We start from the raw sequence: 56295 nt of genomic DNA, 5'->3' as shown, positions 1-56295 counted from the left end.
GCGCTATTAAATATTTCACGCGTTGGGCTTATTGCCCAAAACGAGCTGGCTAACATGGCCAATATTGACGCCGATGCGGTCCGGCAGGCGGTAAAACGCCACCCGGATTTTATTGTCGGCCTCAAGGCGCGGATGAGCAGCAGCGTGGTAGGCGTTAACGGCATCACGCCGCTGGAACACGCTAAAGCCATGCAGCAAGAAAACGGCAACCTGCCGCTGATGGTGCATATTGGCAATAACCCGCCGGATCTGGACGAAATCGCGGAGCGTCTGACGGCGGGCGATATCATTACCCACTGTTACAACGGTAAGCCGAACCGTATTCTGACGCCGGAAGGCGAGCTGCGCGCCTCGGTGACACGAGCGCTGGCGCGCGGCGTGCGTCTGGACGTCGGACATGGTACCGCCAGCCTGAGCTTTGCGGTGGCGAAACGCGCTATTAGCCTGGGGATTTTACCGCATACCATCAGTTCCGATATCTACTGCCGTAACCGCATCAATGGCCCGGTGCATTCGCTGGCTAATGTGATGTCGAAATTCCTCGCCATCGGCATGTCGCTGCCGCAGGTCATTGCGTGCGTGACGGCCAATGCCGCCGATAGCCTGAATCTGAAAACCAAAGGTCGTCTTCAGCCTGGTCTGGATGCTGACCTGACCCTCTTTACGCTTAAACGCCAGCCCACCGTGTTGGTAGACGCGGAAAACGACAGCTTACAGGCTGAAGAATTGCTGACGCCGCTTGCCGCGATACGCGCAGGCAAGGGCTATATGACCGAACAAGGGAGCGCGGAACATGCCTTCGATTTTTGAGAAGTATCAATTAAAACAGGTGATTAACGCCTCCGGACGTATGACGGCGCTCGGCGTTTCTACGCCGCGCCCGGAAGTGGTAGACGCGGCGATGGCCGGAATGAATCAGTATTTCGAGATGAAAGATCTGGTGAATAAAACCGGCGAGTACATTGCGAAATTGCTGGAGGTGGAAGGGGCGACGGTAGTCTCCTGCGCCAGTGCGGGCCTTGCCCAGTCGGTTGCCGCGGTACTGGTTCAGGACAGCGACTGGCTGCTGGAAAACCTGCACGTTACACCGATTGAAAATAACGAAATCGTCCTGCCAAAGGGCCACAACGTCAACTTTGGCGCGCCGGTGGGAACGATGGTGGCGCTGGGCGGCGGCAAACTGGTGGAAGCCGGTTACGCCAACGAATGTTCCGCCGCGCAGTTGGCGGCGGCCATTACGCCGCGCACGGCGGCTATTCTCTATATCAAATCTCACCACTGCGTGCAGAAAAGTATGCTCAGCGTGGAGCAGGCTGCGGTGGTGGCGCGCACGCATAATCTCCCGCTGATTGTGGACGCGGCGGCGGAAGAAGATTTGCAGTGCTACTACCGCGTGGGCGCAGATCTCGTTATCTATAGCGGCGCGAAAGCGATTGAAGGGCCGACCAGCGGGCTGGTGATTGGCAAAACGCAGTATGTTGAGTGGGTAAAACGTCAGTCAGCGGGCATTGGCCGGGCGATGAAGGTCGGCAAAGAGGGAATTGTTGGCCTGACCTGCGCCATTGAATTGTACCTGCGGGCGCAAAAAGAGAGCGGCGCGGAGATGGTAGAAAAAATGGCGCCCTTTATCGACACGTTGAACACGTTTAACGGCGTCAGCGCCCGTGCGGTGTGGGACAGCGCCGGACGCGACATCGCGCGCACGGAAATTAAGTTTGATGAAGCCGTTACCGGCATCGCCACAGGCGACCTGGTCGACGCGCTGAAGCAAGGGGAATACGCGATTTACTTTCGCGAATACAAAGCCAACGAAGGGATTATTGAAGCGGATGTCCGCAGCGTCGATCGCGCGCAGTTAGCGATTGTGGCGCGTCGTATTGGCGAGGTGATTAATCAGGAGAAAAAAGCATGAAACTGACCCCTAACTTTTACCGCGATCGCGTTTGCCTGAACGTACTGGCCGGTTCGAAAGATAACGCCCGCGAAATCTACGCGGCGGCGGAAGGTCATGTGCTGGTTGGCGTGCTCTCCAAAAACTATCCGGATGTGGCAAGCGCAGTCGCGGATATGCGTGAATATGCGGCGCTTATCGACAATGCGCTCTCCGTCGGACTGGGGGCAGGCGATCCTAACCAGTCGGCGATGGTGAGCGAAATCTCGCGTCAGGTACAGCCGCAGCATGTCAACCAGGTGTTTACCGGCGTAGGGGCCAGCCGGGCGCTGCTGGGGCAAAATGAGACGGTGGTGAACGGTCTTGTCTCGCCGACCGGCACGCCGGGACTGGTGAAAATTTCCACCGGCCCGCTAAGCAGCCGCGCGCCGGACGGCATCGTATCCATAGAAACGGCGATTGCGCTACTCAAAGACATGGGCGGCAGCTCCGTTAAATACTTTCCGATGGGAGGGCTCACCTGTCGCGACGAGTATAAAGCGGTAGCTGAGGCCTGCGCCCGCCATGATTTCTGGCTGGAACCGACGGGCGGTATCGATCTGGAAAACTTCGCCGAGATTCTGCACATCGCCCTTGATGCAGGTGTAAGCAAAATCATTCCTCACATTTATAGTTCGATTATTGATAAGGTGAGTGGCAACACCCGTGCGGACGATGTGCGTCAGTTACTCGCTATCGTCCGGTCGCGTGTCGGCTAATCATGAGGAGAGAGACGTGCGATTCCCCAACCAACGTTTAGCGCAGCTATTTGCGATGCTGCAAAACGAGACGCTGCCGCAGGACGAGCTGGCGCAGCGGTTGTCGGTCTCCACGCGTACCGTTCGGGCGGATATCGCCGCGCTGAACATGTTGCTGACGCCGCATGGCGCGCAATTTACTCTCAGCCGCGGCAACGGGTATCAGCTCAAAATTGATGATCCGGCACGTTATCAATCCCTGCAAACGCAGCAATCTCCCGCCCTGGCGCGCGGTCCGCGCACCAGCCAGGAGCGGATACACTATTTGCTGGCGCGTTTTTTAACCTCCGCCTTCTCGCTGAAGCTGGAGGATTTAGCAGATGAATGGTTTGTCAGCCGTGCGACGTTGCAGAACGATATGGCGGACGTGCGCGAGCATTTGCAGCGTTATCATCTGACGCTGGAAACGCGTCCGCGTCATGGCATGAAATTGTTTGGCGGAGAGATGGCGATTCGCGCCTGTCTGACCGACCTTTTATGGACGCTGGCGCAGCAGGAGCCCTCCCATCCGTTAATTGTTAGTACCACGCTGAACACCGAGGTGTCTCAACGGCTGCAGTCTCTTTTGCCGGATATTTTCTCTCATTGTCAAATCCGCCTGACCGATGAGGGCGAGCTGTTTCTGCGTTTGTACTGCGCGGTGGCGGTACGGCGTATTCGCGAGGGGTATCCGTTATCGGAATGCGTGGCAGAGGAGGTCGATGAAAAAGTGCGCCATGCGGCGCATGAGATTGCGGAGCTACTACAACAGCTGGCCGACAAGCCGCTGTCGGAGCCGGAAGTAAGCTGGCTGAAGGTGCATATTGCCGCCCGCCAGGTACAGGAGATTGCCCCCAGCGCCATTAATGCCGATGATGAAGAGGCGCTGGTGCGCTATATCCTCGATTTTATTAATACCCAGTACAACTATAACCTGTTGAATGATAAACAGCTTCACGCGGACTTGCTGACCCACATCAAAACGATGATCACCCGCGTGCGCTACCAGATCATGATCCCCAACCCACTACTGGAAAATATTAAGCAGCACTATCCGATGGCATGGGATATGACGTTGGCGGCGATATCGAGTTGGGGAAAATACACGCCGTATACCATTAGCGAAAACGAAATCGGTTTTCTGGTGCTGCATATTGGCGTTGGGCTGGAACGTAGTTACAACATTGGCTACCAGCGGCAGCCGCAGGTACTGCTGGTGTGCGATGCTGGTAATGCGATGGTGCGGATGATTGAAGCGGTACTGGCGCGGAAATACCCGCAGATTGAGATTGCCCGCACTCTGACGCTACGCGACTATGAGGCGCGGGACAGTATTGTGGAGGATTTTGTGATTTCCACAGCGCGGATCGGCGAAAAAGATAAGCCGGTCATCATGATCGCGCCCTTTCCTACCGACTATCAATTGGAGCAGATCGGTAAGCTGGTGCTGGTGGACAGAACCCGTCCGTGGATGCTGGATAAATATTTCGATGCCTCGCATTTTCGCATTGTGGAAGGGGAAATAGATCAACAGACGCTGTTTAAAACGCTGTGCGATCAGTTGCACGAGGAAGGCTTTGTTGATGCGGCGTTTCTCGATTCGGTTATTGAACGTGAAGCTATCGTCAGTACGTTATTAGGCGACGGGATTGCCTTGCCACACGCGCTGGGGCTGCTGGCGAAGAAAACGGTGGTTTATACGGTGCTCGCGCCGCAGGGGATTGCCTGGGGTGACGAAACGGCGCACGTTATTTTTTTACTCGCCATCAGCAAAAGTGAATATGAAGAGGCGATGGCCATCTACGATATTTTCGTCACTTTCCTGCGCGAACGCGCCATGACGCGCCTCTGCGCATGTCAGAATTTTACGCAATTTAAAACGGTCGCGATGGAGTGCGTAAGTCGTTTTTGAGAGGCGTTATCCAGAATTCGATGTAATGCGAATGTAATGCTAAACTGCATTACACATTCGATTTTACTGGAGGCATAATGGCCACGCTGAACGTCCGTCTGGATGACAAACTCAAAAATGAGGCTTATGCCGTGCTGGAAAAACTGAACATTACTCCAACGGAAGCCGTGCGATTACTGTTCCAGTACGTCGCGGAAACGGGGCGCATGCCAGTGAAAACCGTCACTCTTAGCGACAGTGAAGATGCATTGATTCAGACAGTTCGGGAGAGGCTGTCTAGTCCGCAAAAGGGAATCAAGGTTAGTCTGGATGACTTATGAACTGGAATTCGACCCGAGGGCCTTAAAAGAGTGGCATAAGCTGGGCGATACGGTGAAGGCTCAGCTTAAGAAAAAGTTGGCTGATGTGCTATTGAACCCCAGAATCGACTCTGCCCGTTTAAACGGTCTTCCTGACTGCTATAAAATTAAGCTTAAATCGTCCGGTTATCGCCTGGTGTACCAGGTTCGGGATGAAGTTGTGATTGTGTTTGTTGTTGCGGTCGGCAAGCGAGAACATTCAGCCGTCTATCACGATGCAAACAAACGGCTTTAGCGATCAACGCAAATGATGCACTACCTGGTTGCTGCTACCGCGCCAGATAAGCGCCGGGTCTTTCAGATCCTGCACAAATTTGCCATCGACCAGCACGTTGATGAGATCGACTACCTGCATTTGCGCGGCGTTGAGTTCATCGAGCTTGTAGCCGGTCCACACCCAGATATCTTTCCCCGGGCACTCTGAGCGGATGCGTTGTACCAGTGCCAGGATATCCGGTACGTTTTGCGGATGCAGCGGATCGCCGCCCGACAGCGAGATCCCCTGACGGTGAATGCGCGTGTCGTTCAGATCGGCAATGATCTTATCTTCCATCTCTTTGGTAAACGGCTGGCCGGAATTGAGCCGCCAGGTGCTTTTGTTGTAGCAGCCAGGGCATTCATGCACGCACCCTGACACAAACAGGGTGCAGCGGGTACCGGGGCCGTTCACGATGTCTACGGGGTAGTATTGGTGGTAGCGCATAGCGGGTGTCCAGAAAGCATGTAGGCCGGATAAGGTGCTTGCACCGCATCCGGCAACATTGTGATGCCTGATGACGACGCGATTGCGTCTTATCAGGCCTACGGTCTTTGCAAACGGAGGATTAACCTATCTGCCCGTTGCCTAAATGCTTCACGCGGCGCTTCACTTCTTCCTGCTTGCCGGCGTTAAACGGACGCGCGTCCGGGCTGCCTAAATAACCGCACACGCGACGGGTAACCGAGACGCGCGCGGCATCGTGGTTGCCGCATTTCGGGCAGGTGAAACCTTTACTGGTACATTCGAACTCGCCGGTAAAGCCGCACTCGTAGCATTCATCGATCGGCGTGTTGGTGCCGTAATACGGTACATGCTGATAGCTGTAATCCCAGACATCTTCCAGCGCTTTCAGGTTGTGCTGAATGTTCGGGTATTCGCCGTAGCAAATGAAACCCCCGTTCGCCAGCGGCGGATACGGCGCTTCGAAATCGATTTTGTCGTACGGGTTAACCTTCTTCTCCACGTCGAGGTGGAAGCTGTTGGTGTAGTAACCTTTATCGGTTACGCCCGGCACCACGCCGAACTCGGCGGTATCCAGACGGCAGAAGCGGTCACAGAGGTTTTCACTTGGCGTGCTGTACAGGCTAAAGCCGTAGCCGGTCTCGTCTTTCCACTGATCCACGGCCTGGCGCAGACGCTCCACAATTGCAATGCCTTTAGCGCGAAGCTGCTCGCTGTCGTACAGGTGTTCGCCGCCGAACAGCGCGTTAATGGTTTCATGGATACCAATGTAGCCCAGAGAGATGGACGCACGACCATTTTTAAAGATTTCAGACACGTCGTCGTCCGCTTTCAGCCGCACGCCGCAGGCGCCTTCCATATACAGGATAGGCGCGACGCGGGCTTTCACGCCTTCAAGGCGGGCGATACGGGTCATCAGCGCCTTCCGCGCCAGCGCCAGACGTTCATCCAGCAGTTTCCAGAATGCGGTTTCGTCGCCTTTTGCTTCCAGCGCGATGCGCGGCAGGTTAAGGCTAATCACGCCCAGGTTGTTACGCCCGTCGTGGATCTGCTCGCCGTTTTCGTTCTCCCACACGCCGAGGAAGCTGCGGCAGCCCATTGGCGTTTTGAACGAACCGGTGACTTTGACCACCTGATCGTAGTTGAGGATGTCCGGATACATGCGCTTGCTCGCGCACTCCAGCGCCAGTTGTTTAATGTCGTAGTTCGGATCGCCAAACTTGTGGTTCAAACCATCGCGGATAGCGAAGACCAGTTTCGGGAACACGGCGGTTTTGCGATTTTTACCCAGACCGGCGATACGGTTACGCAAAATAGACGCCTGAATCAGACGCGACTCCCAACTGGTGCCGAGGCCAAAACCAAAGGTCACGAAAGGCGTCTGGCCGTTAGCGGTGTGCAGCGTGTTAACTTCGTACTCCAGCGACTGGAAGGCGTCGTAGCACTCTTTTTCGGTGCGAGAACGCGCATACCCTTCGGCATCCGGGATCTGCCACTCATCGGCGGTTTTGCGGTGCTTGTTATAGCTTTCGGTGACAAACGGCGCCAGCACTTCGTCGATACGGTTAATGGTGGTGCCGCCATAAATATGGCTGGCGACCTGCGCGATAATCTGCGCGGTAACGGCAGTGGCGGTAGAGATAGATTTTGGCGGTTCGATCTCGGCGTTACCCATCTTAAAGCCCTGGGTCAACATGCCTTTCAGGTCGATCAGCATACAGTTGAACATCGGGAAGAACGGCGAATAGTCGAGATCGTGATAGTGGATATCGCCGCGCTCATGCGCTTGTACTACGTCACGCGGCAACAGGTGCTGGCGGGCATAGTGTTTGGCGACAATCCCGGCCAGCAAATCGCGCTGGGTGGGAATGACTTTACTGTCTTTGTTGGCGTTTTCATTGAGCAACGCGGAGTTAGTTTGCTCTACCAGGCCGCGAATTTCCTGGTTCAGACGACCACGCTTTTCACGCTGAATGTCGCGATCGTGACGGTATTCGATGTAGGCGCGGGCAAGCTGTTTGTACGGGCCGGACATCAGTTGGTTTTCAACCGCAGTTTGGATCTCGTTAATATCCACCTGACTGCGTGCGTTCATTTGGCTGCTAACGACTTCTGCGACGGTGGCACAGTAATCTGCGTCATCGACTCCCGCTGCTTTAGCTGCACGTAGAATGGCTTCCTTAATGCGCTCTGATTTGAATGGCACTTTACAGCCATCTCGTTTCATCACATGCGGTGTCATGATCACTCCATATTTGTAAGAACAGGTTATCCACAGAGGCCGGGGAAGCCATAACAGGTTTATTCATCTCTTTTCCAACGACTTCCCGCAATCCTGACCCAGGTTATCCACAATTCACCTTGTGTCGAGTGAACAGGTGTTGTAGCAATTGTAGTCAATTAATACAACATATTGGGTCGGCGTGCATTTTAAAGTCTATATGTAGTGATTTGCATCAAGGATGTTTGCAATTTTATTGATGTAGAACAAGGTAAAAATCAGAGCGTACAGATGGCGGGCGCTGTAGCGTTTGTAAAAGATAGCAAGAAAAATCTGATTAATTATTCAACAAAAACAGTCAGTAACCTGGAGCAACGCCACAGCCCGTGTCAATAGGTTTGTGGCGTTTATCCGTATAAGGACGTCGCGTTAGCGTTGTAACCACCAGATGGCTTCAAATGGGCGGAGCGTCATCGCCGCTGGCTGGCTGGCGACCTCGCCATAATTATGCAGTAGCGCCTGCCACTGTCCTTTGATATGCGGCGGATGCCACTCCTGGCACTGGTCGCTCAGATTGGCGACAACCAGCAGGGCTTGCCCCTGCCACTGGCGGCGATAACACCATACTGATGGGCTATCCGGGAGGAGATCCTGATAATCGCCCCAGATCAGTACAGGCTGGGTTTTACGTAGCGCAATCAGCTTTTGATAGGTGTAAAACACCGAGTTTTCATCGCGTAATGCTGCCGCGACGTTAACCTCCGTATAGTTATCGCACAGGCTTATCCACGGCTCGCCCTGGGTGAAACCGGCGTTTTTACCGTTGTCCCACTGCATCGGCGTGCGGCTGTTGTCGCGGGATTTACTGGCCAGAATAGCCAGCAGTTCGTCGGGGTCGCGCCCGGCGGCGCGTAGCGCGGCAAACATATTATGACTTTCCACGTCGCGATAATCGGTGATGCGGGTAAAGTGTGGGTTGGTCATGCCGATTTCTTCGCCCTGATAGATATAAGGCGTCCCTTGCATACCGTGCAGCGCCATCGCCAGCATTTTCGCGGCTGGAACCCGGTATTCACCCTCGTCGCCAAAGCGGGAAACGATGCGCGGCTGATCGTGATTACACCAGAATAACGCGTTCCAGGCGACGTTATGCATCCCCTGTTGCCAGTGGCGGAACAGCGCTTTCAGCGCCACATAATCAGGTTTTGCCAGCGTCCACTTTTCGCCATTGGGGTAATCCACCTTCAGATGATGAAAATTGAAGGTCATTGAGAGTTCGTCGCCGCTAAGCGCGGCATATTGCTGGCAGTTTTCCAGCGTGGTAGAGGACATTTCGCCTACCGTCATCAGATTACGCGGCGTAAAAACGTCACGGTTCATTTCGCGTAAAAACGTATGCGCGCGAGGTCCGTCGGTATAAAAGCGGCGTCCGTCGCCCGTCGGATCGTCAGGAAAATCCTGATCTTTGGCGATCAGGTTCACCACGTCCAGACGCAGGCCATCCACGCCGCGATCGGCCCAGAATTCGCAGACCTTTTTCAGCTCGGCGCGCACGGCGGGGTTTTCCCAGTTCAGGTCGGCCTGTTCAGGCGCGAAAAGGTGTAAATAATATTGTTCGCTCTGGCTATGCCAGCGCCAGGCGCTGCCGCCAAATTTGGATTGCCAGTTATTCGGGCAGACATCCGGCGTGCCATCGCGCCAGATATAAAACTGACGGTATGGGCTCTCTTTGTTTAGCGCTTCGCGAAACCAGGCGTGCTGGGTAGAAGTATGGTTAAACACCATATCCAGGATGATGCGAATACCGCGTGCTTTCGCCTGCGCGACCAGCTCGTCAAAATCATCCAGCGTGCCGTAGGTCGGGTCGATAGCCGTATAATTTGCGACGTCATAACCGTTATCCACCTGTGGCGAGATATAAAACGGCGTGAGCCAGATGGCATCTACGCCGAGTCGCTGTAGATAGTCAAGGTGCTGCGTGACGCCGCGTAAATCGCCGGTGCCGCTGCCGGTCGTGTCCTGAAAACTTTTCGGGTAGATCTGATAGATAACGCCGTTTTGCCACCAGAGGGGAATAGTCATTGTTGTTTCCTGCAAGTGCGTTGGGACGCAACTGCGCCCCGAAGAAGAATTAGACAATTTGTAATGTGCCCTGACGATGCTTACGCTGATAGATAAAGGTGGTCAGAATCACCGGGATAACGATCGCGATAACCATCGCCATGCCGTACACCTGCCAGTAGCGCGGCGGTATAGACAGGATGCCCGGCAGGCCGCCCACGCCGATACCGTTGGCGATGACGCCGTTCAGACCGCAGAGCAGTCCCGCCAGACCAGATCCGATCATCGCGCACAGCATCGGAAAACGATACTTCAGGTTGATACCGTACATCGCCGGTTCGGTTACCCCAAGGTAAGCGGAAATGGCGGCAGGAACGGAGATCTCGCGTTCATTGTGTTTACGGCTGGAGATGATGATGCCCACCACGGCGGAGGCCTGCGCGATATTCGACAGCGCAATCAGCGGCCAGACTGGCGTACCGCCCATGCTCTGGATCATCTGCATATCGATAGCGAGCGTTGTCTGGTGGACGCCGGTAATGACCAACGGGGCATACAGGAAGCCGAACAGCGCCGCGCCTATCGGGGCGAAACTGCCGGTCATCAGATAACGTACCGCAAAGGCCACGCCGTCGCCGATCATACGACCAAAGGGGCCGATAAAGGTGTGGGCGAGAAAGACGGCCAGTATCAACGAACACACCGGGACGACGACCAGGTAGAGATAATCCGGCACGATGCGTTTCAACCGCGTTTCAATAAACCCAAGCGCCAGCCCTGCCAGTAACGCCGGGATAACCTGCGCCTGGTAGCCCACTTTCTCAATGCTAAATAAGCCGAAGTTCCAGACGTCCGGCGTTTGCTGGCCCAGCAGATACGCATTCATCAACTGCGGCGACACCAGCGTCACGCCGAGCACGATACCAAGAATCGGCGTGCCGCCCATTTTTTTCACCGCCGACCAGCAGATCCCCACCGGCAGATAGAAAAAGATCGCTTCGCCGATCAACCATAAAAAATCATAAAGCGTTTTTAGCGCTGGATGCATCTGCGCCAGCGTTTGGCCGTTGCTCATCGGCACATCGCCGATCACGTTACGAAAGCCTAAGATCAAACCGCCGCTGATCAACGCCGGTAGTAGCGGAAAGAAGATCTCCGCAAAGTGGGAAATTAACTGCTCATGCCACTTCATGTTCTGGCGAGCGGCTTTTTTGGCCTGCTCTTTATCGGCATACGCTTTGCCGGTGGTCTCCAGCAGCGCGTTATAGTAATCGCCGACTTCGGTGCCGATCACCACCTGAAACTGCCCGGCGTTGGTGAAACAGCCTTTAACCATCGGTAATTGTTCGATCTCTTTTGGCCTGGCGTTCGCGGGCTGGTGGAGCACAAAGCGCAGGCGAGTAATGCAGTGGCTCACCGTGGCGATGTTGTCGCGCCCGCCGACCAGGTCAACCAGCCGGTCGATATCGGCTTGTTTTACTTTGCTCATCGTAAAGCCTCATGGCAGAGGAGGTATGTTATGGGTTGGCGCAAGAGTATCTCTTCAACGTTGGTTTAAAAATGGGAACGTTCCCGAAACGCAGCGACGATCACAAATTACTCGTGGTATTCCGTTTAATCAGTCACTCAGGCGAGGGTAGAAGGAATGACGATCCGGCGCGGATCGCAGCGGCCATTGATCTGTTCGATCAGCTGCGAAGCCGCCTGTCGTCCGGCTTCAGCATAGCCAGGATCGACAGTGACGATCTCCGGGTGCAGGAATTTTATCAGCGGCGTGTTCCCGACGCTTGCCAGTTGCAGCGTCTCAATACGTTGCTCCTGTAAATACTTACTGGCGCCCAACGCCAGCGTATCGGTGGCGCAGACTAACGCGGTGGTATCCGGCATGATGACGCTTGCCGTATGCTCATAACCCTGCTTCATGGCAAGACCGGGCAGGGCGGCGACGGGATGAAGTTTATGTTTTTTGCAAAACGCCAGGTATGCGTCATGCCGACGTTTGCCGGTGGTAATATCGCTATGGGGAACGCCCAGAAAGCTAATGTTGCGGTGTCCCTGCTCATACAGCCGCTGCATAAGGATATGAATCGCGCCCTCGTCGTCGTAACAGACGGAGGCAAAACCTTGCGCATCTCTTGCCAGCAGCACCAGCGAGGCTTTCCAGGGGGCGATCAGCTCTTCTGTGATGCCGGTAAAGCCAAACAGCACCACGCCATCAATGTTACGTCGTCTGAGCATGCCCAGATGTTCCATTACCAGCGTCGGCGAGAACTGACTTTCCATCATAATAGGGTCGTAGCCCTGTTCGTAAAACGCAGGCAGCATGGTCTGAACCGCGAGGTTTTCAGACAACGAATCAAGGCGAGTGACGATAATAGCGACCACTTTATCGCTTTGTCCCCGCATCGCACGGGCGGAGCGGGACGGGGAGAAACCGTGTTGATTCATCACCGCTTCGACACGCTCGCGGGTACGTTCGCTTACGCCGCTTTCATTGTTAAGCACGCGGGAAACGGTTGATTTCCCTACGCCGCTCAGGCGGGCGATGTCTTTGATAGTGAGCCGGTTTTGCATCCTGTTTTCCCGTGGCGTGACGCTGATGGTGATAAAAAGAGTAACTTTACTCAAGCGAAGGGCAATGGGCAAAGTCTGGTTTATCGTTGGTTTAATTACGTAACGGTATGATACCGCCATAATTGCCACAAAACTTATGGATTTATGCGTATAATCCGCGGCGCAAATTATTTACTTACCGGAGGCGACATGGACCCTGAACCCACCCCTCTCCCGCGATGGAGAATTTTCCTTTTCCGGTAAGCCTGCCTCTGCTGTCTTACCGGTGTGTAAGACAGTGACACAATAACGTCCCTGTTTTTATTTAAACATTGCTCATCGGGCAAGGCTTTGCCGCGCCTGAAGAATTTTCTGCGCCTGACTTCGGCGCGGAGGGATTACCTGTGCTAAAAACCATTACCCGCCAGCTTTTTGCCCGGCTTAATCGTCATTTGCCTTATCGTCTGGTTCACCGCGATCCGCTGCCCGGCGCGCAGACCGCGGTAAATGCGACTATCCCGCCTTCGCTGAGCGAGCGCTGTCTGAAAGTCGCGGCAATGGAGCAGGAGACTCTCTGGCGCGTCTTTGATACGCACCCGGAGGGATTAAACGCCGCCGAAGTGACGCGCGCGCGTGAAAAGCATGGCGAAAACCGTCTTCCGGCACAGAAACCCTCGCCGTGGTGGGTGCATCTGTGGGTATGTTATCGCAATCCTTTCAACATCTTACTCACGATTCTTGGCGGCATTTCTTATGCCACGGAGGATCTGTTTGCCGCAGGCGTTATCGCCCTGATGGTCGGTATCTCAACGCTGCTGAATTTTGTGCAGGAAGCGCGCTCGACGAAAGCGGCGGACGCGCTAAAAGCGATGGTGAGCAATACCGCTACCGTACTGCGGGTTATTAATGAAAATGGCGAAAACGCCTGGCTGGAGTTACCCATCGATCAACTGGTGCCCGGCGATATTATTAAGCTGGCGGCGGGGGATATGATCCCGGCGGATTTACGGATTATCCAGGCGCGCGATCTGTTTGTCGCCCAGGCGTCGCTGACCGGCGAATCTCTGCCGGTTGAGAAAGTCGCCGCGACGCGTGAGCCCCGGCAAAATAACCCGCTTGAGTGCGACACGCTGTGCTTTATGGGGACGAACGTCGTGAGCGGAACGGCGCAGGCCGTGGTGATGGCGACCGGCGCCGACACCTGGTTTGGTCAATTGGCGGGGCGCGTGTCGGAACAAGATAACGAGCAGAACGCTTTCCAGAAAGGAATTAGCCGCGTCAGCATGTTGCTGATCCGCTTTATGCTGGTCATGGCGCCGGTAGTACTGATTATTAATGGTTACACGAAAGGTGACTGGTGGGAAGCGGCGCTATTTACGCTCTCGGTCGCGGTAGGGCTCACCCCGGAAATGTTGCCGATGATTGTCACCTCTACCCTCGCGCGTGGGGCGGTGAAGCTCTCGAAACAGAAAGTTATCGTGAAGCACCTTGATGCAATTCAGAACTTCGGCGCGATGGATATTCTGTGCACCGATAAAACCGGCACACTGACGCAGGACAAAATTGTGCTGGAGAATCATACGGATATCTCTGGTAAGCCCAGCGAGCATGTACTGCATTGCGCCTGGCTGAACAGCCATTATCAGACCGGTCTAAAAAATTTACTGGATACGGCAGTCCTGGAGGGAGTAGACGAAACCGCCGCGCGTCAGCTCTCCGGACGCTGGCAGAAAATCGATGAGATTCCGTTTGATTTTGAGCGTCGCCGGATGTCGGTGGTGGTGGCCGAAGATTCGAGCGTGCATCAACTGGTCTGCAAAGGCGCGTTACAGGAGATCCTGAACGTGTGTACTCAGGTGCGCCACAACGGCGATATTGTGCCGCTGGACGACAATATGCTGCGCCGGGTGAAACGCGTTACCGACACGCTGAACCGTCAGGGGCTACGCGTGGTCGCCGTCGCGACCAAATACCTGCCTGCGCGTGAGGGCGATTACCAACGTATCGATGAGTCTGACCTCATTCTGGAAGGGTATATCGCTTTTCTCGATCCGCCGAAAGAGACCACCGCGCCGGCGTTGAAAGCGCTGAAGGCGAGCGGAATTACGGTGAAAATTCTCACCGGCGACAGCGAGCTGGTAGCGGCGAAAGTTTGCCATGAGGTTGGGCTGGATGCGGGCGATGTCGTTATTGGCAGTGATATTGAAGGGTTAAGCGACGACGCGCTGGCGGCGCTGGCCGCCCGTACGACGTTGTTTGCGCGTCTGACACCGATGCATAAAGAGCGCATCGTCACTTTGCTCAAACGCGAGGGGCATGTGGTCGGTTTTATGGGCGACGGGATTAACGATGCCCCGGCGCTGCGGGCGGCGGATATTGGTATCTCGGTAGATGGCGCGGTGGACATCGCCCGTGAAGCCGCCGATATTATCCTGCTGGAAAAGAGCCTGATGGTGCTGGAAGAAGGCGTCATTGAAGGTCGTCGTACTTTTTCTAATATGTTGAAATATATCAAGATGACGGCCAGCTCAAATTTCGGTAACGTGTTTAGCGTGCTGGTAGCGAGCGCCTTTTTGCCGTTCCTGCCAATGCTGCCGCTGCACTTGCTGATTCAAAACCTGCTGTACGATGTATCCCAGGTGGCGATTCCGTTTGATAATGTCGATGAAGAACAAATTCAAAAGCCGCAGCGCTGGAATCCGGCGGATTTGGGGCGCTTTATGGTCTTTTTCGGTCCGATCAGCTCGATTTTCGACATTTTGACCTTTTGTCTGATGTGGTGGGTATTTCATGCGAATACGCCAGAAACGCAAACCTTGTTCCAGTCCGGCTGGTTTGTGGTGGGATTACTATCGCAAACGCTGATTGTGCATATGATCCGTACCCGTCGTCTGCCGTTTATTCAAAGTCGCGCCGCCTGGCCGCTGATGGCGATGACGTTGTTGGTGATGGTCGTGGGAGTTTCGTTGCCGTTTTCGCCGCTGGCGTCTTACCTGCAGTTGCAGGCGCTGCCGTTAAGCTATTTCCCGTGGCTGATTGCCATTCTGGCGGGCTATATGACGTTAACCCAGTTGGTGAAAGGGTTTTACAGCCGACGTTATGGCTGGCAGTAAACGCTTTCGTCGGGGATTCGCCAGCGTGCTTAATCCCCGATATCGCTAACCAGGCCAGATGCCCGTAAAGCTCGACAAGTTTAACGCGATCGGCTTTATCTTTAAATTTCAGGGCTTATTCAAGCAACTGTAGAATGCTATATGCAGGCATAAAAAAGAGGAATGTCCAGCTAAGTTTGTAAAATGTGTTCTCTGCCCCCAATCCGGAACGAGAGGAGGAGATGTCCCACCACCGGATATGTTTTGCGGATATGCGACGAAAGCGGCGAATATAGCTAATGCAATAAACTAAGTAAGGAGGAATCGCTAAGGCGCCAGTGGGTTTAGGAAACATAAGGGTAAGCAATATGGCTGCGACAATGAAGCATAAAAAGACTATCTTCGCGGTAGATTCTATCTGTTTTAATTCCTGGCGTATGCTTTCAGCATGTTTCTCCTGCCAGCGACGGAGCGTGCTGTTGCTAAATCCATATTCTTCGCATAACGCCTTATTCGGTACGCCGTTTTTAGACTGTTGCAGAAAATCGGCGATTTGCTCCTCGGTAAAACGCGCTCTTACCATTGCCGCCTCTCCATGGCTGTTGGTGCCCCGAACCGGGCAAACTTGCGCCGCCCGGCGGGGATGACGTCCGGCGCTTAGCGACGAACAGCGATCGCTTCAATCTCAATTTTCACGTCTTTCGGCAGACGGGCAACTTCCACGCAGGAACGCGCCGGGAAGGTGGCGTTGTGCTCGGTGAAGAAGGCTTCGTAGGTGGCGTTGACGGTCGCGAAATCGTTCAGGTCTTTCACGAATACGGTCGTTTTCACAATGTCGCCTACTTTCAGGCCAGCGGCTTCCACGATAGCTTTAACGTTTTCCAGCGACTGACGTGCCTGAGCGGATACGTCTTCCGCTACGGCACCGGTTTTCGGATCGACCGGAATCTGACCGGAAGTGATTACCATGCTACCCAGGTCAACGCCCTGTACGTATGGGCCGATTGCTGCTGGTGCATTTTCCGTCGCAATAGTTTTGCTCATGATTTCTCCTGAATTACAGCGGTAATAGAATGTCCCCGCTCATTATAGGGAGCCGGGATCTCATAACCAACCCAAATTAGTTAGCCAGCACCACATAATGCGAAAACTCTTTTTCACAGTATTTGCATTTGAGGGCGATATCATTGGCGCGTTTTTTCACTGCAAAGCTGGAGGATACCGGTTCCGCGTGGCTGATGCAGTTGCTGTTCGGGCAAACCAGCACATTATTAATACGCTCTGGCAGGCTGGGGCGTGATTTCCCGACTACGTCGTAGTTGTCGATGCGGTTAACGGTGGCCTGCGGCGCGTACAGAGCAAGTTGGTTAACCTGCTCTTCGGTGAGAAAGGTGTTTTCGATTTTGATTAAGTCTTTACGCCCCATCTCGCCAGACGGGAGATTCAGACCGATAGTGATTCGCTGATCGGTCTCGGTCAATTTAAACAGACTCAGCAGTTTAAAGCCTACCTGCGCAGGGATATGGTCAATCACGGTGCCGCATTTAATGGCTTCAACCTGCAGTTTGTTATCGTGTGTCATCGCTTTTCTCCCTTACAGACTCAGTTCGCTATTCAGTACCAATGCCAGTAACGCCTGGCGAGCGAAAATACCGTTGCCCGCCTGTTGGAAGTACCAGGCGTGTGGCGTTTTATCCACATCCGTGGTGATTTCATCAATCCGCGGCAGCGGGTGCAGCACTTTCATATTTTCACGCGCGCCGTTCAGGTCGCTGGCGCGCAGAACAAACTGCGCCTTCACATTGGCGTACTCCGACGGGTCGAGACGCTCTTTCTGTACGCGAGTCATATAGAGGATGTCGACGTCGGCCATGACCTCTTCGATAGAACCATGCAGGCTCCAGGCCATCCCTTTTTCATCCAGCATATCCAGAATGTACTGCGGCATCGCCAGCGCGTCCGGCGCGATAAAATAAAAACGGTTGCCGCTAAATTTCGCCAGCGCCTGGGTTAGCGAATGCACGGTGCGGCCATATTTCAGATCGCCGACCATCGCGATATGCAGGTTATCCAGACGGCCCTGCGTTTCCTGGATGGTGAACAGATCCAACAGGGTCTGCGTCGGATGCTGGTTCGAACCGTCGCCCGCATTGAGCACCGGCACCTGACCGGAAAACTCCGTCGCCAGACGTGCCGCGCCTTCTTGCGGATGGCGCATCACAATCGCGTCCACGTAAGTGCTAATCACTGAGATCGTGTCGGCTAACGTTTCTCCTTTTTTCCCCAGCGACGTGTTGGCGCTGTCGGAGAAGCCCACTACGCTGGCGCCCAGGCGATGCATTGAAGTTTCAAACGACAGGCGGGTACGCGTGGAGGCTTCGAAAAAGCAGCTGGCGATCACTTTATGTTTCAATAGCTCCGGCTGCGGGTTGGCTTTTAATTTCGCCGCCGTCGCCAGTACCAGATTAAGATCGTCGCGGCTGAGGTCGTTTATGGAAATGATATGTTTTTGATATAGCGGGTTAGCCATGTTTATCTCCTGACGCCTGGGCAAAAAAAAGCCCCTCAATTGAGGGGCTTGGTATTGGTTTTCAACGGAAAGAAAAACGGCAGGCCTGCGTCCTTTTTCAGACGCGGTAAGACAGAATGTCGTACACACTGAACCATGCTTCCTCCCGGCAAATTGTCCGCGATTATACTCAGCTCTGTTTTGGGATCAAGCGAATTAATGCATGATTTACTCATCGCAAACGGTTCTTATGAATTTAAATTCATTTTAAGCAAATAATTAATTTGTTTGTGTACCAGCGCCGTACGCTGAACGACCCGTGGTGCGACCCAGACAATACTGCTACCGGCAACGACGCCGAGAATTTCCGGCAATGCGTGGTAATCCAGAATTCTCGCGACGGCGCGACCATAACCTGCCGCCGTATGGATAAGGATAAATTCGCTATTATGTTCAACGCTGACGACCATTTCGGCTATTGAACGTCCGGCATCCGGCGAAGGACGCCGCTGGGGATTTACGGAATAAATCTTTTGTCCCTTCGTGTTTCTGATTTTTATTGCGCCCAGCAGCTTGAGCAGGCGCGAAACCGTAGACTGACTGATACCTTCAAATCCCTCATTTTGTAAATCGCGGCGAATCTCCTCCTGGGACAGGTAACTTTTTTCACTAATCAGGCGCTGACAAACCGCCAGTTGCTGTTGTTCTTTGGCGGAGTAATCATCGTATTCCTTCATAAATGCACCTTATCTTTATTATTAATATCAACGGACTGGCGAAATTCATCACATTTGTCACATCGATTGCGGATCAATCGGGCGGTTTTGCAGGAAAATGAGAAGCCGATCAAAAAAGGTGACGGCGTGCCTGATGGCGCTGTGCTTATCAGTCCTGTCGGATAAGACGCGTCGCCATCTGGCTCGTTACATCATCGCTCCGATGCTCAGTACCGCCATATTCAGCAATGTCAGGATCAGCAACAGCGGCGCGACCCATTTCAGATAGCGGACATAGGGAACCCGCGCGATTGCCAGACCGCCCATGACCACGGCGGAGGTGGGAGTAACCAGGTTCACAATCCCGGAGGCCGACTGGTAGGCGGTTACGACCAAATCCCGCTGTACGTGGGCAAAATCCGCTAACGGCGCCATAATGGGCATTGTCAATACGGCAAGACCGGAAGAGGAGGGCACCAGGAAGGAGAGCAATACTTCCAGCCAGTAGGTTACGTTTATGAAAATGGTGGTAGAGAGGCCGGAAACCAGACTTTCCGCGCTGTGCAAAATGGTATGGGTAATCATACCGTTATCCATGACCACCACAATGCCGCGCGCGATACCAATAATTAGCGCCACGCCGAGCAAATCCCGCGCGCCGTCGATAAAGGTACTGGTGAACGCTTCCTCACCCATCCGCGTTATCACGCCAACGATAATCGCCGCCGCCAGAAAAACGCCGGAGATTTCCGCCATCCACCAGCCGAGAACCGCCACGCCGTAAATCATCACCGCGAAAGAGGCGGCGAAGATCAGCAGCACCCATTTCCGGGTAGCCGTAAACTCCAGCAGTGTATTGGCGCGATTGCCGAGGAAATGGGCGCGATTTTCCTCCATTTTATCCGCCACGATAGAAAGCTCAGGATGGGCGCGGACTTTGCGCGCATAGCGCATTACCCAAAACACGCACAGTACGTAGCCGACAATTAACAGCAGTACGCGCATCAGCATTCCCTGAGTAAAAGGGATGCCGGCGGCGTTGGCGGCAATGACCGTGGCGAAAGGGTTAATGGTCGAACCGAGCGTGCCTATCCCTGCGCCGAGCAGTACGGTTGCCGCCGCCACTAACGGATCGAAGCGGGCCGCCATCATGACTGGTACCAGCAGCGTGTAGAAGGGCAACGACTCCTCCGCCATGCCATAGATAGTGCCGCCTGCGGCGAACAGCGCCATCAGAATGGGGAGCATCCACTCATCTTTGCCGTTGAGTTTGATCGTTACCCGTTCAATACCGGCATCAATCGCCCCCGTTTTATTCACCACCCCCAGAAAGCCGCCGATAATCAAGACAAACAGCGCGACGTCAATGGCGCCGGCAGTGTAGGTTTCGTGGTTATAGAGGCCGTCAATCGGCGCCAGTAAAACAGCGGTAATCCCTTGCGGATGCGCGTCCACGGGGGCATACGTTCCCGCCACCGGCACCTCTTTTCCCAGCGTGGCGTTCATCGCCATTTGGTATTTTCCCGCTGGCACAATCCAGGTCATCACTGCGACCAGGGCAATAAGAATAAACAGGATGGTATAAGCGGTGGGAAATTTAAATTTACCCATGATGTTCTCTCCTGATATCACGGATATGCGCCGCGAGGGCGCATATCCTGTGGGATTAGTCGCCGAGCGTCGCCACCATGACCGCTTTGATGGTGTGCATCCGGTTTTCCGCTTCATCGAAGACTATCGAGCCTGCGGACTCGAACACCTCTTCCGTGACCTCCAGTCCTTTCAGGCCGTAAGCCATTTCGATTTCGCGTCCCACTTTGGTGTGCTCGTTATGGAAGGCGGGCAGGCAGTGCATAAACTTCACATCAGGATTACCGGTAGCGTTTACCACCTGCTGGTTGACCTGATATGGCGTCATCAGACTGACGCGTTCCGCCCAGGCTTCTTTGGGCTCTCCCATCGAGACCCAGACGTCGGTATAGAGGAAATCCACACCGTGAACGCCGTCTTCAACGCTCTCCGTTAAGGTGATACGAGCGCCGGTAACGCTGGCGATTTCCCGGCACTGCGCGACCAGCTCGGCATCAGGCCAGAAGGACTTTGGCGCTATCAGGCGGATATCCATGCCCATCTTCGCCGCGCCCACCATCAGCGAGTTGCCCATGTTGTTGCGCGCGTCGCCCAGGTAGGCGAAGCTCAGTTCCGGCAGCGTTTTACCCGGCGCGTGTTCCAGCATGGTCATCAGATCGGCCAGGATCTGTGTGGGGTGAAATTCATCGGTCAGGCCGTTCCAGACGGGAACGCCCGCGTATTCCCCCAGCTCTTCCACAATGTGTTGACCAAAACCGCGATATTCGATGCCGTCATACATCCGCCCCAGGACGCGAGCAGTATCTTTCATGGACTCTTTATGGCCGATCTGCGAGCCGCTTGGGCCGAGATAAGTCACCTGCGCGCCCTGGTCGAACGCGGCGACTTCAAACGCGCATCGGGTGCGGGTAGAGGTTTTTTCAAAAATCAGCGCGATGTTTTTGCCGATCAGCGTTTGCTTTTCGCATCCGGCTTTTTTTGCGGCTTTCAGCTCAATAGCCAGATCGATGAGGTGTTGGATTTCCGCCGGGGTGTAGTCAAGCAGCTTCAAAAAGTTACGATTTTTCAGTGAAATAACCATTACAATATCCTTGTTAAAATGAATTGCCTGATGGCGCTGCGCTTATCCGGCCCACGGTTATGCGCGCGCTGTAGGCCGGATAAGGCGGAAGCCGCCATCCGGTAAAAAGCCTTATGCGTCAACGTCGGCGGTTTCACACCGAATCAAAGTACCTTTCTCGCCCGCGAGAATGGCTTGCCCATCCGCCAGCGAGCCGATTCCGGCAATGCCGCGGCAATGGCTGACAAACTCAGCGCAGGCGGTCACTTTCGGGCCCATCGAACCGGCGTCGAACTGCATTTCACGAAGCAGCTCCGGCGTAACCTGCGCCAGCGGGCGTTGGGTGGGCTTGCCCCAGTCGAGATACACCGCGTCGGCATCGGTCAGAATGAGCAGCGCGTCGGCGTGAATTTGGCTGGCAAGCAGGGCGGCGGACAGATCTTTGTCGATCACCGCCTCGATACCGTGGTAGCCATCGGCTTTTTCCACGACAGGCACGCCGCCGCCACCGTTACAGATAACCAGGTGATCGCGGCTAATCAGCGCGCGGATGGCATCGTTTTCCACAATGCGTTTCGGCTGCGGGGAGGGCACAACGCGGCGGAAGGCGTTACCGTCGGCTTTGAATACCCAGCCCTTTTCTGCCTGTAACGCACGGGCCTGCGCTTCGTCGTAAATCGGTCCGATATATTTGGTTGGATTGAGGAATGCCGGGTCGTTGGCATCGACTTCGACCTGGGTGAGCAGGACGCTGATTTCGCGCTCCGGCAGATGATTCTTCAGCGCCTGTTGCAGCATGTAGCCAATCATGCCCTGGCTTTCCGCACCGAGAATATCGAGCGGGTAGGGCGTAACGTTAGCGTAGGCGCTATTTTGTAGCGCCAGCAGTCCTACCTGTGGGCCGTTGCCGTGCACTAACACCACGCGCCATTGCCGCGTAAGCTGGGCGATGGTTCTGGCCGCCAGTTCGATATTTTTACGCTGAATATCAGCCTCCAGCGGTTCGCCGCGTTTGAGCAGCGCATTGCCGCCCAGCGCGACGACCAGTGTGCGTTTGTTTTCCATAACGTCTCCTTTAAATACCATCGCGTTCCAGTGGACAGCTCATGCACCGTGCGCCCCCGCGCCCGCGACCCAGTTCATCGCCGGGAATGGGAAGGACGGTAATGCCGGCTTTGTCGTATTTTTCGTTGGTCCAGATGTTGCGCTCATAGCCCACCACCACGCCTGGGCGCAGGGTGAGCACGTTATTGGCGTCATTCCACTGTTCGCGCTCAGCTTCAAATGCGTCGCCGCCAGTGGTGATTAAGCGCACCTGATCGATGCCAAGCGCTGTTTCAAGAGCATGAACCAGCGTGCTCTCCTGGGTTCGTTTCAGACCGCCGCGTCCGTCTGGCGTCAGCGTCCAGCACTGAACGTCCGGGCGAACGACTTCCGGATAGACGGAGAAGGTGTCGATATCAATGTGGGTCATGACGGTGTCAAGGTGCATACAGGAGCGATGTTTTGGCAGTTCAACGGCAATGACGCGTTCCGCCTGACGATGTTTAAACAATGCCTGCGCCAGGAACTCAACGCCCTGCGGCGTAGTACGTTCAGACATACCGATCAACACAGCGCCGCGGCCAATCACCAGCACATCGCCGCCCTCTAAAGTGGCGTGGTCGTAATTAATGTCCTCGTCGCCGAAATATTTAATGAAATCACCGCCTGCGAATTGAGGATGCCAGCGATAAATAGCACGTAAATTATTCGTTTCACGTTGGCGTGCAGGTTTCGCCATGGGGTTAATTGAGACGCCGTTATATATCCAGCAGGACGTGTCACGGGTAAATAGGTGATTCGGTAATGGCTTCATAATAAAGTCATTAATATCGTGAGTATCGACCACCATATTTTTTATGGAGGCGGGGATTTCGCCGTAAGTTAAACCGCCGCTTAAATGGCGAGCCAGTTCACGGTGCGGCATATCCGCCAGCCAGGCGCGAATATCTGCGGCAAAGGTGGGCCCAAGGCGATAATCGGAAATTTGCGTGTCCAGTAGCCAGGCTTTAGCGTCAGCCACATCCAGCGTTTGGGTGAGCAGGTCGGTTAACAGCAACACTTCTATCCCTTGCTGGCGCAGCGTGTTGGCAAAAATGTCATGCTCTTCGCCAGCGCGCTCTACGGATAATACATCGTCAAAAAGTAATTCCTGACAATTTGAAGGGGTAAGTCTTTTTAGGCTGAGATTGGGCCGATGCAACATTACGCTGCGTAATTGACCGATTTCAGAACCGACAAAATGCTTTTCCATCATTATACCTTTTACATAATTACAAGAATAAAGAAGGAGTGGCTGCAAATATTTAGCGTGCTTGCAGTCGCGGCGTTTCAGTTAAATTCGGGAGCAATGATTGAATTTTATTTGGGTTGTTAATGTGATGAGATTCACATCAATCAAGGAGTGCTATTTTTCTTACTTAATATATGAGCCGGGTCAGAGAAATTCAAAAAACAATAAGTCATTAAATGAATTACTACGCAGCTATATGGTTTGTTATTTTTTTATTGTTAATTATTTGTTTGCTGTATTGAATGATGTTTGAATTTTAACTAATTGAAAATAAAGTGATTATTTTTAATGGTTGCATAACTATGCGTGAGGGGGATTTTATTATCGGGGATATTTAAATAATTTAAAAATAACTATGGATAGAGAAGTCATTTATGCAGGGAGAGCGAATTGTGATCGCTAAAACGTTTTTATGTTAACGCCTTTAATATCAAAGCGTTGTTAGTGATGGCAATTTGGCGCCGCTGGGGTTTATGCATAGGTGCTGCATAAAGTTGGGTGAACTATTAACAATATATAAACACCGCTGGCGATAAACATGCGCTGGCGCAAAATCGATGAGAGTAAGGGTAGTATGGCAGCCATTTTTCTCGTATAAAGAGAAAAATAAAACGCTGTTTTAACTAAGGGGATGCGATGATTATTGGCAATATTGAACATCTGGAGGCCTGGCTGCCGACGGCGTTACGGCAGGCGATTGAGCACGTCAATGCGCATGTCACGGCAACGACCGCGCCAGGTAAGTATGACATTGACGGCGACAGGCTGTTTTATATGATTTCTGAAAATATGACGGAGCCGGGCGAATCGCGCAGCGCAGAGTATCACGCCCGTTATCTTGATATTCAGATTGTGCTACAAGGTCAGGAAGGGATGGCATTCAGTACCCGGCCTGCGGGAACGCCGCACACGGACTGGTTGGCGGATAAAGACATTGCATTTTTACCGACGAGCGTCGACGAGAAAAGCGTCGTCCTGAACGAAGGTGACTTTGTGGTGTTTTATCCCGGCGAAGTGCATAAGCCCCTGTGCGCGGTGGGAGAATCGGCGCGGGTACGTAAAGCGGTTGTGAAAATGCTGATGGCGTAATATTTTGTGCCGGATGGCGGCGTCTGCACGTTGCGATTTTGTAGGCCAACCGCCATCCGGCATCATAACGATATTATTTAGACAGCGTCGCTACCATTACTGCTTTGATGGTATGCATTCGGTTTTCCGCTTCATCAAAGACAATGCTGGCCGCAGACTCAAAAACCTCGTCGGTCACTTCCATCCCGCCATGTAAACCGTACTCTTCGGCCATTTTTTTGCCGAGCGTGGTTTCGTCATCATGGAACGCAGGCAGACAATGCAGGAACTTAACCTGCGGATTGCCGGTTAACGCCATCATCTGGCTGTTGACCTGATAATCACGCAGCAGGGCAATACGCTCCGCCCATTTCTCTTTGGGTTCGCCCATAGAGACCCAAACATCGGTATAGATAAAATCCGCGCCTTTTACGCCTGAGGCGATATCTTCGGTCAGGGTGATGGCGCCGCCGTTCTTTTTCGCCATGGCGCTGCACTCCGCCACTAACGCGGCTTGCGGCCAGCAGGCTTTTGGCGCGACCAGACGGAGATCCAATCCTGTTAACGCGGCGGCTTCCAGCATGGAGTTACCCATGTTATTACGCGCGTCGCCGGCATAGACCAACGTCATCTCGTTAAAGGCTTTACCCGGCAGATGTTCCTGCATGGTGAGCAGATCCGCCAGTAATTGCGTTGGGTGATACTCATCGGTTAAACCGTTCCATACCGGCACACCGGAATATTCAGCCAGCGTTTCGACGATCTCCTGGCCATATCCTCGATACTGAATACCGTCAAACATCCGGCCCAGGACGCGGGCAGTATCTTTGATGGACTCTTTATGGCCGATCTGGCTCCCGCTGGAACCCAGGTACGTCACGCGCGCCCCCTGATCGTATGCGGCAACTTCGAAAGAGCATCGTGTCCGGGTCGAGTCTTTTTCGAAGATGAGCGCAATATTTTTACCCACCAGCTTTTGTTCTTCTTTACCGTTTTTCTTATCGGCTTTCAGTTTGGCGGCAAGCTGCAACAGAGCAGTGAGCTCGCTGGCGGTGAAATCAAGTAACTTTAAAAAAGGTTTTTGGTAAAACGTAGACATACTTCCCTCACATGGCTTAGGCCTCTCATTGAATTAAAATTCACTTTATATGGATGGTTATTCATTTGCAACCCTGTTTGATAAAACTTTTCTCGATAAGGTGGAGGCAACGTCGGCGGTATGTGACAATAAGAGTATCGGCAGGACATCTATGAGGAACGAGCTATGGCAAACCCGGAATTACTGGAAGAGCAGCGTGAAGAAACGCGGTTAATTATTGAAGAGTTACTTGAGGACGGCAGCGATCCGGATGCGCTGTACACTATCGAGCATCACCTTTCCGCTGACGATTTCGAAACGTTGGAAAAAGCCGCGGTAGAAGCCTTTAAACTCGGCTATGAAGTGACGGAGCCGGAAGAGTTGGAAGTGGAAGAGGGCGATACGGTTATTTGTTGCGACATCCTCAGCGAGTGCGCGTTGAACGCCGAACTCATCGACGCTCAGGTTGAGCAACTGATGAACCTGGCGGAAAAATATGATGTCGAATACGACGGCTGGGGAACCTATTTTGAAGACCCTAATGGCGAAGAGGGTGATGACGACGATTATGTCGATGAGGATGACGACGGCGTGCGTCACTAAAGCTGCATAGTATGACGGTACGGCAGCGTCTGCTGTCGTATTTTTTTAACAGGTTACGTATGAATTACCCGCAAATACTCTCTCCGGTGCTTAATTTCCTGCATTGCCCGACGCCGCAGGCGTGGATTGTCCAGGCCCGCGATCCGCAAAATCTTCCTCTTCTGCTTACCGATCACTTGATCTGCGAACTGAAGGCTGCGCAAACCGCGTTGCTGTTGGTGCGTAAATATGTCGCCGATAAATCGGGCGCCGACGCGCTGCTCGCCTGGCTGCAACCTTACGAGGCGTTCGCGTTTCGTCAGGGGCCGGAGCCGGATTTTGTTGCCCTGCATAGACAGATTAGCAAAAGCGCCATGCCGCAAACTGATGACCCCTGGGGTCGTCAGCTTATCGACCGTATGGTGTTATTGATTAAAGAGGAGTTGCACCATTTTTGGCAGGTACGCGAGGTCATGCAGGCCAGAAACATTCCTTATGTGAAAATCACCGCCAGCCGCTACGCGAAAGGAATGTTGAAAGCGGTACGCACGCACGAACCGCTCACCTTAATTGATAAGCTGATTTGCGGGGCGTATATCGAAGCCCGCTCCTGCGAACGTTTTGCCGCTCTGGCGCCCTGGCTGGATGAGGATTTACAGACGTTTTATCTCTCGCTTCTGCGCTCCGAAGCGCGGCATTATCAGGATTACCTGGCGCTGGCGCAGCAGATTTCCGCCGAGGACATTTCTGCGCGTGTGCGCTATTTTGGCGAGGTGGAAGCTGACCTTATCTTGTCGCCAGACCGCGAGTTTCGTTTTCATAGCGGCGTGCCAGCCGCCGGATAAAGGGTAAAATTAAAGATTAGCGTTTTTATCTTTTACGCTGTCGCCACCTGCGTGGTCATCCGCCCGACATCAAACTGCTGGCGAGCAGAAAAAGTCATTTTCATGATATTCTGTCCTGAGTAAAGCCTGCCCTGCGGCAGGCAAAAAGAACTCACTCAGTGTTATATTCCCGAAAGGTGACCTTGAACAATGCCATTTTTGCATCATCACTACGGGTTCTTGTGTTGAAATAGTTACTGTTTCACGCCTTTTGACGCTTCAGAGCAGGTCTTGCCAACAAAGGTTTGTTTAATTTTGTTGATGGAGGTTGTTTTATTACCTCCTGCATCGACATCCGATTTCATGGTCATCGCAAATTCTGTATCGCTTATTTTCGTCGTTTCTACAATAGAGTGCGATTTGACATCAGGATTATTACAGACAGTCTCATTGATCAGTTTGGTATCCGTACTTTCTACAAATGTTGTCGTGCAACCGCCTGCACTGGTAGAAAAACCCTTCACCATTTTTTTAGAATCTTCAGACATTTTAGGGGTATAACACATAAGCGTCGCTATGCCCGAATTTTTTTCATCCATTAATACTTCTTTTGTATCTGGATTGATGGTGCGCATTTCTATATTTTCCATTTTCCATTCGCCGGGCTGTATATCTAATGCATATACATTAGAGATACTAATAAACATAGCGGGGAAAACAATTGCTGATAATAGGCGTTTCATTTATAACTTCCTTGAATAATAAGTGATTCCCGGATAACAGGATGTTTCCGGGATTACTTATATCAGCAAAAATAATACCTGGCGAGGATAAATAAACGCCTGGTTTTCAGAGATCCTTTAACATCCTCACTTCGCAATCGACATGTCCGGTGCAGCCGAGCGGTTCGCTAATATGTTCAAATCCTAAACGTTCGTATAGCGCAATCGCCTCGCGTAAAAAAGCCGTTGTTTCCAGATAGCAGCGTTTAAAACCCTGTTCACGGGCATGATCCAGCGCCATCAGCGCCAGCTTTTTCGCCAGCCCCTGACCACGAATCACCGGTAAAAAATACATTTTTTGCAGTTCACAAATGTCTGGTTCGCTACAGGATAACGGCGCCACGCCGCCGCCGCCCACCACACAACCGTTTTGCTCTACCACCCAGTAGGCCGCGCCCGGTTGGCTATAAACCTGATACAGTTCATCCAGATTGGGGTCGGCAACGGTATAACCTTTATCGGCGGTAAGTCCGTATTCCGCTGAAACCTGACGGATGACACGGGCAATAGCGGCATTGTCGGCGGTAGTGATTCGGCGCACCGTGAGCGTTGGCGAGGCGACATTATTCATAATATGGCTCAATTTTTAAAATTTATTTATAGATTACTTTAATACCACCGTCTTGAGTTACGCGCAAGGAGATCCTGAATCAGACAAAATAAAAGGCGGAAAAATTAAACAAAAATAGTATCGTAGTCAAATCAGTAACAATTTACTGGTTTTTATTATTAATTCTAATAGATTGTAATTCAGGGATATGATTCATGAATAACGTTATCAGTAGTAAAGATAACCATAATCACACGTTGGTGTTTACAGGCAAGGGCGGAAAGTATTTTGTTATTTGCCTTGTGAATTTCTTGTTGACGTGTATCACGTTTGGAATCTATGCGCCGTGGGCGATGGTGAAATGTCGACGTTATATTTATACTAATATGACGCTAAACAATCAGCCTTTTGCTTACAAAGCCACGGGCGGCGCATTATTTATTAGTGTGTTGTTAGTTTTTATTATTTATATTGTTAGCCTCTCTCTTATTGAACACGGTCATCCCGGTCTCGGTTTTACGCTATTCGGCTTATTAATTGCGATTATTCCTTTTATGGCGGTGAAAGGATTACAGTATCAGGCGATGATGACTTCGCTTAATGGCGTACATTTTGGATTCCAGTGTTCCATGCGGCGCGCCTGGTGGTACATGTTCGCTCTCCCGGTACTCCTGATGGTGGCGCTTTATATTGTTCTTTATATTATCTCACTGGTAACCATCGCCGTCGGCGGTTTAGTGTTCAATATCGTTTTTCTCGGTTTGCTGGCTATTATTGGGATAGGGGTCATTAACGGTATTACCTACAGCAAATGGATGACCTTGTTTGGCAATGGCGCAAACTTTGGCATTCATCGTTTCTCGATTCAGGTTAATGTTAAAACGTGCATCAGAGGGTGCGTGTTGGCAATGTTGACCCTTTTCCCTTTTGCTGTCGTGATTGGTTATCTAATCGCGCCGGTGTTCACCGACATGATTCTTTTGAGTATGATGGGGAATGCGCAGGCAGGAGGGGCGCTTATTCTGCAATATTATGGTCAGATAATGGCATGTTATTTCCTCTATTTTCTCGCGATTATTGTGGTAACCAGTTACTTATATGTGGCGTTACGCAACCTGTTTTTAAACAATTTGTCACTGGCGAACGATTCGATTCGTTTTCATTCCTCTGTCACTGCACACGGTATGCTGTGGCGGTTACTGGTGGTGTTTGTGATTTCCGGCGTGACCTTAGGGCTGGCTTATCCGTGGTTGAAAATTTGGCTGGTGAGCTGGCTGGCGCAGAATACACAGGTCCAGGGCGATCTGGATTCGCTTGAGTTAACCAATGATGAGAAGCCGCTGGAAAACAGCCTGCTAATGTGGATTTCTCGTGGCATCATGCCTTACTTCCCGTTTATCTGATGTAAAAAGGCCGACGTTTACGTCGGCCCATAATTCATGTTGTCGGATGGCGGCGTGAATGCCTTATCCGGCCTACCGATCGCGCCATGTCAATAAGCGAACGTGTAGGCCTGGTAAGCGAAGCGCCATCAGGCTTTCAGATTACAGCGCGCTAATAACCGCCTGCTGCTCAATCAGCTTCGCTTTGGCTTCTGCGTAACCGTCCAGCTTCTCACGCTCTTTGGCAATCACCGCTTCCGGCGCACGGGCGACGAAACCTTCGTTGGAGAGTTTGCCTTCGATACGGGCAATCTCGCCTTCGATTTTCGCTACTTCTTTCGCCAGACGCGCCAGCTCATCTTCTTTGTTGATGAGGCCAGCCATCGGGATCAGCAGTTCAGCGCCGTCGATAATTTTGGTCACGGAAACCGGGCCTTTGTCATCGGCTGGCAGCACGGTGATGCTTTCCAGACGCGCCAGGGTTTGCAGGAAGCTACGGTTGTCGTTAACACGACGAACGGCTTCTTCACTACAGCCGCGCAGCAGCAGTTCCAGCGGTTTGCCTGGGGCGATGTTCATTTCCGCACGGATGTTACGCACGGCAACGATCGCCTGCTTCAGCCATTCGGTATCGGCCAACGCGGCTTCATCCACCTGTGCGGCGTTATATTCCGGGAACGGCTGCAGCATGATGGTGTCGGCGGTAATGCCGCAAATGACCTTCACGCGCTGCCAGATGGTTTCAGTGATGAACGGGATGATCGGGTGCGCCAGGCGCAGCAGACCTTCCAGCACGGTGACCAGCGTATTGCGGGTACCGCGCAGTTCAGACTCGGAACCGCCGGTCATTACCGGCTTGGTCAGCTCCAGATACCAGTCGCAGAACTGGTTCCAGGTGAACTCGTACAGAATGCCCGCGGCGATGTCGAAGCGGAAGTTATCCAGCGCTTCGCGGTACGCTTTAACGGTCTGGTTGAATTCCGCCAGGATCCAGCGGTCCGCCAGCGACAGCGTCATTTCGCCGCCGTTGAAGCCGCAATCCTGCTCTTCGGTGTTCATCAGCACAAAGCGGCTGGCGTTCCATAGCTTGTTACAGAAGTTACGATAACCTTCCAGACGCTTCATATCCCAGTTGATATCGCGGCCGGTCGAGGCTAGCGCCGCCAGGGTAAAGCGCAGGGCGTCGGTGCCGTGCGGCTCGATGCCATTCGGGAACTGCTTCTCGGTACGCTTGCGAATTTTCTCCGCCATCTGCGGCTGCATCATGTTGCCGGTGCGTTTTTCCAGCAGTTCCGGCAGGGAGATGCCGTCCACCATATCCAGCGGGTCGATAACGTTACCCTTGGATTTGGACATCTTCTGGCCTTCGTCGTCGCGAATCAGACCGGTCATGTAGACAGTATGGAACGGCACCTGCGGCTTGCCGTTTTCATCTTTGATGAAGTGCATGGTCATCATGATCATGCGGGCAATCCAGAAGAAGATGATATCGAAGCCGGACACCATCACGCTGGTGGGGTGGAACTGACGCAGCGCGTCGGTGTTTTCCGGCCAGCCGAGGGTGGAGAAAGTCCACAGTGCGGAGGAGAACCAGGTATCGAGAACGTCTTCGTCCTGACGAAGCTGAACGTCGGCGCCGAGGTTGTTTTCCTGACGCACTTCGTCTTCGGTACGGCCAACGTAGACGTTGCCGTCGTTGTCGTACCATGCCGGGATACGGTGACCCCACCACAGCTGACGAGAGATACACCAGTCCTGGATATCACGCATCCAGGAGAAGTACATGTTTTCGTACTGCTTCGGCACGAACTGGATGTCGCCGTTCTCAACCGCTTCCACCGCCGGTTTCGCCAGCACGTCTGCACGGACGTACCACTGGTCGGTCAGCATCGGTTCGATAACTACGCCGCCACGGTCGCCGTAAGGAACGGTCAGATCGTGCGGTTTAATTTCTTCCAGCAGGCCCAGCGCGTCAACGGCAGCAACGATGGCCTTACGGGCAGCAAAGCGTTCCAGCTTCTGGAACTCAGCCGGAATCTCGCTGGAATAAACGTCAGACTCTTCACCTTTGGTATCGAACACTTCCGCGCTTTCGCGAATGTCGCCGTCAAAGGTCAGGATGTTGATCATCGGCAGACCGTGACGTTTCCCGACTTCATAGTCGTTAAAGTCGTGCGCCGGGGTGATCTTCACGCAGCCGGTGCCTTTTTCCATATCGGCATGTTCGTCGCCAACGATTGGAATGCGGCGGTTAACCAGCGGCAGAATAACGAATTTGCCAATCAGATCTTTATAACGTGGATCTTCCGGGTTCACGGCCACGCCGGTATCGCCCAGTACGGTTTCCGGACGGGTGGTGGCGACGACCAGGTAATCTTTACCGTCTGCGGTTTTCGCGCCGTCGGCCAGCGGATAGCGGATGTGCCACATGGAGCCTTTGGACTCGCGGTTTTCCACTTCCAGGTCAGAGATGGCGGTGCGCAGCTTCGGGTCCCAGTTCACCAGGCGTTTGCCACGGTAAATCAGGTCTTCTTTGTACAGGCGGACAAAGACTTCTTTCACGGCATTGGAAAGACCTTCGTCCATGGTGAAGCGCTCGCGCTCCCAGTCAACGGAGTTGCCGAGACGGCGCATCTGACGGGTAATGGTGCCGCCGGATTCCGCTTTCCACTGCCAGATTTTGTCGATAAACGCATCGCGGCCGTAGTCGTGACGGGTTTTACCTTCTTCAGCGGCAATCTTGCGCTCAACCACCATCTGGGTCGCGATCCCGGCGTGGTCGGTGCCGACCTGCCACAGGGTGTTTTTACCCTGCATACGCTGGTAACGGATCATGGTATCCATGATGGTTTGCTGGAAAGCATGTCCCATATGCAAACTGCCGGTGACGTTCGGCGGCGGGATCATGATGCAGAAGGACTCTTTGCTTTCGTCGCCGTTAGGCTTGAAATAGCCCTGCTTTTCCCAGTGCTCGTAAAGCGGCTGTTCGATATCTTGGGGGTTATATGTCTTTTCCATTATTTCCAGGTTGCCGTATTCAGGTTAAAACCAGCCACGCGGTAGGCTTTGTAGCGTTCGCGCGCCAGTTGTTTCAAAGTTTCTTCGTAAGGGACGAAGTCTACCACTTCTGTGAAAGCGGTGGCAAAATCTGCAAAGCTTGTACGCAGGCTGATTAAAATATCGCGTGGGCTGCTGTTGCGTTTTTGCGGCCAGGCGATTTCAACCGGCGCGCCGCCGCGTGGGCCTTCGCCTGCCAGATTGTGCGGGACAAAACTTTCCGCCGGTCTCGCCCACAGCGCTTCATCCAGCCGAATGGCCTGCTTCTCATCTTCGCAGGCGATCAGCACGCGCTTGCCGGCGCGCCAACGTTCTGCGGCAATTTCACACACCAGTTGTTCAACGGCGCTTAAACCGTTGACGGTAGTGTCATTATCCAGAAGATAGAACGTCGCATTCTTCATATATGGGGCTTCTTGTGGTGGATTTAAATGCGTTGCCATGATGCCTCCCGTAGGCCGGATAAGCGCAGCGCCATCCGGCAAAACGCCTGATGGCGGCGCTAATACGCCTTATCAGGCCTACGGGGTAATCTCAAACTTACTCTTCGCCGTTAAAGCCCGCACGATTGAGCAGGAACTGCGACAGCAGCGCTACCGGACGACCCGTCGCGCCTTTCGCTTTGCCGGAGCGCCAGGCGGTGCCGGCGATATCCAGGTGCGCCCAGTTATACTTACGGGTAAAGCGTGACAGGAAGCAGCCCGCGGTGATAGCGCCGCCAGGACGACCACCAATATTCGCCATATCCGCAAAGTTGGACTCCAGTTGTTCCTGGAACTCATCGCCCAGCGGCAGACGCCACGCGCGGTCGCCCGCTTGCTCGGACGCGCCGATCAGTTCATGCGCCAGCGGGTTATGGTTCGACATCAGACCGGTAATGTGATGGCCCAGCGCAATCACGCAGGCGCCGGTTAGCGTCGCGACGTCGATAACCGCTTCCGGCTCGAAGCGTTCAACGTAGGTCAGCACGTCGCACAAAACCAGACGGCCTTCAGCATCGGTATTCAGCACTTCAACCGTTTGACCAGACATGGTGGTCAGCACGTCGCCCGGACGATACGCGCGTCCGCCCGGCATGTTTTCACAGCCCGCCAGCACGCCGATAACGTTAATCGGTAGCTGAAGCTCGGCAACCATACGCATCACGCCGTAAACCGCCGCCGCGCCGCACATGTCGTACTTCATCTCGTCCATCCCTTCAGATGGCTTGATGGAGATGCCGCCGGAGTCGAAGGTCAGGCCTTTACCCACCAGCACGATCGGGCGCGCGTCTTCGGATGGATTGCCCTTGTACTCAATCACCGACATCAGCGATTCATTCTGCGAACCGTGGCCGACCGCCAGATAAGCGTTCATACCCAGTTCGCGCATTTGCTGTTCGCCGATGACGCGGGTGATGACATTTTTGCTGTAGCTGTCGGCCAACTGGCGCGCCTGTGACGCCAGGTAGGCGGCGTTACAGATATTGGGCGGCATGTTGCCGAGATCTTTCGCGGCCTTAATCCCGGCGGCGATGGCCAGACCGTGCTGAATGGCGCGTTCGCCGCTGGTGAGCTCACGGCGGGTCGGCACATTAAAGACCATCTTACGTAGCGGGCGGCGCGGCTCGCTCTTGTTGGTCTTGAGTTGATCAAAGCTATAAAGCGTCTCTTTGGCCGTTTCGACGGCCTGACGCACTTTCCAGTAGTTGTTGCGGCCTTTAACGTGCAGTTCGGTCAGGAAACAGACGGCTTCCATCGAACCAGTATCATTCAGAGTATTTATCGTTTTCTGAATAACCTGCTTATACTGACGTTCATCAAGCTCGCGCTCTTTGCCGCAACCAATGAGGAGGATTCGCTCGGAAAGAACGTTAGGAACATGGTGCAGCAACAGAGTCTGCCCCGGTTTTCCTTCCAGTTCGCCGCGACGCAGCAATGCGCTGATGTATCCGTCGCTAATTTTGTCGAGCTGTTCTGCAATCGGAGAAAGGCGACGCGGTTCAAAGACGCCCACGACAATGCAGGCACTCCGCTGTTTCTCCGGGCTACCGCTTTTTACACTGAACTCCATGCACTATGCTCCTGAATCTTAAAGACAACAGTGGTGGCTACAGCTATACTCGTCGTCTTTCAAGTTGCAGATGCGTTGGCTGCGCCTGCTCACCCCTGTCACTTACCTGATGTAAGCTCCGGGGCTCCACAGTCCTGCCGCCTGCCTGCAACTCGAAATCCATTAGAGTATAGAAATTGAAAGCTTTCGTAACTCATGTCCGCTGTTGCGGTGACTTCGTGTTAATCTTAACGTTATTACGGCATTGGCACGTCAGAACAAGTTCTGAGAGGTGAATCCGCTGAGTATAATGATCTTAGCGATGATTTCGACGACTCAAGAGAATAAATGACGTTTAAGCCACGAAACAAGCTAAATTCCAGCAAAAAAATGGGTTTTTACGGGCGTATTTAAAGTGATAATCATAAGATATCTGGTGCGGGAGACGCTCAAAAGCCAGCTGGCGATACTCTTCATCTTACTTTTGATCTTCTTTTGTCAAAAGTTAGTGAGGATTCTCGGCGCGGCGGTTGACGGCGATATTCCCGCAAATCTGGTGCTCTCGCTTCTGGGGCTGGGCGTACCGGAAATGGCGCAGCTCATCCTGCCTTTAAGCCTGTTCCTGGGGCTGCTGATGACGCTGGGCAAACTGTATACCGAAAGTGAAATTACGGTCATGCACGCCTGTGGGTTGAGCAAAGCCGTGCTGGTAAAGGCCGCCATGGTACTGGCGTTATTTACCGGTATCCTTGCGGCGGTTAACGTGATGTGGGCCGGCCCCTGGTCGTCAAAACACCAGGATGAAGTACTGGCGGAGGCGAAAGCGAACCCCGGTATGGCGGCGTTGGCGCAGGGGCAATTCCAGCAGGCGACCAACGGCAGCTCGGTGCTGTTTATCGAAAGCGTTGATGGCAGCGACTTCCACGATGTTTTCCTGGCGCAAATTCGTCCTAAGGGCAATGCTCGTCCTTCTGTAGTCGTGGCCGATTCCGGACACCTTACTCAGTTGCGCGATGGTTCCCAGGTTGTCACCTTAAACAAAGGGACGCGTTTTGAAGGAACGGCGTTGCTACGCGATTTTCGCATCACCGACTTCCAGAACTATCAGGCGATTATTGGCCATCAGGCCGTGGCGCTGGACCCGAACGATACCGACCAGATGGACATGCGCACGCTGTGGAATACCGACAACGATCGCGCTCGCGCCGAGCTGCACTGGCGTATCACGTTAGTCTTTACCGTATTTATGATGGCGCTGATGGTCGTGCCGCTCAGCGTGGTGAATCCACGTCAGGGGCGCGTCTTGTCTATGTTGCCCGCCATGCTGCTTTATCTGCTGTTCTTCCTGATCCAGACCTCCATTAAATCGAATGGCGGTAAAGGCAAACTGGACCCGGTTATCTGGATGTGGGCGGTCAACCTGATCTATCTGGCGTTGGCGATTGGTTTAAACCTGTGGGATACGGTGCCGGTCCGCCGCCTGCGTGCCCGTTTTCTGCGTAAAGGAGCGGTATAATGCAGCCATTTGGTGTACTTGACCGCTATATCGGTAAAACCATTTTTACCACCATCATGATGACGTTGTTCATGCTGGTGTCGCTCTCCGGGATCATCAAGTTTGTCGATCAGCTGAAAAAAGCGGGGCAGGGTAACTACGACGCGCTGGGCGCGGGTATGTACACCCTGCTCAGCGTACCTAAGGATATCCAGATCTTCTTTCCTATGGCGGCGCTGCTTGGCGCGCTGCTGGGACTGGGGATGCTGGCGCAGCGTAGCGAACTGGTGGTGATGCAGGCATCGGGTTTCACCCGTATGCAGGTGGCGCTGTCGGTGATGAAAACGGCTATCCCCCTGGTGCTGTTAACCATGGCGATCGGCGAATGGGTCGCCCCGCAGGGCGAGCAGATGGCGCGTAACTATCGTGCGCAGGCGATGTATGGCGGTTCGCTGCTTTCCACCCAGCAAGGTCTGTGGGCGAAAGACGGGAATAACTTTGTCTATATTGAACGAGTGAAGGGCGACGAGGAGCTGGCCGGCATTAGTATTTACGCTTTCAACGATCAGCGTCGTTTGCAGTCGGTGCGTTACGCCGCTTCGGCAAAATTCGATCCGGAGCATAAGGTCTGGCGTTTGTCGCAGGTGGATGAGTCCGATCTGCAAAACCCGAAACAGATCACCGGTTCGCAGACGGTGAGCGGCACCTGGAAAACGAATCTGACGCCGGATAAGTTAGGCGTGGTGGCGCTGGACCCGGATGCGCTTTCCATCAGCGGTCTGCATAACTACGTTAAATATCTGAAGTCGAGCGGACAGGACGCCGGACGTTATCAGCTCAATATGTGGAGTAAAATCTTCCAGCCGCTCTCCGTGGCGGTGATGATGCTGATGGCGCTGTCGTTTATCTTTGGCCCGCTGCGTAGTGTGCCGATGGGCGTGCGCGTGGTGACGGGGATTAGCTTCGGCTTCGTCTTTTACGTCCTCGACCAGATTTTTGGCCCGCTGACGCTGGTATACGGCATTCCGCCGATTGTCGGCGCGCTGCTGCCGAGCGCGTCTTTCTTCCTGATTAGCCTGTGGCTAATGCTGCGTAAGTCGTAATCACAGTAATCGTAGGCCTGATGGCGCTGTGCTTTTCAGGCCTACTCCGGACCCGTAGGCCGGATAAGGCGTTAGCGCCGCCATCCGGCAGACCGCCTGGTATTCCTCAAATGATGTAGTGCGTAACCTGACGCGTGGCGCTTTTGGCTACGCGTTAAGCTCAGGCAAGCTGCGGGAAAAAGTAGATCAAAAAATTTATAACGTGCTGCCGTGATAAATCTGATAACCCAAATCAATCGTATTATGGTTGAGATCGTTATTTTTAATTTTGTTGAGCAACATCTGCGCGGCTCTGCGCCCGATCTCAAAACGAGGGGTAATTACGCTGGCGAGGCTCGGTATCATTTGCCTGCCCATCTCCAGACCGTGGAAGCCGGCGATGGAGATCTGCTCCGGTACGGCCAGTTGACGCTCGCGGCACCACAGTAGAGCGCCCATTGCGATATCGTCATTAGTACAAAAGACGCCATCCACGTCCGGGTGCGCAGTAAGCGCATCACGCATTAGCTGTATCCCCAGATGGATAGAGGAGATAGCGCGGGGATTGATGCGCAACGGCGCCAGCCCCCGGCGCGTCATCGCATCGCAGTAGCCGTGATAACGCTGCTCATCACGGATATCGTCTTTTGAACCCAGATAGAGGATTTTACGCCGCTGGCGTTTATCCAGCATGGTGCTGACCATATCAAAGGCGGCCTGACGGTTATCAAACCCCACCTCCATATCTAAGCGATCGCCCTGGATGTCCATAAGTTCTACAATCGGAAGGGTTGCTGAGCGCAGGAATTTGACGGTTCTGAGGGTATGATATTTTTCTGAAAGAATAATGCCGTCGATATTGTAGGACAATAAATTGATAACGGACTCTTCTTCCGAATCGCGATTGTAATTGTAATTCGCAATGAGAGTTTGGTAGTTATGACCCGACGTTACGGATTCAATCCCGGCAAGAATGTCGGCAAACAACTGGTTCTGAAAAGAGGGGATCAGCACGCCCAGAGTGTAACTTTGCGCGTTTAACAGCATAGCTGGCGCGCGATTTGGTATGTAGTTAATTTCCTCCATGATCTGCGCAATACGCTCGCCGGTTTCCCTGGCGACTTTTTTCGGCGAGCGGATGTAACGGCTCACCGTCATTTTTGTCACGCCAGCAAGCGTAGCGATATCCTGCAAAGAAATTCTGTGATTCCTCATGTTTTCTCCAGTACTGGGGGCGGGAACGTCGCCCCCATGGTTAATTGGGCTGCGGATGATGAATTAATGCAGAACCGCATTCAGCGCCAGTACGCCCAGCAATCCCATGACAGAAATCAATGTTTCCATAACGGTCCAGGTGCGTAGGGTTTCCCCGACGCTAAGATTAAAATACCCTTTAAATAGCCAAAAACCGGGATCGTTAACATGTGATGCAATAACGCTTCCTGCGCCTGTCGCCAGTACCATTAACGCCGGATCGGCGTGGGTTACGTTAATAATCGGCAATACGACGCCCGCTGTGGTTATCGCGGCCACGGTCGCGGAACCTAACGCAATACGCAGCACGGCGGCTACCGTCCAGCACATTAATAACGGAGATAGCGAGGTGCCGGTCATTAATTGCGAGATATATTGACCCACGCCGCTATCCACCAGCACTTGCTTAAACGCGCCGCCGCCCGCGATGATAAAAACAATCATCGCAATAGCGCCAATGGACTCGCCGACGATATCCATCACCTGCTCAACCGTACGTCCGTTGCGTCGGCCCAGCGTAAAAATGGCGATGATAATGGCAATAAACAACGCCACTGCTGGATTACCGATAAATTCGAAGAAAACCCGCACGGCATTCGTTTTTGGCAGCGTGATTTCACATACCGCTGCGATGGCCATCAGAATGACCGGGATCACGGCGGCAAAAATACTGTTCCAGAATGACGGCATCTCCTCTTCACTGAATAGGTGAGGATTAAATAATCCTTCAGGTGGCGCTTTCTCAAATCGCGCCAGCAATTTTGAAAACAGCGGGCCGGCAACAATCACGGTCGGTATGGTAATGATTAACCCATACAACAGGGTCGTACCGAGATTTGCCTCAAAAATTGTCGCAATAGCGGTAGGGCCGGGATGCGGCGGCAGGAAGCAGTGCGTAACGGATAAGGCGGCGACCATTGGAACCCCGACATACAGCAATGGCAGTCCCGATGAGGCCACAATCGTAAAAACGAGCGGCAACAGCAGTACGAATCCGACTTCAAAAAACATTGCCAGGCCGACGATAAGCCCGGTGATCACCAGCGCCCATTGCACGCGTTTTTTGCCGAACGTATTAATGAGCGTCGTCGCAATGCGCTGCGCTGCGCCGGTGTCGGAAATTAATCTTCCCAGCATCGCGCCAAAACCGAGGATCATGGCGAGTCCGCCCAGAGTACCGCCAATTCCGTTTTGTATGGAGTGCAGGACGTCTTGCGCGCCCATCCCTTCGGCAAATCCCACCACGGCGGCAACCAGAACAAGGGCGATAAAGCCGTTAACTTTAAAGCCAATCATTAAGACCAACAGCAGCGCAACGCCTGCCGCAATAATTATTAATGGCATATTCGTCTCTCTTATTAGCGCCAAAATAGCAGCGCTTACGCGCTGCGTCGTATTTCCCTGGTCAGACGGCAACCAGCATACCGCCATCGACAAACAGCAGATGTCCGTTAACAAAGTCGGAGGCTTTTGACGAGAGAAACACCGCTGCGCCAATAAGCTCCTGGGGATCGCCCCAGCGTGCGGCAGGCGTACGTTTGCATAGCCAGGAGGTGAAGGCTTCATCTTCAACCAGCGCTTTGGTCATCTCCGTTTTGAAGTACCCCGGCGCAATACCGTTGACCTGGATATTATGACGCGCCAGCTCCACGCACATGCCGCGAGTCAGCATCTTCACGGCACCCTTCGATGCGGCGTATGGCGTAATCGTGTCGCGGCCCAGCTCGCTTTGCATCGAACAGATGTTGATCACTTTTCCTGCCTGACGCGCCACCATACGGCGCGTAACGGCCTGAGAGACGAGAAAAACCGCGGTTTGATTTACGGCGATGACGTCATTCCACTCCTGTTCGGGAAACTCAGTAAACGGATGACGGCGCTGGATACCGGCGTTATTTATCAGGACGTCAATGACGCCGATATCTTTTTCGATATGTTCAACCGCAGCTTCAATATCCTGTTTATGGGTGACATTAAAGGGAGCGGCAATAGCCTTTATCCCTTCCTGCTGGAGTTTCGTCACGGCTGTTTCGGCGCGCTCCGGGGTAATATCGTTAACAATAATGCGCGTGCCATAGCGACCAAGACCGGTCGCCAGCAAATAACCAATTCCCTGAGCGGCTCCGGTGATAAGGATATTTTTACCTGCCAGTGAAAAAAGATCGTTCATGATAGTGTCCCTTATTTTACTTTCTCAGAAAACGAGCTGAACTTTTGCCGCCTGTGTTTTGTCTCCGGCAAAGATCAGCGCCGCTTCCAGGTCGGTAAATGGATATTCCGCGCTCAGTAACGGCAGCGGATTGATAACGCGGTTGGCAAGCCAGGAAACCGCAGTATTAAATTCGGTAGTAAAGCGGAAAGAGCCTTTCAGGGAGATCTCTTTGCTTATTACCATCATCATCGGGAAGTTGGGGACTGCGCCGCCCATGCCAACCTGCACCATCACGCCTTTGGCCCGTGTGACTTCCAGACACGTTGAGATAGAGGAAGGATGCCCAGAGACTTCAAAACTGATATCGAAATACCCTTTTTCTGCTTTCCAGTCATCGAGAGAATCATGCTGTGGGTTCACCAGCGTATCCGCGCCCATCTGCCGGGCCAGCGAGAGAGAACGGGCGCTGATATCGGCACATACCACTTCCGCCGCGCCCAGCGTTTTTACCGCGCTAACAATCAGGCAGCCGATAGGGCCAACGCCGGAGATAAAGACGCGTTTGCCCTGCAGATCGCCCGCCTCATGAGCCGCATGAATGGCAACCGCCAGCGGTTCGGCAAAGGCCATGGCTTTTTCGTCCGCCTGTTCCGGCCAGGGAATGCACTGAGCGGTATCGACAGCTTTAAATCGGGTAAAACCGCCATCGACATGCGGAAAATACATGGCGCTGCCAAAGAAGCGCATTTCAATACAGTGGTTTTCTTCATGCTGCAGACAGTATTTGCAATGACCGCAAGGCTTCGATGGATTAATCGCTACCGGTTGTCCTTCTCGTAATAAATCTGAGTCGCTACGAACGATTTTGCCAATCACTTCATGCCCTAAAATCATTGGCGCTTTTACTGTAAAATTGCCGACTTTGCCTTCCTGATAATAATGTAAGTCAGACCCACAAATGCCGCCACGGGTAATTTGTACGAGTGTTCCTTTATTATTCCATTCAATATTTTGTTCCGTAACGGCAACAGCACGCTTACCCGCAACAACGCAGGATTGAGTTTTTACTTCCATAAATTCCTCACTGGTCAGGTAGTTACCCTGAACGCATTTAAGCGGTTTTATTTGTCACTATTTGTGACTTATGTCACGCTGGAAAATTGTTACACTACAATGTTACGCATAACGTGATGTGCCTTAGAGTTCTTCTCTATGGAAATTAAAAAACGTGAAATTGTCGAACGTAGAGGCGTAATATTGTGTTGTGGAATATGACTCAGAGGTATTTAAATGGCCGGGGAAAGCTATATTTTAATGGGTGTTTCAGGTAGTGGTAAGTCTTTAATAGGCAGCAAAATTGCAACATTATTTTCTGCGAAGTTTATTGACGGCGATGATCTCCATCCGGCGAAAAACATTGATAAAATGTCTCAGGGAATACCGTTAACTGATGAAGACCGTTTACCCTGGCTGGAACGATTAAATGACGCTTCATACAGTCTTTATAAAAAAAATGAGACGGGATTTATTGTCTGCTCGTCATTAAAAAAACAGTACCGCGATATTTTACGTAAGAGCAGCCCTAACGTACATTTCCTGTGGCTGGATGGCGATTACGCTACCATTCTGCAGCGAATGCAGCGTCGTGCCGGGCATTTTATGCCGCCAGACCTGCTGCAAAGTCAGTTTGACGCGCTGGAGCGACCGTGTGCCGATGAACATGATATTGCGCGTATCGATGTTAATCATGACATCGAGCACGTGACGGAGCAGTGCCGACTGGCTGTACAGGCTTTTCGTCAGGCACTCAGCGCTTCCTGATCATTGTCAAAGCGCTGAGTCAGGCGGTCAGAAGTCAGCTTTTAGCACTACACGATAGCGGGCTTTGCCGTCGCGAACGTGCTGGATAGCCTCGTTGATTTGTGACATTGCGAACAGTTCCGTGGTGGGCGCGACTTTGCTGCGTCCGGCGAATTTCATCAGTTTGCGAAGTTCATATGGCGTTCCGGTTGCCGAGCCTGAGATACTGCGATCGCCGGCAATTAATGTAAACGCCGGTACGGGCAGCGGCTTCAATACCGCCCCAACGGTATGGAAGTTGCCGCCATAGGTCAGCGCTTCGAAGTAGGGCTGCCAGTCGAGATCGACGTTGACCGTGTTAATAATGAGATCGAACTGGCCCGCCAGTGCTTTTAACGCTTCCGGATCGCGGCTGTTCACCACGTTATTGGCCCCCATCGCCAGCACTTCCTGCTCTTTCGATGGATTGGAGCTGAACGCGGTGACTTCACAGCCCATCGCGTGTAACAGCTTTATGGCGATATGCCCCAGCCCGCCAATACCGATGACGCCAACGCGGCTGGTAGCAGTAATATGGTGCATCAATAGCGGTTTAAAGACCGTAATGCCGCCACATAACAGCGGGCCTGCGGACGCCATATCTATATTCTCCGGAAGAGGAATTACCCACTGCCAGCCCGCGCGAAGCTTCTCGGCAAAACCGCCACGATTGAGGATAGTGGGCACTGCGCCTTCCTGGCAGTTAATTTGATTGCCGCTGATACAGGCATCGCAGTGTCCGCAGCTGCGCGCCGTCCAGCCGATTCCAACGCGCTGGCCGACTTTTAGCCCCTTATCCTGTGCCGCGCTGCCGAGTGCGGCCACCCGACCGATGACCTCATGTCCGGCAACCAGAGGGTATTGAGAGAACCCCCATTCATTGTCGATCATCGACAGATCGGAATGGCAGATCCCGCAGTAGTCGACCCGTACCTCGACATCTTCCGGTTGGAGTTCTCCCGCGTCATATTCATAGAGTTCGAGCTCGCCGCCCGCCTCTTTGGCGGCGTAGCTTTTTATTATCGTCATTGTGCTTCCCTTAATGTGGTGTTGAACTGAAAAGTGTAGAGCATGGAGGCAAGGGACGCCCGACGTTAATCTGCTGGAGAAGGCGGGAAGTAGCCTGATTATTCTATTTAATACTCAACGCTGCTGAAATTTTCAGCACTTAGCGATACAGGTGTATGCTCGTGCTTGCATGGCGGCGTATGACAGGTATAATCCACAACGTTTTCCGCATACCTCTTCAGTGCCGAAGTGGCGAAATCGGTAGACGCAGTTGATTCAAAATCAACCGTAGAAATACGTGCCGGTTCGAGTCCGGCCTTCGGCACCATTAACACTTCTTTTGACGTTTCCTGAAGTCTACAAATCCAGAAAAAATCCTTAAAAACAAGCAAGTTACCGTATTTCATGGTCTTTGTTGGTCTCTTGTGGTCTACCCTCTTTTGGGGGCATAATCGGGGGCATGTCAATTCGATCAGGATTTGTGCCCCCAAAATGAAACTCAATGCTCGCCAGATAGAGACCGCAAAGCCGAAAGAGAAAGCCTATAAAATGGCTGATGGAGGCGGCTTGTATCTTGAAGTCTCCCCAAAAGGTTCCAAGTATTGGCGCATGAAATATCGCCGCCCATCTGACAAAAAGGAAGATCGGCTCGCTTTTGGTGTATACCCGACGATCACTTTGGCTGAGGCTCGGGGTAAGCGCGATGCAGCAAAGAAATTGTTGTCTCAGGGCATTGACCCCAAAGCTGAGCAAAAGGGGGCACAAGCTGAAATTGAGGGGGCATATTTATTTGAAACTATCGCAAGGCAATGGCACGCAAGTAACCTAACTTGGAGCGAAGATCATAGCCGTCGCGTTCTGCTGACGCTTGAGCAGTATATTTTCCCCTCGATAGGTCAAATTGACGCCAGAACTTTGAGAACCAGCCAGCTTCTCAATCCGATCAAAGCTGTTGATGCGGCAGGTAAACATGATGTTGCGCAGCGACTGATGCAGCGCGTAACCGCAATTATGCGTTTCGGTGTGCAGAATGACCTTCTTGAATCAAATCCTGCCAGTGATATGGCTGGAGCGCTTTTAAGCGTTAAGGCAGCCCATCACCCAGCACTACCCCCAAAAAGAATCCCTGAGTTTCTTGAAAGACTATCACGCTATAAAGGGCGACTAATGACACGGCTTGCCGTTGAATTAACGCTACTCACATTTATTCGTTCAAGTGAGATGCGTTTTGCTCGCTGGAGTGAGGTTAACTTTGAACGAAGCGAGTGGACGATACCCGGAATTCGTAAACCTATTCCCGGCGTAAAACACTCTGAGCGTGGGATGAAGATGAAAACTGAACATATTGTTCCGCTTAGCAAACAAGCATTTGATATTTTTAAACGTTTACATGCCTTGAGCGGTAAAGGCGAGGTTATATTTCCCAGCGATCATGATCCCAAAAAAGTAATGAGTGAAAATACTGTAAATAGCGCCTTACGTGTAATGGGATATGATACTAAGACAGAAGTATGTGGGCATGGTTTTAGAACTATGGCGCGTGGTGCGCTAAGTGAGTCGAAACTATGGAATGATGATGCCATTGAAAGACAGCTAAGTCACGTTGAACGAAAAAACGTGAAAGGTTCATATATGCATACTTCTGAATATCTTGAAGAAAGAAGATTAATGCTGCAATGGTGGGCTGATTACATTAATGCTAACAAGAATGGATCTATCACACCATATGATTTTGCGCGTGTGCATGGAAAATAATTACCATTGTGGTACTGAGGAGAGATTCAAATGAATAACACTCAATCTGATAATAATTTGTTTTATTTTAATAGGTTAACGTACATTACACCGCACGAAGTGGCGCTTGCTATGAATGGTTTTGACTATGATACCGAAAATGATGAATTGACTGATATTCAATTAAAAGAGGTTATTCGGTTAAGAAAGGCAATAACCAGAAATCTACAATTGATTAATGAATATAAAAACATATCCGCCACGCAAAAAGTGGAGGCGAATTTAGTATTAACTGCCGCTTATATCTTTCAGAGGGAAGATATTGTACCTCCTGAAATTAAGGAAAGAATTGAGAACGCATTGCAACAACAAGTAAAAAATAAAGATTGGGGCGATATTTTAATGATGCTAGGAGGAAGTGAATTATATGAAGTTGGTAAAAAGTTAAGGAGTAATGGCAGAGGGCAGTACAGAAAAGATGATGAGGATAATTATAGTTGTAAATTAATTTACTTACTAATTGAGTTGCTTAAGAAACATGGAAAGGGAAATTATAGCGATAATAGTGTTATATATAATGATATTGTTTCTTTTTGTAATGAGAATGAGATTCTATTGAAAGGGATTAAAAAAGCTACGTTCTATAATAAAATAAAGCTGGGGAAAGACATTATAAAATACGGAGAGTGAATTTATTATTACTATCTGTATATCTCTCATTAGAAGGGGCTACAAGAGGCTCTAAGGGGCTATAGGGGGTAATACAGTGTAATACTGTGGTAATCCCTGAGTAATATGAATCGATAAAACGCAATAATACCTTCTAACGTATGATTTGTTTGTGCTGTAATGCTATCTATATGAATTTTATTGATTTTATTTTGTTGTGCGTTTTCCTCTTCTCGTGTTCTTTCATATGAACATTATTTCTTTTTTCAGTAGAAAATATCACGTTTCAATAGAATCAGCGTTTGTATTAATAGATTCCATTATCACTAGAATCACTTTTTTTCAGTGTTTAAAGTCACCGTGAACTTAAGTAGAACACGGAGTAACAAGATGGAATATGCAAACAACCTTTCAGATAATCAGACTCTTATTTCAGTAAAAGAGGTGTTAAGACGCGTTCAGCGTAGCAAGGCATGGCTTTACAAACAGCTTTCAAATAATACATTTCCCCGCCCAGTAAAAATAGGAACTCGTGCAATTTCATTTGTTGAAAGCGAAGTCGATCACTGGATTCAAGAGCAAATATATGCCTCTCGTGGTGAACGGCATGAAAATCACTAATAAAAAAGCCCGACATATTGAGTTTGTGGGCTTAAAAATATTGTCGCTTACTGAAATTAGCATGGAGCCTGAGAGAACGTCTGTTAGCTTCTCTATTCAGCCTCCTTGCTCTGGCTTAACTTTCCTGCGCTGGCGGCGTTTGATCTCACTTTGCATGGATGTAATGATGAATTGTGACGTACTTTCGTCCTCTTCTTTCACCATTTCCATCGCTTCAACTACGTCATGTGGCACTCGTGCCTTTAAGGCTTGTGATTTAGCATTCTTTGTACCGGTAGCCATTACTGAATCTCCGTATGTTTGGTGGGCCACAGTATACACGGGAAAAGAACAAAGAAAAGCATTGACGTGGGCCACACCTAATATCTATAGTGGGCCACACCTTAAGTGTTCTAGGGTGAAAAAGGCGAAGCCCGGCAGTGCAGCAACACTAACCGGGCCTCTGACCAATCCGCTGTATGAGGAAACGAAGATGGCTAAACAGAAGTGTACCTGGTTATTTGCTGCGATCAACCGCAGTCAACGCAATGCCCGTCCTGTGATGTTAAGGATCACCGCAGATAACGAGCGCTCAGCGCGGCGCAGACTGGCCCCGGACTACGTGCTGAGCTTTGCCGGTCGCATTCCCTGCGGAGGTGAACATGCGTAATTATCCGCAACCCGGCGAACGCTGGCAGCATGAACGTGGCTGGACCATCACAATCATCCGATTAATTGAAGCCTCGCCCTCCGTGGCGCTGGTTAATCCTGAATTCAGCTGTGAAGTGCTGATACGTCATGACAGCGACAACCAGCTTTCTTCCTGCCCTCTGGCATGGTTTGAACAGCGGTATACGCGCCTGTTTGATGCGCCGCTCTTTAAACCTTCGCCAGCTCCGAAGGGCGGTAGTGGCTCTCTGACATTACATCCGTCTGTTGTATTTACCCGTTGGCGGGAGCGCAGCATACGGCGTTCTGCTGAACCTGACGACAGTCACTATTCAAAGTTTCTCTGACAAAACACCGCTGAAAACGGAGTAATCCACGATGAATATTTCTAACGGGCACAACGGTGCTCAGGGCCACACTTTGCCTGAAAAATACAATACCGGTGCTTTTGCCTATGGGTTGTCAGAGGACGGTTTCGGAAAGCTGACCCGCGCAAGAAATGCCTGCGACATGCTCCAGCTTCTCTTTTCTGAATACCCGTCTCAGGTCGGAGCGCTGGATGCAGGTTGTGCGCCGGGTGTTGCCGCGCTGATGGAATACCTGCGGGCAGATTTGACGGATATTGCGCACAGCTGCGCACTGATTGAAGGAGGTGCCAAATGAACCAGCCGCAGGTTTCCATTTTCCCGGCAGAAATGACCATCGCGCTGTACCGGCGGGCTATTGCATCGGCATGGCGGCAGAAAACGCTGAACGAAACTGGCAGCGAACAGTATGGTCCGCACAGCCTGACGGTTGAGCGTATTGAAATGGCCATTGCCCTGCATATCGAGTGCGCACTGATTAACGAGTACGGCGAAGCACAGGGCGCCGCTGCCGCGCTGGCACTGCTGACTGACATGCTGGAGCCGTCACTGCTGACTGCGCCGCCGGTACTGACCGTGCGCGGCTGTGAGGTGATGGCGGAGCTGTACCGCACACTTCCGGCGGCCTTTGATGATTTCTGCAGCACGGGTGTGGCACTGCATCAGGGGGAAGTATGACAACACAGACGGTTACGCAGATTTCAGCCGCAGCCCGGGGGAAATGGCCCGTTATTCTGCAGATGTTGCGTATTGATGTACCCGAAAACGGCAGGCACGGTCCCTGTCCGAAATGTGGGGGCAAGGATCGTTTCCGCCTCGATGATCTTGACGGGCGCGGAACGTGGATTTGCAGCCAGTGCGGCAATGGTGACGGTCTGGATCTGGTTAAGCTCATGACCGGTTACGGCGTCAGAAAGGCTGCGCAGGAGGTGGCGCAGGTGCTTAATGTGCCGGATGTGCAGGAACTGCCCGTTAAGCCCGCCAGGCAAAAAGCCCCTAAACGCGATATGAGCCTTACCGTGGCGGCGCTGATGAAAGAGAGCCACACGGGAGAAACCCCCTATCTGAACGGGAAAGGGTTTGCCGGATATCCGGCCTCCCTGACCGGAAGCGTGCAGCATATCAGCGGTAAGGATTTTCCTGCCGGTTCCCTGTTGTTACCGCTCACCACCAACGCCGGAGCCGTGACCGGTGCGCAGCTTATCGCCCCGACGGGTGAAAAAAGTATACTGCCCGGCAGCACGATGAAAGGCGCGTTTGTGGCGCTCAGCCCGTTACCGTCTGAACCGCCGGTACAGGTAGTGATTACCGAAGGTTACGCCACGGCACTGACGGTGAGCCAGCTCACCGCCGGATGCGTAGTGGCTGCCATATCTGCAGGCAACCTGCCCAACGTGGCGCAGTCGCTGCGGGCACGCTGGCCTGAGGTAAAAATCATCATCGCCGGTGATAACGATTTTCAGGACGGTGGCGAAAATCCCGGCAGATCCTTTGCTGAACGGGCGGCAAAAGCCGTCGGCGGCTGGATGACACTGCCACCGGGAGAGATTAAGGCTGACTGGAATGATTTCCATCGGGAGCACGGTATTACCCGCGCCCGTGAAGCCTTTCGTAACGGTCTGGTGCTGTGCGGGGAGGGCCGCACGCAGCTGCCGCACGGATTCCGTCTTACCCAGGAATATCTCTGGTATGAAAAACAGGTACAACGCAACGGTGAAACGGAGATCCAGAACGTCAAAATATGCAACCCGCTGCGCGTGACGGCAATCACCTGCGATGCTGATGGCGGTAACTTCGGGCGACTGCTGGAGTGGGAAGATACGTGGGGTGAGCGCCGCCGCTGGGCGATGCCGATGGAAATGCTGAGCGGCAGCGGTGAGGAGCTGCGCCGGGTACTGCTGGTCAACGGACTGTCCTATATCAGCACCACCGGTGAGGCCCGCGCACGCCTTATGGAATATATCTCTCTTTGTAAACCGGAACGCCGCGTGACCTGCGTCAGCCGCACCGGCTGGCATGGTCAGGTTTACGTCCTGCAGGATGAGGTCAGCGGTGAAGGTGCAGAGGGTGTCATTCTCCAGACCACTTCCGTGCAGGGGCGCGATTTCCGCGTGTCGGGCACAACGAAGGAATGGCGGGAGCACGTTTCCCGCTACTGCACCGGCAACTCCCGCGTGGCGTTTGCCGTCAGTCTGGCGTTTGCTGCCCCCCTGTTACGGCTGGTTGGTATGGACGGCGGCGGCTATCACCTCAAGGGGGAATCGACGGACGGTAAGACCACCACAATGAAAGCGGCAACCTCCGTCTGCGGCGGGCCTGACTACTGGTACACGTGGCGGGCAACCGGCAACGCGCTGGAGGGATGCGCCAGCCGCCGCAACGATGCCGCCATGATGCTCGATGAGATCCGGGAGGTGGACGGACGCGAGGCAGGCAATATCGCCTACATGCTGGCAAACGGTCAGGGCAAGGGCCGTGCCGGTACGGACGGTGAGCTGCGCACCCGTAAGCAATGGCGGCTGCTGTTCTTTTCAACCGGCGAGCTGTCACTGACCGAACATGCAGCAAAAGCCGGTGAGCGTACCTTTGCCGGGATGGAAGTCAGGATGATCCAGATCCCCAGCGATTCCGGGAAATTTGGCGTATTTGAGGAGCTGCACGGCTTCGACAGCGGCAAGGCACTGGCGGAACATCTGGAGTGGGCCACGTCCAGCTACTACGGTTCGCCGTTCCGGGAGTGGCTGAAAGCCCTGACTGCTGACCTTAACGGGCTGACGGCACAGGCAAAGTCACTGATGAAGGAATATACCGCCGCCCTGACCCCGAAAGATGCGGGTAATCAGGTGGGCCGGGCCGTCAACCGCTTTGCACTGGTGGCGATGGCGGGCGAGCTGGCAACCCGGCTGGGTATCACCGGCTGGCCTGAGGGTGAAGCTCTGCGGGCAACCCGCGTCTGCCTGAACGCATGGCTGAAAGATCGCGGGCACACCGCCAACCAGGAAGATATTGCTGCACTGGAGCAGGTACGCAGCTTCTTTACCGCGAATCAGTACAGTCGCTTTGCAGACTGGCACGACGAGCGCAACCGCCCCGGCAATATGGTGGGCTGGCGCAGGGTGGAGAAAGGCAGTACCGCGCAGGGGACGGAAGCCATCACCACGTTCTATGTCATGCCATCTGGCTGGAAAGAAATCTGCCGGGGATTTGACCCGCGCAAGGTGGCGCGTCTGTGCGCGGATCGTGGATACCTGCTGCCCTCAACCGATGGCAAGCTCCAGACAACCATTCGCCCGCCAGAGATGAATCCCCGCAGGCTCTATGTCTTCAACAGCGAGGTGCCGGGTTAAGGCTTTGCGTGAGTCTTATTTATTAAGGGTAACAGGTGAAACAGGTGGAACAACCGTATTTTACAAGGGCTGAGCCTGTTCCACCTTTTGAAATAGTGAGGTGGAACAGGTGGAACGCCAGCCGATCCGCTGTTCCACCTTGTTACCCGCGATGTTCCACCTGTGCTGTGCATATAAATACTTTATAAAACAATGCTGTAACACATGTTTCACCTGTTCCACCGCATCAGGGACATAAAACAGACTGAAACAGAGGCATTTTTTCTGGCTGGCTTTCATAGCCACGTCTGAATAACCGCAAACGCCCGTTGTGCCAGCCACCACACACTGAGCACCGGTAGTGCGCTTGTGTCAGCCACGACACAATTGACGTAACGAACCAACCCGACAGGAGAAGTCATGAACAACCCAGCAGAGAATAACAACCTTTCCACTTTTCCGGCTGTAACGCAGCGGGCACTGGAAACCATGAACACAGCCAGAAACGCATGGCTTGAAGCACGTCGTAAGCAGAAAGCGGCAGCGGATAATATTGCGACAATCCGCCAGCGCCGCGCTGAAATGGAAGCCTCGACGAACGCGCTGAATGAGGAGTGGCGCACGCTGTTCCGTGAAAGTCAGGGCGTAGTCTCAAAGGAAATGAAAAAACTGCGCACGGAAATTGCGCTGGGACGAGAAACGCTTGAGGATTTTGATGAACTGCTGGCAGCTCAGGAAAGCGAAAATGCCTTATTACCACAGGAAGCCGGGAAATTAGCCGGACAGTACATCAGCGCGCACAACACCCTTATGGAGATCCGCGCGAAACAAATCTGGGAAGATTTCATGCAGTCGCATGGTAAGGCATTAATCCAGACACTGAGCCTGCTCAAAACCACAATGGGCCGGAAAGCCAGCGCTGTTATTGGCGTGGTTCATTCCGTGAATGATCCGGACACTGTGCTTAAAGACTTTATTCGCAAACACATCACCGAACCGTCGCTCGCTAACGATGCGATGCCGGAGCACGATCCAGTATTAAAACTGGCGGGTGTTGCACCGGATTATGCTGCTCTTGCTGATTTCCGCAAACTTCCTTCTCCGGCGGCCCTTCATAAAATGAAGATCCGGCAGGAACGTGAAGAACTGCAAAAACGTAACCGAGCCGCGGAGGGTATCTGATGGCGTTGAAATGTCCTTTCTGTTCAGCCATTGCACATTGTCGAGCCAGTGTGTACGAAGCTCCGTCTGTAAAGAAAACGTACTACCAGTGCCAGAATCTGGAATGTTCAAGCACTTTTACGGCGCTTGAATCAGTGCATACTATTATCACACGTCCGCGGAAAGAAGAGAAAACGCAGACAGTGCAGGAGCCTACTGACAAAAAAGGGCAAACGCTCAATCGCTATGGCTCCGCTTCAAAGCTGTCAAGCCGTCAGCAAATTCCTGTCTGATTAGCAAAAAACACCCACGCAATCCCGGTCCAGTACCGGGATTTTTTACCCCTTTTATCTGGCTGGCCTGAGAGCGCATGAGTGCATGACTATGGCGCATGAAAACGCATGAGTCTCATGCGCCATTTTTGACGCAAAAGCCCTTGTGTGGTGGCTTCTGAAACGATTTACGGGGTGCATGAAAACCAGTCTGTTAAGCGAAGCGGGCAGGCGGGCGGGGCAGCGCACGTAAGCGCTGAAAGTAATGGTTTTTATCAAAAAAAGGAACGATAGTATTATTCGATAATTTGGAACGAATTTTATTCAATACGTAGAGGGTAGGTTATGGACAATGGTTACGATGAGGATTACATATCTGGTCTGACTGATCGTGTTTTCTTAATCAAGAGACAACTTGAAGCTGGTAAAATGCATATCGCTAGCCATCTTGTGGATGGATTTAAAGAAAGTTTCGATAAAATTAGGTTAAGGCCTGATGGAAAAGTTGACCCAACTACCGTTGATGGTCGCATCAGAGCGATGGGTGCAGCAGTAAATCATTTTTTTGAACGTAATGAAATTAAGAAAAAGTTCAATATAGTTGACTTTCAAGAAGCGTATTTTAAGATTCTATTCAGCAATTTCTATCAATTTTATGATGACTTTATTAAAAGTAAGGCTCAACCGTATCAAGTAGCTCATTTCATTTCTGAACAAAGTGATTTCGTAGATCATCTAGATCAGATTTTTCCAGAGTTGCTTTCTGATGTTAAGGAGTTTTGGGAGACAGTTCATGAAATTGGTGAAATTCATCTCCAAGATGGTGAACAGTTAAAAGCAAATTTTGCGGGTGATCTTTTCCCTGCATATACAGAAAATGCAGTATCTTGCACTGGTCTCTATATTGATACAATAATATTACCGTGTCCTATATTGAGAGTAGGGAAAATATATGGATTTACTAATAAAAAACACTTTTGTTTCTTATTAATGAAACACGTTTTAACATGCATGACTTACAGAAATTTAGCATTGGAGGATATTGAACCTGCTATAGTACTAGTTCTTCCTGATAAACGTGATTTTAGTAGTGATGATAACGAGGGACTGCATGAGCGCGCAACGCCTTTTGTTCTTGCCCATGCTCAATATCTATATGGCAGAAGTTTTGAGAGTAAGGATGAATTGTTTGATTTTAGTTCATCATTAACTGATGTTGATAAAGTTTTTAGAGAATTAAAACGCCCTGAAAGATTAATTTTTGATACCGAGTGGGGACCTGGCGGACGAGCGCAACTAGAACGGCATTTAGCCGATCCTGAGAAAATGAAATCACCAGTTCATAATGGTAATCCAGGAATTGAGGTGATGTTCACATGCACTGGTCGCATGCCACAGGCACTTGCAGCAAGAATAAATGCTCAAGATTTTAGAAGTACGCCATATATTAATGCAGAAACCTCTTGGCTTTATTACACTTGGTTGATGGAATATGAAGCTCTTGACTTTAATATTGATAATGAAAATTTAAAAGAGTTACATATGGTCAATGCTTTATCCAAAGGGATGCAAGGCGGTTTTTCTTGGTTAGGAGATATCCCTTTGAATAACATCCTAGAAATAAGGCGTAACGGATTAATGCCGGAAATACGAAATATTTTATCAATCGGTATTTCTGAGATAATTAGTGCATCTCCTCGTGATTATAATGCTTCTTCACAAAGGGTAATTGATAATGTGGATAGGGCATTTATTCAACATCAACGTTTCCTTGAAAAAATTAGAAAGGAAAAACTAAGAATTTTAGGGGTGGAAGTTGCACCATTTATAGTTAATGGTGCTTTCGGTATTGCTTCAGCATTAATCAACAAACCTGAATTAGCCTTGGCTAGTTTTACACTTGGGACATTGGGTTTGCCAACTCTAAAAGATATTAGAACTAGTTTTAAAAATAGAGAGGAAAAACTAGCCAATTATAAAAGAACAGCTACAGGCTTGATGTTTAGAAAAAAATAAAATGTGGGCCGTTTAAGGCCCTTTCATTTAATCTAATAAGTATGGCCTAAATTTTATTACCTCTTCATTTAGCCATTCATTCAACTCTTCACAACGTTTTTGGAGGGGGAGTAATTCATTACGAACAAACACACGACTTGCTTTTTCCACATCGCCAAAACCACCAGTGTTGTTAGGTATGATACCCATCATCTGCGGTGGCACGCGGTGCGCTGCCATCATGTCATCACGACTCACATTCTTGATATTCATAAACTCATCTTTTGCCGCCACCTCTGACAGCGGGATGATCTGGATGCCGTCCTTTTTACCATTGGGCGAGTACATAAAAAGATTGCGAAAGTTTCCCGGCCCTTTGGCACTTTTCATTGCCTTGCGGATGTTGTTCACGTCCTCCTGATTCTGCGCCGCGTCTGTCATGTACATGATGAAACCCGCATGACTACCGTTGATGTAATACTTCCGGCGGAACAGCGTTGCGGACTCGTTGAGCAAGGTTGACGGAATGGCAGAGAGATAACCGGGCAGCCCGTAAATCTCCTGGTTAATATCCGGCTCCATCAGGTGAAAAATATTGCCTCTGGTGAACTCATAAGGCTGCGTCGTCAGGCTGTAGTTCACAAACCAGTAGGATTCTAGGTTAACACCGCGCCGGGTATACTTTGCCAGTGCTGGCTCCAGTGAGAGGATACCACCCAGCCGGTTAGTGCGCTTTTCCAGATAGGCATTACCAAACACCAGATAATCCTGAACGAAACGGTTGAAAGACTGCTGGCTGAGCAGGCGATGCGGGATATAGGTACTGCTGAGAATGTCGCGCTTAACGGCAATTGGTGAACTGTGATGTACGGCTGCGCGGTAGGTACGTGCCAACCCTGCAAAACTCACCGGCGGCTCATACCAGCGATCCATTTGCACGCATTCCACATAGTCCAGCAGTTCGCGCCGGTCCAGTACTGGAATGGGATCGCCAAAGGTGAAACATTCTGCAGAGGACTGCGGCTCTGCCGTTGCAGTAACCTCACGGTCAGAAATTTTGTCCTGATTATCCATATTCTTTCTCGCTGTGAACAATTCTTGAGGGATCAGGTGTGTAATGAACAGCACAACGATATTTGCTTGACTGTCTGATTACTGCTGGCGGGCATTGTGTCAAATTCGACACAATTAATAGCGGTTCTGGTGATAGGTTCTGTTCGGGTTTGGATCCGTAAAGCGAACACAAACCAAAATATTTATGTAATCTGGTTATTAATCAGACAAAGCGATAGTAGTGAAATTTCAGTGGGGGCATAAAAAGGGGCATAAAAGAAAATGTTGTTTTTAATTGTTAATCAATACATATAGTTATTGGATTTTTCCATTCCGGCCTTCGCACCATCGGAACATCAATAGACGTCAACGTGATCCTACCCACGTAATGTGGACACAGCCCTAAGCGAGGTTCTGGTTTTCAAATTGTTCCGGACTGAGACCGCCACAGGCACTGTGACGACGCCACCG

The 56295-nt window shown here is 52.0% G+C and carries 57 protein-coding genes, 1 tRNA gene and 2 pseudogenes (1 of these 60 only partly in view); 30 read left to right on the top strand and 30 right to left on the bottom strand.

Translation table 11 applies throughout. The features are described from left to right. The 6 genes from ACLJR2_RS15140 to ACLJR2_RS15115 all read left to right on the top strand — a co-directional run. Nucleotides 1–810, top strand: partial view of an amidohydrolase/deacetylase family metallohydrolase gene (locus ACLJR2_RS15140; protein ID WP_000459951.1) — the 3' portion only. 324 nt of this gene lie to the left of the window's left edge; the window shows 810 of its 1134 coding nt (coding positions 325–1134); the start codon falls outside the window, past its left edge; its stop codon occupies nt 808–810. Next, nucleotides 794–1912: a DgaE family pyridoxal phosphate-dependent ammonia lyase gene (locus ACLJR2_RS15135; RefSeq protein ID WP_001139192.1), complete on the top strand. Its 1119-nt coding sequence runs from the start codon at nt 794–796 to the stop codon at nt 1910–1912. The genes ACLJR2_RS15140 and ACLJR2_RS15135 overlap by 17 nt, the downstream gene beginning before the upstream one ends. Beyond that, nucleotides 1909–2649 (top strand): 2-dehydro-3-deoxy-phosphogluconate aldolase, encoded by a 741-nt coding sequence (dagF, locus tag ACLJR2_RS15130; protein WP_000779255.1) that lies wholly within the window; start codon nt 1909–1911, stop codon nt 2647–2649. The genes ACLJR2_RS15135 and dagF overlap by 4 nt, the downstream gene beginning before the upstream one ends. Before the next feature lie 16 nt (nt 2650–2665). After that, on the top strand, nt 2666–4579 hold the full coding sequence (locus ACLJR2_RS15125) for a BglG family transcription antiterminator (protein ID WP_001212140.1): 1914 nt from the start codon (nt 2666–2668) through the stop codon (nt 4577–4579). Nucleotides 4580–4656: 77 nt separating this feature from the next. Then, nucleotides 4657–4899 carry a type II toxin-antitoxin system RelB/DinJ family antitoxin gene (locus ACLJR2_RS15120; protein ID WP_000212724.1) on the top strand — a complete coding sequence of 81 codons (243 nt, stop codon included), beginning with the start codon at nt 4657–4659 and terminating at the stop codon, nt 4897–4899. Then, complete coding sequence (locus ACLJR2_RS15115; RefSeq protein WP_000220581.1) at nt 4889–5173, top strand: type II toxin-antitoxin system RelE family toxin; 285 nt, start codon at nt 4889–4891, stop codon at nt 5171–5173. The genes ACLJR2_RS15120 and ACLJR2_RS15115 overlap by 11 nt, the downstream gene beginning before the upstream one ends. A gap of 3 nt (nt 5174–5176) precedes the next feature. Here ACLJR2_RS15115 and nrdG read toward each other — a convergent pair whose 3' ends face one another. The 5 genes from nrdG to treR form a co-directional block, all read right to left on the bottom strand. Continuing rightward, the gene (nrdG, locus tag ACLJR2_RS15110; protein WP_001268862.1) at nt 5177–5641 is read right to left on the bottom strand and encodes an anaerobic ribonucleoside-triphosphate reductase-activating protein; all 465 of its coding nucleotides are present in this window, start codon (nt 5639–5641) and stop codon (nt 5177–5179) included. A 121-nt stretch (nt 5642–5762) separates the two neighbouring features. Then, nucleotides 5763–7901: an anaerobic ribonucleoside-triphosphate reductase gene (gene nrdD / locus ACLJR2_RS15105; RefSeq protein ID WP_000187818.1), complete on the bottom strand. Its 2139-nt coding sequence runs from the start codon at nt 7899–7901 to the stop codon at nt 5763–5765. Nucleotides 7902–8309: 408 nt separating this feature from the next. Further along, entirely contained in the window at nt 8310–9962 is a 1653-nt protein-coding gene (gene treC / locus ACLJR2_RS15100; protein WP_000155038.1) for an alpha,alpha-phosphotrehalase, read from the bottom strand. Between the two features lie 49 nt (nt 9963–10011). Continuing rightward, nucleotides 10012–11430, bottom strand: a complete 1419-nt coding sequence (treB, locus tag ACLJR2_RS15095; RefSeq protein WP_000048846.1) for a PTS trehalose transporter subunit IIBC — start codon at nt 11428–11430, stop codon at nt 10012–10014. Between the two features lie 137 nt (nt 11431–11567). After that, on the bottom strand, nt 11568–12515 hold the full coding sequence (gene treR, locus ACLJR2_RS15090; RefSeq protein ID WP_001181297.1) for a trehalose operon repressor TreR: 948 nt from the start codon (nt 12513–12515) through the stop codon (nt 11568–11570). Nucleotides 12516–12659: 144 nt separating this feature from the next. On the opposite strand from treR, the gene mgtL reads away from it, so the two are divergent. Beyond that, on the top strand, nt 12660–12758 hold the full coding sequence (mgtL, locus tag ACLJR2_RS15085; protein ID WP_105789234.1) for a mgtA regulatory leader peptide MgtL: 99 nt from the start codon (nt 12660–12662) through the stop codon (nt 12756–12758). A 140-nt stretch (nt 12759–12898) separates the two neighbouring features. Next, entirely contained in the window at nt 12899–15607 is a 2709-nt protein-coding gene (gene mgtA / locus ACLJR2_RS15080; RefSeq protein ID WP_000920866.1) for a magnesium-translocating P-type ATPase, read from the top strand. Nucleotides 15608–15722: 115 nt separating this feature from the next. On the opposite strand, the gene ACLJR2_RS15075 is transcribed toward mgtA, so the two are convergent. From ACLJR2_RS15075 to pyrL, 5 genes are all read right to left on the bottom strand, one after another. After that, nucleotides 15723–16169, bottom strand: a complete 447-nt coding sequence (locus ACLJR2_RS15075; protein WP_000251089.1) for a transposase — start codon at nt 16167–16169, stop codon at nt 15723–15725. Between the two features lie 74 nt (nt 16170–16243). Next, nucleotides 16244–16630: a 2-iminobutanoate/2-iminopropanoate deaminase gene (gene ridA / locus ACLJR2_RS15070; RefSeq protein WP_000047544.1), complete on the bottom strand. Its 387-nt coding sequence runs from the start codon at nt 16628–16630 to the stop codon at nt 16244–16246. Between the two features lie 76 nt (nt 16631–16706). Beyond that, on the bottom strand, nt 16707–17168 hold the full coding sequence (pyrI, locus tag ACLJR2_RS15065; RefSeq protein WP_000148570.1) for an aspartate carbamoyltransferase regulatory subunit: 462 nt from the start codon (nt 17166–17168) through the stop codon (nt 16707–16709). A gap of 12 nt (nt 17169–17180) precedes the next feature. After that, nucleotides 17181–18116 carry an aspartate carbamoyltransferase gene (gene pyrB / locus ACLJR2_RS15060; protein ID WP_000013055.1) on the bottom strand — a complete coding sequence of 312 codons (936 nt, stop codon included), beginning with the start codon at nt 18114–18116 and terminating at the stop codon, nt 17181–17183. Nucleotides 18117–18151: 35 nt separating this feature from the next. Beyond that, nucleotides 18152–18253: a pyr operon leader peptide gene (gene pyrL / locus ACLJR2_RS15055; protein WP_000249504.1), complete on the bottom strand. Its 102-nt coding sequence runs from the start codon at nt 18251–18253 to the stop codon at nt 18152–18154. Between pyrL and ACLJR2_RS15050 the strand changes: the two are divergent. Continuing rightward, nucleotides 18233–18374 (top strand): annotated as a pseudogene (locus tag ACLJR2_RS15050) (hypothetical protein). The gene pyrL and the pseudogene ACLJR2_RS15050 overlap by 21 nt on opposite strands. Here the strand turns inward: ACLJR2_RS15050 and ACLJR2_RS15045 are convergent. From ACLJR2_RS15045 to argF (ACLJR2_RS15035), 3 genes are all read right to left on the bottom strand, one after another. After that, the gene (locus tag ACLJR2_RS15045) at nt 18344–18832 is read right to left on the bottom strand and encodes an arginine repressor (protein WP_000666051.1); all 489 of its coding nucleotides are present in this window, start codon (nt 18830–18832) and stop codon (nt 18344–18346) included. The pseudogene ACLJR2_RS15050 and the gene ACLJR2_RS15045 overlap by 31 nt on opposite strands. 186 nt (nt 18833–19018) lie before the next feature. Further along, nucleotides 19019–20422 (bottom strand): YfcC family protein, encoded by a 1404-nt coding sequence (locus ACLJR2_RS15040; RefSeq protein WP_000514433.1) that lies wholly within the window; start codon nt 20420–20422, stop codon nt 19019–19021. Between the two features lie 55 nt (nt 20423–20477). After that, nucleotides 20478–21482 carry an ornithine carbamoyltransferase gene (argF, locus tag ACLJR2_RS15035; RefSeq protein WP_000237035.1) on the bottom strand — a complete coding sequence of 335 codons (1005 nt, stop codon included), beginning with the start codon at nt 21480–21482 and terminating at the stop codon, nt 20478–20480. 23 nt (nt 21483–21505) lie between these two features. Here argF (ACLJR2_RS15035) and ACLJR2_RS15030 point away from each other — a divergent pair. Next, nucleotides 21506–21588, top strand: a pseudogene (locus tag ACLJR2_RS15030) (hypothetical protein); the annotation flags it as partial. A 5-nt stretch (nt 21589–21593) separates the two neighbouring features. Here the strand turns inward: ACLJR2_RS15030 and arcC are convergent. Both arcC and arcA read right to left on the bottom strand, forming a co-directional pair. Next, on the bottom strand, nt 21594–22526 hold the full coding sequence (gene arcC / locus ACLJR2_RS15025) for a carbamate kinase (RefSeq protein ID WP_000428751.1): 933 nt from the start codon (nt 22524–22526) through the stop codon (nt 21594–21596). A 10-nt stretch (nt 22527–22536) separates the two neighbouring features. Beyond that, entirely contained in the window at nt 22537–23757 is a 1221-nt protein-coding gene (gene arcA, locus ACLJR2_RS15020; protein ID WP_000410846.1) for an arginine deiminase, read from the bottom strand. Between the two features lie 675 nt (nt 23758–24432). On the opposite strand from arcA, the gene ACLJR2_RS15015 reads away from it, so the two are divergent. Next, nucleotides 24433–24885 carry a YhcH/YjgK/YiaL family protein gene (locus ACLJR2_RS15015; RefSeq protein WP_000583454.1) on the top strand — a complete coding sequence of 151 codons (453 nt, stop codon included), beginning with the start codon at nt 24433–24435 and terminating at the stop codon, nt 24883–24885. Between the two features lie 73 nt (nt 24886–24958). Here the strand turns inward: ACLJR2_RS15015 and argF (ACLJR2_RS15010) are convergent, their stop codons facing one another. After that, nucleotides 24959–25963: an ornithine carbamoyltransferase gene (argF, locus tag ACLJR2_RS15010; protein ID WP_000103041.1), complete on the bottom strand. Its 1005-nt coding sequence runs from the start codon at nt 25961–25963 to the stop codon at nt 24959–24961. Beyond that, on the bottom strand, nt 25933–26028 hold the full coding sequence (gene argL / locus ACLJR2_RS15005; RefSeq protein WP_223148976.1) for a putative translational regulatory protein ArgL: 96 nt from the start codon (nt 26026–26028) through the stop codon (nt 25933–25935). Before argL ends, argF (ACLJR2_RS15010) begins: the two co-directional genes overlap by 31 nt. Nucleotides 26029–26128: 100 nt before the next feature. Between argL and rraB the strand changes: the two genes are divergently transcribed. Both rraB and miaE read left to right on the top strand, forming a co-directional pair. After that, the gene (gene rraB, locus ACLJR2_RS15000) at nt 26129–26545 is read left to right on the top strand and encodes a ribonuclease E inhibitor RraB (RefSeq protein WP_000002940.1); all 417 of its coding nucleotides are present in this window, start codon (nt 26129–26131) and stop codon (nt 26543–26545) included. An 11-nt stretch (nt 26546–26556) separates the two neighbouring features. Then, nucleotides 26557–27369 (top strand): tRNA isopentenyl-2-thiomethyl-A-37 hydroxylase MiaE, encoded by an 813-nt coding sequence (gene miaE / locus ACLJR2_RS14995; protein WP_000218452.1) that lies wholly within the window; start codon nt 26557–26559, stop codon nt 27367–27369. 233 nt (nt 27370–27602) lie between these two features. On the opposite strand, the gene ACLJR2_RS14990 is transcribed toward miaE, so the two are convergent. Further along, nucleotides 27603–28091: a DUF3617 domain-containing protein gene (locus tag ACLJR2_RS14990; RefSeq protein WP_000826193.1), complete on the bottom strand. Its 489-nt coding sequence runs from the start codon at nt 28089–28091 to the stop codon at nt 27603–27605. Nucleotides 28092–28197: 106 nt separating this feature from the next. Continuing rightward, entirely contained in the window at nt 28198–28701 is a 504-nt protein-coding gene (locus tag ACLJR2_RS14985) for a GNAT family N-acetyltransferase (RefSeq protein ID WP_001519079.1), read from the bottom strand. A gap of 194 nt (nt 28702–28895) precedes the next feature. Here ACLJR2_RS14985 and ACLJR2_RS14980 point away from each other — a divergent pair, with 194 nt between their 5' ends. Then, complete coding sequence (locus ACLJR2_RS14980; protein WP_001534452.1) at nt 28896–30083, top strand: YjgN family protein; 1188 nt, start codon at nt 28896–28898, stop codon at nt 30081–30083. A gap of 141 nt (nt 30084–30224) precedes the next feature. Here the strand turns inward: ACLJR2_RS14980 and ACLJR2_RS14975 are convergent, their stop codons facing one another. The 3 genes from ACLJR2_RS14975 to pepA form a co-directional block, all read right to left on the bottom strand. Beyond that, nucleotides 30225–33080, bottom strand: coding sequence for a valine--tRNA ligase (locus ACLJR2_RS14975; protein ID WP_000416350.1), 2856 nt, complete (start codon nt 33078–33080; stop codon nt 30225–30227). After that, entirely contained in the window at nt 33080–33523 is a 444-nt protein-coding gene (holC, locus tag ACLJR2_RS14970; protein WP_001523689.1) for a DNA polymerase III subunit chi, read from the bottom strand. The genes ACLJR2_RS14975 and holC overlap by 1 nt, the downstream gene beginning before the upstream one ends. Before the next feature lie 136 nt (nt 33524–33659). Beyond that, on the bottom strand, nt 33660–35171 hold the full coding sequence (gene pepA / locus ACLJR2_RS14965) for a leucyl aminopeptidase (protein WP_000397158.1): 1512 nt from the start codon (nt 35169–35171) through the stop codon (nt 33660–33662). A 280-nt stretch (nt 35172–35451) separates the two neighbouring features. Between pepA and ACLJR2_RS14960 the strand changes: the two genes are divergently transcribed. The 3 genes from ACLJR2_RS14960 to lptG all read left to right on the top strand — a co-directional run bounded on the left by ACLJR2_RS14960 (nt 35452) and on the right by lptG (nt 37748). Further along, nucleotides 35452–35502 (top strand): hypothetical protein, encoded by a 51-nt coding sequence (locus ACLJR2_RS14960; RefSeq protein ID WP_212724070.1) that lies wholly within the window; start codon nt 35452–35454, stop codon nt 35500–35502. A gap of 63 nt (nt 35503–35565) precedes the next feature. Beyond that, a complete protein-coding gene (gene lptF, locus ACLJR2_RS14955; protein WP_000584132.1) occupies nt 35566–36666 on the top strand; it encodes an LPS export ABC transporter permease LptF in 1101 nt (366 codons plus the stop codon). Beyond that, entirely contained in the window at nt 36666–37748 is a 1083-nt protein-coding gene (lptG, locus tag ACLJR2_RS14950) for an LPS export ABC transporter permease LptG (protein WP_001182242.1), read from the top strand. Before lptF ends, lptG begins: the two co-directional genes overlap by 1 nt. A 195-nt stretch (nt 37749–37943) precedes the next feature. Here lptG and ACLJR2_RS14945 read toward each other — a convergent pair whose 3' ends face one another. From ACLJR2_RS14945 to idnD, 4 genes are all read right to left on the bottom strand, one after another. Beyond that, nucleotides 37944–38942, bottom strand: a complete 999-nt coding sequence (locus ACLJR2_RS14945; protein ID WP_001244065.1) for a LacI family DNA-binding transcriptional regulator — start codon at nt 38940–38942, stop codon at nt 37944–37946. Nucleotides 38943–39005: 63 nt separating this feature from the next. Then, nucleotides 39006–40325 carry a gnt-II system L-idonate transporter gene (idnT, locus tag ACLJR2_RS14940; RefSeq protein WP_001128356.1) on the bottom strand — a complete coding sequence of 440 codons (1320 nt, stop codon included), beginning with the start codon at nt 40323–40325 and terminating at the stop codon, nt 39006–39008. Between the two features lie 61 nt (nt 40326–40386). Further along, nucleotides 40387–41151: a gluconate 5-dehydrogenase gene (idnO, locus tag ACLJR2_RS14935; protein WP_000998692.1), complete on the bottom strand. Its 765-nt coding sequence runs from the start codon at nt 41149–41151 to the stop codon at nt 40387–40389. Between the two features lie 24 nt (nt 41152–41175). Next, on the bottom strand, nt 41176–42207 hold the full coding sequence (gene idnD / locus ACLJR2_RS14930; RefSeq protein ID WP_000453359.1) for an L-idonate 5-dehydrogenase: 1032 nt from the start codon (nt 42205–42207) through the stop codon (nt 41176–41178). 216 nt (nt 42208–42423) lie between these two features. Between idnD and idnK the strand changes: the two genes are divergently transcribed. Beyond that, entirely contained in the window at nt 42424–42954 is a 531-nt protein-coding gene (idnK, locus tag ACLJR2_RS14925) for a gluconokinase (RefSeq protein ID WP_000896756.1), read from the top strand. Nucleotides 42955–42981: 27 nt separating this feature from the next. On the opposite strand, the gene ACLJR2_RS14920 is transcribed toward idnK, so the two are convergent. Then, entirely contained in the window at nt 42982–44001 is a 1020-nt protein-coding gene (locus ACLJR2_RS14920; RefSeq protein WP_000152563.1) for an NAD(P)-dependent alcohol dehydrogenase, read from the bottom strand. 222 nt (nt 44002–44223) lie between these two features. Between ACLJR2_RS14920 and ACLJR2_RS14915 the strand changes: the two genes are divergently transcribed. The 4 genes from ACLJR2_RS14915 to ACLJR2_RS14900 all read left to right on the top strand — a co-directional run bounded on the left by ACLJR2_RS14915 (nt 44224) and on the right by ACLJR2_RS14900 (nt 47004). Continuing rightward, nucleotides 44224–44308 (top strand) — tRNA-Leu (locus ACLJR2_RS14915). 164 nt (nt 44309–44472) lie between these two features. After that, nucleotides 44473–45735, top strand: coding sequence for a tyrosine-type recombinase/integrase (locus ACLJR2_RS14910; protein ID WP_043991162.1), 1263 nt, complete (start codon nt 44473–44475; stop codon nt 45733–45735). Between the two features lie 30 nt (nt 45736–45765). Next, on the top strand, nt 45766–46404 hold the full coding sequence (locus ACLJR2_RS14905; protein WP_001066526.1) for a hypothetical protein: 639 nt from the start codon (nt 45766–45768) through the stop codon (nt 46402–46404). Between the two features lie 369 nt (nt 46405–46773). After that, nucleotides 46774–47004 (top strand): helix-turn-helix transcriptional regulator, encoded by a 231-nt coding sequence (locus ACLJR2_RS14900; RefSeq protein ID WP_001534484.1) that lies wholly within the window; start codon nt 46774–46776, stop codon nt 47002–47004. Nucleotides 47005–47100: 96 nt separating this feature from the next. On the opposite strand, the gene ACLJR2_RS14895 is transcribed toward ACLJR2_RS14900, so the two are convergent. Continuing rightward, nucleotides 47101–47286 (bottom strand): YlcI/YnfO family protein, encoded by a 186-nt coding sequence (locus ACLJR2_RS14895; protein WP_000190569.1) that lies wholly within the window; start codon nt 47284–47286, stop codon nt 47101–47103. A gap of 190 nt (nt 47287–47476) precedes the next feature. On the opposite strand from ACLJR2_RS14895, the gene ACLJR2_RS14890 reads away from it, so the two are divergent. From ACLJR2_RS14890 to ACLJR2_RS14870, 5 genes are read left to right on the top strand one after another with little or no spacing between them, the layout of a single operon-like run. After that, a complete protein-coding gene (locus ACLJR2_RS14890; RefSeq protein ID WP_001118612.1) occupies nt 47477–47653 on the top strand; it encodes a host cell division inhibitor Icd-like protein in 177 nt (58 codons plus the stop codon). Next, nucleotides 47646–47999, top strand: coding sequence for a hypothetical protein (locus tag ACLJR2_RS14885; protein ID WP_001247001.1), 354 nt, complete (start codon nt 47646–47648; stop codon nt 47997–47999). The genes ACLJR2_RS14890 and ACLJR2_RS14885 overlap by 8 nt, the downstream gene beginning before the upstream one ends. A gap of 31 nt (nt 48000–48030) precedes the next feature. Further along, on the top strand, nt 48031–48315 hold the full coding sequence (locus ACLJR2_RS14880; RefSeq protein ID WP_001027156.1) for a hypothetical protein: 285 nt from the start codon (nt 48031–48033) through the stop codon (nt 48313–48315). Next, nucleotides 48312–48695, top strand: coding sequence for a DUF5375 family protein (locus tag ACLJR2_RS14875; RefSeq protein ID WP_001075575.1), 384 nt, complete (start codon nt 48312–48314; stop codon nt 48693–48695). The genes ACLJR2_RS14880 and ACLJR2_RS14875 overlap by 4 nt, the downstream gene beginning before the upstream one ends. Further along, a complete protein-coding gene (locus ACLJR2_RS14870; RefSeq protein ID WP_000211880.1) occupies nt 48692–51364 on the top strand; it encodes a TOPRIM and DUF927 domain-containing protein in 2673 nt (890 codons plus the stop codon). The genes ACLJR2_RS14875 and ACLJR2_RS14870 overlap by 4 nt, the downstream gene beginning before the upstream one ends. Nucleotides 51365–51424: 60 nt before the next feature. Here the strand turns inward: ACLJR2_RS14870 and ACLJR2_RS14865 are convergent, their stop codons facing one another. After that, the gene (locus ACLJR2_RS14865) at nt 51425–51643 is read right to left on the bottom strand and encodes a hypothetical protein (RefSeq protein WP_000648110.1); all 219 of its coding nucleotides are present in this window, start codon (nt 51641–51643) and stop codon (nt 51425–51427) included. Nucleotides 51644–51763: 120 nt separating this feature from the next. On the opposite strand from ACLJR2_RS14865, the gene ACLJR2_RS14860 reads away from it, so the two are divergent. The 3 genes from ACLJR2_RS14860 (at nt 51764) to ACLJR2_RS14850 (ending at nt 54792) form a co-directional block, all read left to right on the top strand. After that, a complete protein-coding gene (locus ACLJR2_RS14860; RefSeq protein WP_001064139.1) occupies nt 51764–52525 on the top strand; it encodes a hypothetical protein in 762 nt (253 codons plus the stop codon). Further along, on the top strand, nt 52525–52797 hold the full coding sequence (locus ACLJR2_RS14855) for an ogr/Delta-like zinc finger family protein (RefSeq protein ID WP_015633239.1): 273 nt from the start codon (nt 52525–52527) through the stop codon (nt 52795–52797). The genes ACLJR2_RS14860 and ACLJR2_RS14855 overlap by 1 nt, the downstream gene beginning before the upstream one ends. A gap of 324 nt (nt 52798–53121) precedes the next feature. After that, nucleotides 53122–54792 (top strand): hypothetical protein, encoded by a 1671-nt coding sequence (locus ACLJR2_RS14850; RefSeq protein ID WP_000368629.1) that lies wholly within the window; start codon nt 53122–53124, stop codon nt 54790–54792. A 27-nt stretch (nt 54793–54819) separates the two neighbouring features. Here ACLJR2_RS14850 and ACLJR2_RS14845 read toward each other — a convergent pair whose 3' ends face one another. Next, entirely contained in the window at nt 54820–55845 is a 1026-nt protein-coding gene (locus ACLJR2_RS14845; protein WP_000369883.1) for a phage portal protein, read from the bottom strand. Nucleotides 55846–56295: the final 450 nt, after the last annotated feature.

It is taken from the genome of Salmonella sp. SAL03688 (assembly GCF_046551895.1).
Classification (GTDB): Bacteria; Pseudomonadota; Gammaproteobacteria; order Enterobacterales; family Enterobacteriaceae; genus Salmonella; species Salmonella enterica.
Note: the sequence above shows the minus strand (reverse complement) of the source record. Positions and strands in the feature narration are given on the sequence as shown.

Excerpts from the sequence above, each read along its gene's own strand:
- ACLJR2_RS15135 (WP_001139192.1), top strand. The coding sequence starts at position 794 with ATGCCTTCGATTTTTGAGAAGTATCAATTAAAACAGGTGATTAACGCC.
- dagF (WP_000779255.1), top strand. The coding sequence starts at position 1,909 with ATGAAACTGACCCCTAACTTTTACCGCGATCGCGTTTGCCTGAACGTA.
- ACLJR2_RS15120 (WP_000212724.1), top strand. The coding sequence starts at position 4,657 with ATGGCCACGCTGAACGTCCGTCTGGATGACAAACTCAAAAATGAGGCT.
- ACLJR2_RS15115 (WP_000220581.1), top strand. The coding sequence starts at position 4,889 with ATGACTTATGAACTGGAATTCGACCCGAGGGCCTTAAAAGAGTGGCAT.
- nrdG (WP_001268862.1), bottom strand. The coding sequence starts at position 5,641 with ATGCGCTACCACCAATACTACCCCGTAGACATCGTGAACGGCCCCGGT.
- nrdD (WP_000187818.1), bottom strand. The coding sequence starts at position 7,901 with ATGACACCGCATGTGATGAAACGAGATGGCTGTAAAGTGCCATTCAAA.
- treC (WP_000155038.1), bottom strand. The coding sequence starts at position 9,962 with ATGACTATTCCCCTCTGGTGGCAAAACGGCGTTATCTATCAGATCTAC.
- treB (WP_000048846.1), bottom strand. The coding sequence starts at position 11,430 with ATGAGCAAAGTAAAACAAGCCGATATCGACCGGCTGGTTGACCTGGTC.
- treR (WP_001181297.1), bottom strand. The coding sequence starts at position 12,515 with ATGCAAAACCGGCTCACTATCAAAGACATCGCCCGCCTGAGCGGCGTA.
- mgtL (WP_105789234.1), top strand. The coding sequence starts at position 12,660 with ATGCGTATAATCCGCGGCGCAAATTATTTACTTACCGGAGGCGACATG.
- ACLJR2_RS15075 (WP_000251089.1), bottom strand. The coding sequence starts at position 16,169 with ATGGTAAGAGCGCGTTTTACCGAGGAGCAAATCGCCGATTTTCTGCAA.
- ridA (WP_000047544.1), bottom strand. The coding sequence starts at position 16,630 with ATGAGCAAAACTATTGCGACGGAAAATGCACCAGCAGCAATCGGCCCA.
- pyrI (WP_000148570.1), bottom strand. The coding sequence starts at position 17,168 with ATGACACACGATAACAAACTGCAGGTTGAAGCCATTAAATGCGGCACC.
- pyrB (WP_000013055.1), bottom strand. The coding sequence starts at position 18,116 with ATGGCTAACCCGCTATATCAAAAACATATCATTTCCATAAACGACCTC.
- pyrL (WP_000249504.1), bottom strand. The coding sequence starts at position 18,253 with ATGGTTCAGTGTGTACGACATTCTGTCTTACCGCGTCTGAAAAAGGAC.
- ACLJR2_RS15045 (WP_000666051.1), bottom strand. The coding sequence starts at position 18,832 with ATGAAGGAATACGATGATTACTCCGCCAAAGAACAACAGCAACTGGCG.
- ACLJR2_RS15040 (WP_000514433.1), bottom strand. The coding sequence starts at position 20,422 with ATGGGTAAATTTAAATTTCCCACCGCTTATACCATCCTGTTTATTCTT.
- argF (WP_000237035.1), bottom strand. The coding sequence starts at position 21,482 with ATGGTTATTTCACTGAAAAATCGTAACTTTTTGAAGCTGCTTGACTAC.
- arcC (WP_000428751.1), bottom strand. The coding sequence starts at position 22,526 with ATGGAAAACAAACGCACACTGGTCGTCGCGCTGGGCGGCAATGCGCTG.
- arcA (WP_000410846.1), bottom strand. The coding sequence starts at position 23,757 with ATGGAAAAGCATTTTGTCGGTTCTGAAATCGGTCAATTACGCAGCGTA.
- ACLJR2_RS15015 (WP_000583454.1), top strand. The coding sequence starts at position 24,433 with ATGATTATTGGCAATATTGAACATCTGGAGGCCTGGCTGCCGACGGCG.
- argF (WP_000103041.1), bottom strand. The coding sequence starts at position 25,963 with ATGTCTACGTTTTACCAAAAACCTTTTTTAAAGTTACTTGATTTCACC.
- argL (WP_223148976.1), bottom strand. The coding sequence starts at position 26,028 with ATGAATAACCATCCATATAAAGTGAATTTTAATTCAATGAGAGGCCTA.
- rraB (WP_000002940.1), top strand. The coding sequence starts at position 26,129 with ATGGCAAACCCGGAATTACTGGAAGAGCAGCGTGAAGAAACGCGGTTA.
- miaE (WP_000218452.1), top strand. The coding sequence starts at position 26,557 with ATGACGGTACGGCAGCGTCTGCTGTCGTATTTTTTTAACAGGTTACGT.
- ACLJR2_RS14990 (WP_000826193.1), bottom strand. The coding sequence starts at position 28,091 with ATGAAACGCCTATTATCAGCAATTGTTTTCCCCGCTATGTTTATTAGT.
- ACLJR2_RS14985 (WP_001519079.1), bottom strand. The coding sequence starts at position 28,701 with ATGAATAATGTCGCCTCGCCAACGCTCACGGTGCGCCGAATCACTACC.
- ACLJR2_RS14980 (WP_001534452.1), top strand. The coding sequence starts at position 28,896 with ATGAATAACGTTATCAGTAGTAAAGATAACCATAATCACACGTTGGTG.
- ACLJR2_RS14975 (WP_000416350.1), bottom strand. The coding sequence starts at position 33,080 with ATGGAAAAGACATATAACCCCCAAGATATCGAACAGCCGCTTTACGAG.
- holC (WP_001523689.1), bottom strand. The coding sequence starts at position 33,523 with ATGAAGAATGCGACGTTCTATCTTCTGGATAATGACACTACCGTCAAC.
- pepA (WP_000397158.1), bottom strand. The coding sequence starts at position 35,171 with ATGGAGTTCAGTGTAAAAAGCGGTAGCCCGGAGAAACAGCGGAGTGCC.
- lptG (WP_001182242.1), top strand. The coding sequence starts at position 36,666 with ATGCAGCCATTTGGTGTACTTGACCGCTATATCGGTAAAACCATTTTT.
- ACLJR2_RS14945 (WP_001244065.1), bottom strand. The coding sequence starts at position 38,942 with ATGAGGAATCACAGAATTTCTTTGCAGGATATCGCTACGCTTGCTGGC.
- idnT (WP_001128356.1), bottom strand. The coding sequence starts at position 40,325 with ATGCCATTAATAATTATTGCGGCAGGCGTTGCGCTGCTGTTGGTCTTA.
- idnO (WP_000998692.1), bottom strand. The coding sequence starts at position 41,151 with ATGAACGATCTTTTTTCACTGGCAGGTAAAAATATCCTTATCACCGGA.
- idnD (WP_000453359.1), bottom strand. The coding sequence starts at position 42,207 with ATGGAAGTAAAAACTCAATCCTGCGTTGTTGCGGGTAAGCGTGCTGTT.
- idnK (WP_000896756.1), top strand. The coding sequence starts at position 42,424 with ATGGCCGGGGAAAGCTATATTTTAATGGGTGTTTCAGGTAGTGGTAAG.
- ACLJR2_RS14920 (WP_000152563.1), bottom strand. The coding sequence starts at position 44,001 with ATGACGATAATAAAAAGCTACGCCGCCAAAGAGGCGGGCGGCGAGCTC.
- ACLJR2_RS14910 (WP_043991162.1), top strand. The coding sequence starts at position 44,473 with ATGAAACTCAATGCTCGCCAGATAGAGACCGCAAAGCCGAAAGAGAAA.
- ACLJR2_RS14905 (WP_001066526.1), top strand. The coding sequence starts at position 45,766 with ATGAATAACACTCAATCTGATAATAATTTGTTTTATTTTAATAGGTTA.
- ACLJR2_RS14900 (WP_001534484.1), top strand. The coding sequence starts at position 46,774 with ATGGAATATGCAAACAACCTTTCAGATAATCAGACTCTTATTTCAGTA.
- ACLJR2_RS14895 (WP_000190569.1), bottom strand. The coding sequence starts at position 47,286 with ATGGCTACCGGTACAAAGAATGCTAAATCACAAGCCTTAAAGGCACGA.
- ACLJR2_RS14890 (WP_001118612.1), top strand. The coding sequence starts at position 47,477 with ATGGCTAAACAGAAGTGTACCTGGTTATTTGCTGCGATCAACCGCAGT.
- ACLJR2_RS14885 (WP_001247001.1), top strand. The coding sequence starts at position 47,646 with ATGCGTAATTATCCGCAACCCGGCGAACGCTGGCAGCATGAACGTGGC.
- ACLJR2_RS14880 (WP_001027156.1), top strand. The coding sequence starts at position 48,031 with ATGAATATTTCTAACGGGCACAACGGTGCTCAGGGCCACACTTTGCCT.
- ACLJR2_RS14875 (WP_001075575.1), top strand. The coding sequence starts at position 48,312 with ATGAACCAGCCGCAGGTTTCCATTTTCCCGGCAGAAATGACCATCGCG.
- ACLJR2_RS14870 (WP_000211880.1), top strand. The coding sequence starts at position 48,692 with ATGACAACACAGACGGTTACGCAGATTTCAGCCGCAGCCCGGGGGAAA.
- ACLJR2_RS14865 (WP_000648110.1), bottom strand. The coding sequence starts at position 51,643 with ATGAAAGCCAGCCAGAAAAAATGCCTCTGTTTCAGTCTGTTTTATGTC.
- ACLJR2_RS14860 (WP_001064139.1), top strand. The coding sequence starts at position 51,764 with ATGAACAACCCAGCAGAGAATAACAACCTTTCCACTTTTCCGGCTGTA.
- ACLJR2_RS14855 (WP_015633239.1), top strand. The coding sequence starts at position 52,525 with ATGGCGTTGAAATGTCCTTTCTGTTCAGCCATTGCACATTGTCGAGCC.
- ACLJR2_RS14850 (WP_000368629.1), top strand. The coding sequence starts at position 53,122 with ATGGACAATGGTTACGATGAGGATTACATATCTGGTCTGACTGATCGT.
- ACLJR2_RS14845 (WP_000369883.1), bottom strand. The coding sequence starts at position 55,845 with ATGGATAATCAGGACAAAATTTCTGACCGTGAGGTTACTGCAACGGCA.